Source organism: Gemmatimonadota bacterium, from assembly GCA_039715185.1.
GTDB lineage: Bacteria > Gemmatimonadota > Gemmatimonadetes > Longimicrobiales > RSA9 > DATHRK01.
In genome coordinates this window covers 1-57,252 of the sequence record JBDLIA010000009.1, presented here as the reverse complement: position 1 = coordinate 57,252, position 57,252 = coordinate 1, and the positions used below count along the sequence as shown (strand labels likewise).

The following is a 57,252-nucleotide window of genomic DNA, read 5'->3' as shown; positions in this document are numbered from 1 at the left end:
CCCGCGCGGGGACTGAAGGATGCCCGTTCGCAAGAGCCTGGCGGCATCCAGCGGGTTCGTTCTCGCCGTGGCGGCGGTGGCCGTCGGCGTCGTCCTGGCCGTCCGGCGAGGCGTGCCGGATGCTCCCTTCTCAGCCGCGAGCGGCGCCGCCCAGATCGCGACGTTCGAGGCCAGGGTCGCGGAGCTCGCCGCGGCCTGGGAGAGCCCGGACGCTCCCCTGCCCGGCCCGGTGTCCGCTCTGATGGCCGGCGTTCGTTGGGCGGACCTGGAGGCGCGGCCGTTCCTCGAGGCGCCGTCGGCGCGCTTCAGCCTGGACGCCAACGCGCTCCTGCGGGGGCGCATACTTACCGGCTCGGGAAACATCACCGACGCCAGCCTGATCCTGGTCAAGCCCGCGCGGGACGCCCCGTGGAACTACCAAGCGCTCCTCGAGGCGCAGCGACCGTCCGATCCCGCTCCACCACCGGCGGGAGACCGGGCCGTGCTGCGCAACACAGTGTTGCGCGGGGTGCAGGTCGCGCTGCAGCTACCCGATACCTCTTACACGCTGCGTGACGTAGAGGGCGAGCTCGCCAGCATAGCGGTGCCCGCCGCGGATCCGGCGGCCGTCGCCGTCGCCGCGGACCGCTTCGCGCTGGCGCTCAAGGGAGAGGATCCGGAGCGACCGTTCCTGCCCGTTCTGGCGCGCGCGGGGACCATCCAGGGCGGCGACGGCGTGTACCGCTTCCAGATCGAGAGCCTGGACCTGGAAGGGGTGCGCCTGAACTCCGTCGCGGGCGTCTGGGATCCGCGGCACGGCGGCTACGGGATCACCGGGCGGGCGGGCCAGGTGGTGGCCGACTTCGCCGTGGCCCGACGCCACTTCCCCGCCCTTCCCGATACGGGGAGCGCGACCTTCTCCGCCGTACTCGAGGCGCTGCCGGGAGGCTCGACGCGCGCGACCCTCGAGCGGTTCGATCTCCAGGGTCCGGGGAGTCGGGTGCGCGGATCGCTCGTCGCTCTGTTGCCGGCCGACGGCGGGCGCGTCCGCGCGCAACGGCTGGACCTGTCCCTCGAGCCTCTGGACCTGGACTTCGCGGAGGCCTTCATCGACTCGATCCCGTTCGGGGGAACGTTGCGGGGCTCCGTCGTCGGGGAGATGGCGGATCTGCGCCTGGACCTCGTCGCAGACCTGGTCGGCGGGCGTCTCTCCGAGCCCCTGTCGGCGCGCCTCCTGGGCGGCGCCTCACTGGACGGCGAAGGGCCGCTGGCGCTGGACGCGCTCGACCTGGACCTGGAGGAGGTGCCGCTGGCGGGACTGGGCCGGCTGCTGCCCGCGCTGCCGGCGCTGTCGGGGACCGCCACCGGCACGATGAGGCTATCCGCCGCGCGGCCGGACGGCGTCCTGCCGCTGTCGGGCCGACTTGAGATCGCGGGGGGCGTCATCAGCGTCACCGGTACGCTCGACGCCTCCGAGGACACCCTCGGTTACGACCTCAGGGGCGACGTGATCGCGGTGCCGCTCGACTCGGTGCTGGCGCGCTCGGTTCCGCCGGTGACCGTGAGCGGCACGTTCGCGGCGCGCGGGCGCGGCACCGACCCCGAGACGATGGACACCGACGCGGCGGTCGACTTCACCTTCACCGGCTGGCTCACGGAGGCGGGAGACGGGCTCGAAGCGAGCGCGCTGGTCAGGGGCGGCAGGGTGTCCGTGCGCGCGCTGGACGTCGCGCTCGCCACGCTGTCGGGGTCCGGCCAGGGTACGTGGCGATTCTCGGCGCCCGCCGAGGGCTCGCTCGACCTGACGGCCGACCTCGGCTCCGTGACGCCGTTCAGGCCGTTCTTCCCGGTTCGGGCGTTCGACGGAGCTCTCGGGGCGACGGCTCGCCTCAGCGGGACCCTCGACGCACCCAACGTCGCGGGTGAGCTGCGAACCGCCGACGCGCGCCTGGCCGGCTGGAACGTGCAGAGCGGCCAGGTCGAATACGAGGTCGTACTCGGGTGGCCGCTCGCGCGGCTGGCGTTGAACGCGGACGCGACGGGCCTGCAGTCCACGTCCCTCGGCGCCTTCGAGGCCGCGGCGTTCGACCTGGACCTGCGGCGGCCCAGCGTGTCCGCGGCTCTGAGCATGGACCATGAGGCCGGCGGTGGAGTGCAGGCCTCCGCGGATGGGACCGTGAGCGCCGGAGCGTGGTCGGCCCGCCTCGGCGCGTTTCGGATGGACCTCCCGAACCAACGCTGGGCGCTCGCCCGCCCGGCCACTGTCGCGTGGGGCGACACGATCTCGGTGGACTCGCTGCTGGTTCTCCAGGCGGACGGCCCCGGGCGTTTCCTCGTCCACGGCGAGCTTTCACCCGAGGGCAATGGCACCCTGGCCGCGGACATCGACAGCGTCCCGGTGGAGCACCTCGGGCGCCTGGCCGGGAGCGAACCACCCTTCGAAGGCCTGCTGCGCGGCGACGTCGTCGTGGGCGGGACTCCGGCCGAGCCCACCGTCACGGGCGACCTGTCCCTGACGGACGCGCGCATCGGGGATCTGGTTCTGTCCGCGCTGACGGCCGTGCTCGACTACGGAACCGGGACGGTCGGGATGGACCTCGACGGTGCGCTCGCGGACGGGGTCGGCTCGTTCGGTGTGGAGACGGCGTTGCCCGTCGCGCTCTCGCTGCGTCCGCTGTCGTCCGAGGTCGACGAGCAAGCGCCGCTCACGGCGGACCTCCGAGCAGAGGGCTTCCCTCTCGGGAGCCTGGCGCCCTTCGCGCCGGCCGGCGTGACCGGCATCGGAGGATCGGTACGCGCCGACGTGCGGGTGGAGGGCACGCTCGAGGCGCCCGAGGCGCGGGGCGACGCCTCCGCCACGGCTCTGGCGGCGGACGTGGACGCGTTGGGCCGGTCCTTCCAGGATGGCCGCCTGGCGGCTCGCTTCGACGGCCCCAGGGTGGAGATCCTGGACGCCGCGGTGCGCAGCGACGGCTGGGGCCGCGCGCAAGGCACGGTGCTCCTGTCCGACGACGGAGGTCCCCCGTCGCTCGACCTGGAGATCACGCTCGAGGGCATCCGGCCCATCGCCTTCGACGACCTGCCCGCGGTGGCGAGCGGCGGCACGTTGCGCTTGACGGGCGACCTGGAGCGCCCTGTCCTGCGGGGCTCGCTGGCGATTCGAGACGGCACCGTGGTGGTGCCCGGGCAGGGCCCCGGCGCGGCGCTCGAGGACGAGATCGCCGGTATCGCCGAGGCGGGACCCATCACGCTCGGGGATCTACCGGGGGCGGCGTCCGGTCCTGTGGGCAGGCGCCAGTTGTCGGTCGCGGGGCTGAATCTCGCCGTCGGACCCGACACCTGGTTCGTGGTCGAGGACGCGCGCGCGCAGCTCCGGGGTGCGCTCGTCGTCGACCTCTTTCCACCGGACGCGCTGCGACTGACGGGCGATCTACTCGGCGAACGGGGGACGTTCACGCTGATCGCCGGTCCGGTCGTGCGCAGGTTCGACGTCGTCGACGCCAACATCAAGTTCCTGGGGCTGCCGGAGCCCAATCCGGTGCTGGACATCACCGCCGCGCGCACGGTGCCGGTCCAGGGAGGCGGACAACTGCAGGTGCAGGCCAGGATCGGCGGTACCCTGGACGAGCCGACGCTGGCGCTCACGACGGAGACAGGCCAGACCATTCCGGAGGCGGATCTGCTGTCGTTCCTGATTTTCGGCCAGCCCGGAGGCGCCGGTGGGGTGCCCGGTCGGAGCGCCCTACAGGGAGCGTTCCTGGGCGGCCTGGGAGACGTCTTCGGAGGGTTCCTGGAGGAGGGGGTGACCCGAGATCTGGGCGTGCCGTTGGACGTGTTTCAGGTGCGCTTCGGGTCCGGCATCGGTGGCGGCACCTTCCAGACCCTGGCCCCGACCGTGGTGGTGGGCAAGGAAGTGCTGGACAACGTGTTCATCACCGCGGATCTGGGGATCGGCACGCTCTTCGACGCCGGAGCCACGCAGAGGGGGGCCACCTGGGCCGTAGCCGTGGACTGGCGCATCGATCGCCAGTGGACGGCCCAGGCCGGGTTCGAGCCGTTCAACCGCCGCCGCGTGCTCCAGACGATCGCCGGCGTCCGCTCGCTGGTGAACCCGCGCCAGGAGGCGTTCGCGGAGATCCGGCGCCGCTGGACCTACTAGTGTACCGTTGCAGAAGTCCCGTAGGCATTCGGCTCGCGCTGCATCCCGCGGATGCGGCGTTGGAACTCCTTGCCGTAGCTACGGCTACGGCGCGTCGTTCCGCCTTGCCCCGCGGGCGCATCACGCGCCTCGGTGCACACGGGACTTCCGCGCCGGCACACTAGAGGTCGACTAGCCGGAAGAAGCGGCGGCCGCCGCTGACGACTCCGTCGCCCCCGGCCGGGACGGTCTGCGCGCCCACAGCCACGCCCCCACTCCCAGAGCCACGACGCTGGCGATCTGGGACGTGGTGAGACCGAACACGAAGCGATCTCCCTTCGCCCGGACGAACTCCACCGCGAAGCGCTCGATGCCGTAGAGCACCAGGAAGGCGCCGAACAACTGACCGGGCCGCAGGGCGCGCTTGGACATCTGCCAGAGGATCGCGAACATGATCAGTCCGCCTCCGATCTCGTACAACTGCGTCGGGTGCACAGCGAGCACCGCGTTGTCGGGCAAGGCGGCATCCACCTCGACGCCCAGAGAGCGGAAGTAGCCGGCCGTGCTCGGCGGCGAGCCCTGCGGGAAGGCGATCCCGACGCCGCTTTCGGTGGGCAAGCCGTAGTCGTCGCCCACCAAGAAGCACCCCACGCGCCCCACCGCGTAGGCCAGACCCAGCGCCGGCGCGGCGCCGTCGAACATGGTGGCGATCGGCAGACCCTTCTTCTTGGCCTGCCAGTAGAACGCCAGCACGCCGCCTATCAGCCCGCCGTACCAGACGAGCCCGGCGCGGCTGAGGAGCTCGCCCATGGGGTCGGCGGCGAAGTCGCGCCAGTGCAACCCCATGTAGTAGAGCTTGGCCCCCAGAACGCCCGCGATCGCGGTCGCGGCGAGGATTTCCCACGCGATCTCCGGGTCCATTCCGCGCCGCTCGAGCTGAAGCGAAAGGATCCACGCGCCCGTCAGGAACGACAGGAAGATCATCACGCCGAAGCTGGTGACCTCGAAGCCTCCTATCTCGAACAGAACCGGGTACATCGCCGCCCCTCCATGTGTTTGATCAGTCGGCCGATTCGGTCGCTTCCCCGCTCCACCGGCGCACGAACCGGAGCACGAACAGCGCGCCGAGCGCCATGGCCGCCATCGGCAGTCCGTACACCAGGAGGTTGAAGCCCTCGGCCCTGGGCTCGAGCAGTACGAATTCGCCGTAGCGGGCCACGAAGTAGGCCTCGATCTCCTCGCTCGAACGGCCCGCGGTCACCTGCTCTTTGACGATAGCCCGCATCTCGCGTGCTAGCTCCGCGGGAGAGTCCTCGATCGATAGACCCTGGCACACCACGCAGCGCAGCCCGGAGGCGATCTGGCGGGTGCGCGCCTCGACGATGGAGTCGTTGGCCGGCGCCTGGTCGATGCCCGTCTCGGCGGAGGCGCCGCCCGGGCCAGGGCCGAAGCCAGCGAGCACCAGCAGGCACGCGCCCGCCGCCGCGGACCGGCGCGTCACGGGACGCCCAGCTCCGGCGTGGCGCCTGGAGCCTCCGCGCCGCGTTGCCAACCCGGCGAGGAAGTCGCCGCCTCGCCGTCCACTTCGGTCTCCCCCGCCAGCAGCGCCTCGATCCGCTCGGTCAGCAGCCCTCGGTACACCGGACCGACGTGCTTGTACGCGACGCGTCCGTCGCGATCCACGAAGAAGGTCTCGGGGACGCCCCACAGGCCGTACTCGATGGCCGTGCGGGACCCGGGGTCGAGCAACGCCGGGTACACCTGCCCGCCCATGCCCCTTATCCAGCGCAGGGCATCCTCCGGCCGGTCCTGATAGGCGACGCCGTAAAAGCGCACGCCGCTGTCGGCGTAGAACTCGGCGGCTTCGCCCAGCGGCCCGTGCTCGTTGCGGCACGCCACACACCAAGACGCGAAGAAGTTGACCACGACGATGTCGCCGCTGTCGGCGCCCAGGGAGTACAGGTCGGGCAGATCCGCAGTCGCCGCTGCTCCCCGCGTGGGGGTTCCATCCAGCCTCGGCAGCTCGAACGCAGGCGCGGCGCGGCCCGGCAGAGGTGACTCGATGGCGCGCGGATCGCGCCCCATGCCGAAAAGCAACAGCGCGAGGATAGGCACGGCAGCCAGCGCCCCCAACGCCGCGCGCACCCAGCTCACGGCGCGCCCGCGGTCGGCGCCCGGGTGAGGCGAATCGCGTCCGTGCGCGAAAGCCGGCCCGGCTTGCCGCGTCGTCGGCCGGTCAGGAGCGAGATCAAGGCGCCCAGGGCCACCACCACGCCGCCGATCCAGATCCATACCACGAGCGGCTGCACCAGCGCCTGGATCGTGACCGACGACCCGTCGCGCTCGAAGGCCATCAGCACGAGGTAGAGGTCCCGGTGGGGCCGCTCCCTTACCGCGGGCGTGGTGACCGGCTGGTCGCTGGTGCGGTAGAAGTTCAGCCGCGGACGGAGCACCTCACGCGGCTCGCCGGCCGCGTCCAGGAGCGCCATGTCGGCCCACACCACGAAACGCCTCGGCTCTTCGCGCGCCGAGACGCCGTCGAAGCGCAGCGTGTAGCCCTCTATCTCGAGCGTCTCCCCGGGCCTCAGGGTCCGCTCGGTCTCGACCCGGAACACCGATGAGGCCGCTATGCCCACCGCCATCATGAGGATGCCCAGGTGCGCGACGTAGCCGCCGTAGCGCCGCCCGCCCGAGCGCACGAGCCGAACCAGCGCGGTGGCGGGCCCTTCGCCGTGAGCGCGCATCCGCGCCCTGGCCCCGCGCCAGAACTCCTGGAGGTTGGTGGCGCCCGCCCAGCCGGCGAACGCGAACGCGGCGAACGCGTAGGGGTTGCGTGTGCCGACAAGAACCGCAAACGCCAGCGCCGCCACCGCCGCGATCGTCGGCACCCGGAACCGCTCCTTGAGCTCCTCGCGCGTCGCGGCTCGCCACGGCAACGCGGGGCCGACGCCGAGCAGGAACAGCAGCGCGACGATGAGCGGCAGCGTCATGCGATTGAAGAACGGCGCGCCCACGCTGACCTTGACCCCCCGGAACGCCTCGGCCACCAGCGGATACACGGTGCCGAGCAGCACGGTGAACGTGAACACCGTGAGGAGCAGGTTGTTGAACAGGAATACGGTCTCCCGGGTCGCCACTCCGCCCAGGCGCCCCTCGGAGCGGAGCGCCGCGCTGCGGCCGAGCAGCAGCGCCAGGGAGAAGACCAGGCAAACGGCGATGAAGCCCAGGAACCAGTAGCCTATCTCGCCTTCGGCGAAGGCGTGGACCGACGCCACGATACCGCTGCGCGTCAGAAACGTCCCGAAGATCGTCAGCAGGAACGTCGCCACGATGAGGCTCAGGTTCCACATGCGCAGCAGCCCGCGGCGCTCCTCCACCATGGCCGAGTGCAGGAACGCCGTCGCGGTCAGCCACGGCAGGAAGGACGCGTTCTCGACGGGATCCCAGGCCCAGTAGCCGCCCCAGCCCAGCACCTCGTAGGACCACCACATGCCCGCCATGATCGCCAGCGACAGAAAAGCCCACGCAGCGATCGTCCATCGTCGGGTCAGGCGCAGCCACGCGCCGTCCTCGACCCTGCCGCTCAGAAGCGCCCCGATCGCGAACGCGAACGGCACGGACAACCCCACGTACCCCAGGTACAGCAGGGGCGGGTGGATGCCCATGAGAATGTGGTTCTGCAGCAGCGGGTTCGGCCCCGGTCCATCGGCCGGTACGGGATCGACCAGCGTGAACGGATCGGCGGGACCCAGCAGGAGCAGGTAGAAGAAGATGCCTATGACGAGTAGCGTCGCCGTGGCGTACGGCACCAGCGACCCGTGCCGGTCCCGGTTCAGGAACACGACCGCCGCCGAATACCCCGCCAGGACCAGTCCCCAGAAGAGGATGGATCCCTCGAGCGCGCCCCACAACGAGATGACCGTGTAGAACAGCGGCGTGGAGCGATTCCCGACCTGCGCGACGTAGCCCACGCTGAAGTCGTGCGTCACGAGCGCGTAGACCATCGCCAGGTTGGCGGCCAGCAGCAGCGCGAAGGTGGCGTAGGTGGCGACGCGCGCGCTGCTCAGGAGGTCCGCGCGGCCCCTGCGCACGCCGCCCACCGCCGCTGCCACGCCGTAGCCGGCGACGAGCAACGCCGCCACGATGCTGCTGTGACCTAGGATGCGGATCACGCCTCGCGCTCTCCGTGTCTGGCGGCGAGCCTAGCCGGCATCCGGCCCGACCAACTCGCGGTAGAGGTCCTCCGGGCGCTCGCCCTCCGCGGGGGCGCGGTACTCGTTGGAGTGCTTGACCATCAGGCTGTGCGCGTGGAACTCGCCGTCGGTCTGTAGGCTGCCCTCCACGACCACGCCGATCCCCTCGCGAAACATCTGGGGCGGAGCGCCGGTCGCCTTCACGTCGTAGCTGGTGGCGCCGTCCGTGAGCTGAAATCGCAGGTCCAGCTCGTCGGCCTTCCAGGACACGCTGCCGGGCGTGACCATGCCGCCCAGGCGTACCGGAGTGTCCACGCCTTCGTCTCCGCGTTCGGACAGCTCCGTGGGGGTCACGAAGTAGACCAGATTCTCCCCGAGTCCGCCCCAAGCCAGGTAGCTGAAACCCGCCAGAATGATGACGAGACCCGCAACCACCGTCAGCCGCTTTCGGTTCCGTTCGAGGATCATTGCGGGTTCTCCGACTCGCTAGCGAGGATCTCTTCCAGGGCGCGCCTAGCGCGGCGCTGCCTGCGCATCACGTATCCCCAGTAGAGAAGGAGCGTTCCCCAGGTAATCCCGTACGCCGCAGCGACCCATCCCCATTCACCCGACATGATCGACCTCCCCTCGCAGCGCGCGTTCGTCTGCGATCGCCTCGACCGCCGCGTCCATGCGCGCGACACGGCGTCTGAGGAGCACGAGAAAGGCGCCCACGAACAGGACGCCGAAGGCGTTGAGCCGCAGCCCGGTGGCGAACGCCGGGTCCATGGTGGACGGAGTGGACTGCACCTGGTGCAGCGTGCGCCACCAGCGCACGGACATGTAGACGACCGGAACGCCCAACGCCCCGAGTATGCCGACCACCGCGCTCCAGCGTGCCCGCCGCTCGCGGTCGTCCACCAGCGCCCGCAGCGCCAGATAGCTGACGAACACCAGAAACAGCACCAACGTGGAGGAGAGCCGCGCGTCCCACGTCCACCATACTCCCCAACTGGGCTTCGCCCAGATCATGCCCTGGAGAAGCACCAGTCCGTTCAGGAGCGTGCCGACCTCGGCGGCCGAAGCGCCCAGCTCGTCGGCGCGCTCGCTGCGCGTCGCCAGGTACCAAACCCCGGCGAGAAACACGACGGCGAAAGAGAGGAAGGCGATCCAGGCGGACGGCACGTGCACGTACAGGATCTTCTGCAGGTGCCCCATGTCCCGCTCGGGACCGGTGTTCAGGCCGTACCACTGCGCGTAAGCGAAGAACGCCGCCGCGGCCAGGCCGAATAGGGCGAGCGCCGGTCCCCGCCGCAGCAGCGGCCCGGCGGCAGCCGCCGCTCCTGTGTCGTTGTCCGGGATCAAGGTCGAGACCTCCTGGTCGTCTAGGCCGTCAGTCCTCTACGACGGCGCCGAATAGCAGGTACGCCGCCGCCAGGAAGATCGCGTCGAATCCGGCGAGCAGGCCGAGCCAGTTCACGCGCTCGGCGATGGCGTCGCCGATGAGCACCACGTCGGTCGCTTTGACCGCGGCGATTACAATGGGGGCGAGCATGGGAAAAAGCAGCAGGGGAAGCAGAACCTCCCGGGCTCGGACGCGGCTCGCCATGCCGGCGTAGAAAGTACCGAGCGCCACGATCCCGATCGTGCCCAATACCATGATCGGCAGCAGGTCGGGCAGTGCGACCAACACAGGCAGCCCGTACAGAATGCCTGCCAGCGGTACCACGATCGCCTCCACGGCGAACACGAACGCGAGCGCGCCGATCACCTTCCCGAGGAACAGCGAGCGCCGGTCTCCCGGGTACATGAGGAGGGAGTCCAGAGCCCCGTCCTCGAGTTCCAGCTGGTAGGTTCGCCCGAACGCCAGCACCGAGCTGAAGATCACGGTCAGCCAGAGGACGCCGGCCGCCGCCTGGGCGAGCGCCCGCGAGTCCGGCCCTAGCGCGAACCCGAACAGGACGAGCATCAGCACGGCGAACCCCACGACCGCGGCGAAGTTCGCGCGCGAACGCGCCTCCATCAGGACGTCCTTCCATGCGACCGCCAGGATACGCGAGATCTCGCCGGCGCCGGATTCGGAGGGGTGCGCGCTCAACGGGCCACGGTCGCGGGCAGGCCGCGCGCCGAGCCGGCCGGGTTGCTCGGTACCACCCGGCCTCTCTTCAGGTAGACCACGCGGTCGACGATCCTGCTTGCCCTCACCAGGTCGTGGGTGGCCACGACGACCGAGCTGCCAGCCTCGGAGAGCTCGCGCGTCACACCTTCGAGGAGCTCCAGGCCGGCGGCGTCGAAGCTGGCGAAGGGTTCGTCGAGCAGCAGCAGCCGGGGCGGCGCGAGCAGCAGCCGTCCCAGCGCGAGCCTGCGGCGCATGCCCGAGGAGAACCCCCGGACCCTGCGATCAGCGTGGGCTGACAGGCCGACCCTGTCGAGAACGACGGCCAGGCTTGCCGGGCGCGGGCCCAGGCCGAGCATCCTCGCCGCGAAGCTCAGGTTCTGCCGGGCGGAAAGATCCTCGTACAGGCCGGTACGATGAGCGAGCAGTCCCACGTTTCGGCGCGCCGCGTCCGCGCCGAGAACCAGGTCGTGGCCGCACACCTCGCCCGCTCCCCGCGTGGGGCGAATCAGCGTCGCGGCGATGCGCAGCAGCGTGGTCTTGCCGCTGCCGTTCGGGCCCGCGAGCGCGATCGACTCTCCGGAGCGGACGGTCAGGTCCACCCCGCGCAGCGCCCAGTGGCGCTCGAAGCGACGGGCGACGCCCCGCAGCACGAGCGCGGGAGGCGTCGAAGGCGTGGCCTGGTCAGGTCTCAATAGCTATGCGGGCGAAAGCACAGGTCGACAAACCGGGCGAGGCGTCACCGCCCCGCCCGCGAACCGCGCAAAGATAGGGCCCGGGGGCTTCCGGGTCACCCCGCGGGCCGCCCGCCGGGCGCCTCAGTTGCCGAAGTCGACCGTCGGCGCTTCCCTCGCCTCTTCGGGAGCTTCGAAGGACTGGTGCCGGTCCGCGCCGATGACCTTGGCCGTGACGACCTGCGGGAACTGCCGGATGAACGTGTTGTGCACCTGGACGGCCTCGTTGTAGTCCTGGCGCGCGACGCTGATCCGGTTCTCGGTTTCGGTCAGCTCATCCTGCAGCGCACGGAAGTTCTCGTTGGCGGTGAGATCGGGATAGGCTTCCACCGCTACGTTGATGAACAGGCGCATGTTGCGCGCGACGTCGGCCGACAGCCGCCCCAATTCGTTGGGATCCACCTGCGCGTCCACGCCCTGCGCCATCTGTTCGCTGGCCTGGGCCAGCCCGGCTCGCGCCTGGGCGACCTGCGTGAACGTTTCCTGCTGGAACTCCGCGGCCTCGTCGACGGTGGCGACCAGGTTCGGGATGAGGTCGTTCCTGCGCATCAACTCGGTCTCGATGTTCGCCCGCATCTGGCCGACCTGTTCGTCGAGCGACTGGATGCGATTGAAGCCACAGCCGGACAGCGAGAGGACCAGCGGGATCAGGAGCCATCGACCGTTCATTTTTCGGATTCCTCTCCAAGGGTCGTTTTTCGATGACGGTCCAAGCCGTCCACGTAACGCACCGTCCGTTCCATCAGCCGGTAGTACCCCTCCACCTCGGGGTGGGAGAGGCTCCTATCGGGCGCCGACCCGGAGCGGCGCGATCGGCGTGCTTCCAGGAAGGCGGACGGATCACCGCCCACCGTGCGGGCGGCCTCCCGCACCACTTCATCCCCTTCCTCCGGGACGGGCCTGCCGGCCACCCTGAGCGTCGCCCTCATGTACGTCTGGAAGGACGGCAGGGCGCGCAGCAGCAGCGCGCCCACCTCGTCGGGCTCGGAAGCCGACAGCATGAGTTCCTCGTGCAGTCGGACCACGGCGCCCCGCAGCTCGGTTTCGAGCTGCAGGCGGAGAGCGTCCGGGGAGACGCTCACTCCCGCCAGCGGGTCGTCGCCCAGCAGCACGTCGCGGTGATCCAGCATGTCGGACACCTCCATCGCGAAGGCGTCGGAGGCGTGGGCCCAGTCGGCCGCATCCAGCACCATGGGCGGGCTGTTGCCCAGCTCCACCCAGCGGCGCGCGAGCGGCCCCGCGGCGGCCAGGTCCTCCATGCGGATCGTGTCCACCAGGAGCAGGAGGTTGATGTCGCTCACGCCCGGTATCGCGTCGCCGCGCGCCACCGAGCCGTGCAGCACTACCGAGCGCAGCCGGTCTCCCCAGACGCCGGTCACGTCCGCCACGAATCGGCGCGCGGTTTCCTTCGGATCGGTCATTGCTTCGCTCCGTTCTACCAGCTTCCGCCGCCGCCGCCGCCGCCGAATCCACCTCCGCCTCCAAACCCCCCGAATCCGCCTCCGCCTCCGCCCGAGCCTCCGAAGCCGCCCCAGCCGCCGCGGTGTCGCCCGCCCATCGGGACGGGCATGAAGACCACCGGCCAGCGCCGCCCGCGGCGGCCTCCGGGCCCTCCGCCTCGGCCGCCGCCTCGCGTGGCCACGATCGCGACGACGACGAGGGCGATGAAGACCAGCAACACTATCGTGCGCAGGTCGGGGTCGCCGTTCGACCCTCCGTCCGCCGGCAGGCGGGGCATCTCTCCCGTCATCTCGAAGTCGAAAGCCTCGGCGTATTCTAGCGCCAACGCCGCCACGGAAAGGAAGATGCCCTGCCCGTAGTCCTGTTCGCGGAACGCGGGGATCGCGAGACGATCGCGAATCCTGCCCACCTCGGCGGCGGTGATGAACGCGTTGGTGCCGGTGCCGAGCGACACGAAGAAGTGCCCGCGGCCGTCGGGGGATGTCTCCTTGGGTACGACCAGGACCACCGCGCCCGTGTTGCGCTGGCGGTCACCGATCTCGCCCTGGGCGCCGACCCCCCAGTCCCGGCCGATGGAGCGAGCGACTTCCTCCGCCGCCCTCCCCTCGAGGGAACGGAGCGTGACGACCACGATCTCGCCGCTCGACTTGCTTCGCACCTCGTCGATCAGCCGCCCGATCCGGGCCTCGTCGTCCGGCTCGATCACGCCCGCGAAGTCGTTGACGAAGCCTACCGGAGCTGGGATCTGCTGCGCACGCACGGATGCGGGCGAGACGCCGCTCGCCGCGGCCACCAGCGCTGCGGCGGCCATCAGTGATGCGGCAGCTAGTCCCCTCCGCGCTCTGTTCGTCCTGGCCATGGCTCCCGCCGCGATTCTTGGCTCTCGTCTCCGCTCCGGGGATAATACGAGCCGGGCGCGCCCGCGCTTCACCGCGGAGGCCAAACCGAGCGCTCCCGGAGCACCGGCGGCGACGATGAGGAAGCCGCGTATCGGCGGGTAGATCTTCAGGCCGTTCGGGTCGGGGGCGTCAACCGGCTCCGACCCGGATCTTTCGCCAGCGTAGCCAGCCGTACAGCGCGCCACCCAGCGGCCAAAGGAGAGCGGAGAACACGGTGCCGTAGAGGAACTCGCTCGACGCCAGGTAGGTCCACTCGGGCGGGTCGGCGGCGGCCAGGAAGACCGGCCAGAGAACGAACACGACGACCCACACGGACACGCCCGTCTTTACGCCGAACTGCACCAGCCAGAATCGTACGTGTGCGCGCAGTTCGGTCGTTTCGGGTGGATCGAAGGCCAGGCGGAAGGAAGGCCCCAGACGAGGCGCCTCGGGCGGCAGCGCAGCCTCCCGGCGCCAGCGCAGCCAGCCGTACAAGGCGCCCGCCAGCGGCCAGAGGGTCAGGGACGCGGCGGTTCCGACCAGAAAGCCGCGTGAGGTAAGATATCCCCAGTTGGGAGGCCCCGGGCCCGCAACCAGCGTCTGCGGGAGCAGCAGCGTGATGGCCCAGACCGAGTACCCGAGCTTCACGCCGAAGTCCAGCATGCCAGCCCGAACGTAGACTCCGCGATCCGTCATGAGGGGCCTCCAGCGTTACAGCAATGCCCTCGACAGGACTCGAACCTGTGGCCTTGGGATTAGGAATCCCACGCTCTATCCACCTGAGCTACGAGGGCGCGGCAGGAAAGATAGACGCGGCCGGGCGGCGGACAAACCCCGGCCGGGAGGGTGCCTCCGGCGTCAGCGCAGCGCTTCGATCGCCAGGAAACCAGCCACCAGCAGCACGATGAACGCCCACGCCAGCCACGTGAAGTAGCGGTTTATGAAGGCCTGAATCGACTCCCCGAAGCGCTTGATCAGCGCGGCCAGCACGAAGAACCTGAGGCCCCGGCTGAGGACGCTGGCGAGCAGGAACACGGGCGGGCTGATGCCGAACGCTCCGGACGACAGCGTGAACACCTTGTAGGGGATGGGCGTGAGCCCGGCGGTGAACACGGCCAGGAAGCCGTAGCGATCGTAGAGCCCCTTCACGTGCTCGAACGCCTCGGGCGTGACCCCCGGGACGTGGTCGAAGAAGAACGTGTCCACCGCCGACCACGCGCCCCAGCCGATCAGGTAACCCGCGGCCCCGCCCAGAACTGACGCGACGGTGCAGATCGCGGCGAACCTGAGCGCGCGCGCCGGCCTGCCCACGCAGAGCGCCAGCAGGAGCGGATCGGGCGGGATCGGAAAGAAAGACGACTCGGCGAACGACAGCCCAGCGAGCGCCCGCTCGCCTCCGGGACGATCGGCCCAGCCGATGACCCAGTCGTATAGGCGCCGCATGGGTCCGCGCCTGATGGGTGGAGCCGCCGTGTCGCTCAAGCCTCGTCTCCCGTCGCGTGTTCGCCGCGACCGCCCCACGCCTGCCTGCCTAGCAGCGGCACGAAGGTGCAGGCCAGTTCGTCCGTGACGGTCAAGCCATCCTCGTGGCGGCGAACCACCCTCAGGTGCTGCATCTCGCGATCCCCGACCGGGATGATCAGGCGTCCGCCCATGGCGAGTTGGTCGATGAGGGCCGGCGGCACGTCCGGCGATCCCGCCGCCACGATGATGGCGTCGTAGGGCGCGTACCTGGCCCAGCCGAGGGAGCCGTCGCCCACCGTGACCAGCACGTTCCGGTGGCCGGATTCCTCCAGCGCCAGGCGCGCGCGCGTGGCGAGCTGCGGAATGCGCTCGATGGAGTACACGTGCTGGGCGAGCCGCGCCAGGAGCGCGGTCTGGTAGCCGCTCCCGGTGCCGACTTCCAGCACCCGCTCCTTTCCGGTCAGCTCGGCCAGCTCCGCGCACAGCGCCTGCAGGGACGGCTGCGAGATGGTCTGACCGAAGCCGATCGGCAACGCGGAATCGTCGTAGGCGCGGTGGCGCACGCCCTCGGGGACGAAGAGGTGGCGCGGCACCTCGGCGACGGCGCGCAGTACGTCGAGGTCCCGAACGCCCTTGCGCCGTACCGTCTCCAGCAACCCCTCACGGGCGCGCGCGTAGGCGTCGCTCACGGGGCCGTCACGCTCCAGGCCTCCAGATCTTCGATGAGGCGGTGGTTGGTGAGATCCAGATGGAGCGGGGTCATGGATATGAAGCCCTCGCGCACCGCGGCGAAATCGGACCGCTCGCTGCCCCACCAGCGGCTCTCCCCTCCCCCGATCCAAAAGTACTCGCGGCCGCTCGGATCCATTGCGCGAGTCAGTGAATCGTCGTACGCGCGGCGCCCCAGGACCGTTACGCGCGTGCCCCGTACCTCGTGCGCGGGCACCGGCGGAAGGTTGACGTTGATCAGCGTCTCCGGCGGGAACTCGTCGCGGCCGACGATCTGGCGCAGCAACCCCGCCAGGACCTCCTCCCAGCCCTCGTCCAGGGGCGGATCGGGTTCCCTCGATGCGTAGGACACGGCCACCGCGGGCACGCCCAGGATGATCGCCTCCATGGCCGCGGCGACGGTGCCGGAGTAGAGCACGTCGTCCCCCATGTTGGAGCCGTGATTCACGCCGGACAGCACGAAGTCGGGAGACTCATCGAGGAGCTCGCCGAGCGCGAGCACCACGCAGTCCGTGGGCGTGCCGTCCACCACCAGCGCGCCCTCCCGGACTCGGCGCACGCGCAGCGGCCTGTGCATCGTCAGGGAGTGGCTCGTGGCGCTCTGCTCGCGGTCGGGGGCCACCACGTCCACGTCCCCGAGCCGGGACGCGACGGCGGTCAGCAGGCCGATCCCGGGCGCCAGATAGCCGTCGTCGTTGGTGACGAGGAGGCGCATCAGCGCTTCCGGGGAGGGGTCAGCACCCGCTCGAGCTCATCCAGCTCATCCCGCAGCTGCACGAGTAGTTCCTGATCGATGGCTCTCCGACGGGCGTCCGGCAGGTCCCCCCCACGGCGGAGCTGCTCGAGCCGCTGGCGCGCCCCCTCGATGGTGTACTTCTCCTCGTACAGGAGACGCTTGACCAGCAACACGAGCTGGATCTCCTTGCGCCGGAAGACGCGGTTTCCGGAGCGGTTTTTCGACGGGCTGAGCACGCCGAATTGGGTTTCCCAGTAGCGGAGCACGTGCGGCTTCAGGCCCACTATCTCGCAGACCTCGCCGATCGAGTAGTACTCCTTGGGAGCGATTCTCGAAGAAGTCACGTCCACCGTTCCGGTTTGGGGTCCCGCTCCATGAGGTTGCGCAGCGCCGCGCCTGGCGAGCGCCCTTCGAACAGAACCGCGTGCACCTCCTCAACGATGGGCATCTCGATGCCCTCCCGCGCCGACAGCCGTGCCGCCGCGCGGGTCGTTTCCACGCCCTCGGCCACCATCCGCATTTCGCCGAGAATGTCCGCCAGCGACCGTCCCTTGCCGAGCTCGACGCCCACGGAACGGTTCCGGCTGAGTCCGCCCGTGCACGTGAGGATGAGGTCGCCCATCCCCGCGAGCCCCGAGAACGTCAACGGATCCGCCCCCAGGGCGGTGCCCAGCCTGGCCATCTCCGCCAGCCCGCGGGTCATCAGCGCCGCCTGCGTGTTGTGGCCGAGCCCGAGGCCGACGGCCATCCCGGACGCGATGGCGATCACGTTCTTGAGCGCGCCGCCCAGCTCGACGCCGGTCACGTCGGTGACCGTGTACACGCGGAAGTACGAGGTCTGGAACAGGTCCTGGACGAGCTGCGCCGCCGCGGGCTGGGCGCTGGCGACGGCCACCGCGGTGGGGACCTCGCGCGCCACCTCCACGGCGAAGCTGGGGCCGGACAGAAAGCACGCCCGGTGCGCGATGCGCGGGGGCAGCGCCGCGTCCAGCACCTCGGCCATCGTGCGCAGCGTGGCGGTCTCGATCCCCTTCGACGCGCTCACCACCAGGGCGGAGGGGTGCAGCGCCGGCGCCGCCTCTGCCATCACCCGCGACACGTGCTGGGAAGGGCTGACGGACACGACGACCGGCGCCCCCTCGACCGCCTCCGCGAGGTTCGTGGTCGCGACCAGCCGCGGCGGAAGCGGGACTCCGGGCAGATAGATGGAGTTCTCGCGGCTTTGCGTGATTGCCTCGGCCACATCCTCTTCGTAGGACCAGAGACGCACATCGTGTCCCTTCTTCGCGAGCAGCAGCGCGAGGGCGGTGCCCCAGCTCCCCGCGCCGACGACGCCTACCGCGTTCACGTCGCCTCCTCCCTGCGCCGAAACGACGGCTCCTCGCCGCGTACCAGACGCCGCACGTTGGCCCGGTGCGTGACCAGCACGAAGGCCGCGAGCGCCAGCGCCACGTAGAACATCAGGCCACTCCCCTCCAGCCACCACACGGCCGCCGGGAGCGCGAGCGCGGCGACCATGGACGCGAGCGAGACTATCCCCGTGATGGCTACCACGCCGCCCCACACCAGGAGTCCGATCCCGACCGCCGCCGGAGCGAGCGCCAGGAACACTCCCCCGCCGGTGGCGACCCCCTTGCCACCCCGAAAGCGCACGTAGACCGGGAAGACGTGCCCGACGATGGCGGCGACTCCGAACGCGAGCGCCCAGCCGGTCCCGTCGACCGCGGCGAGGCCAGCGAAGTAGCGCGCGGGGACGAATCCCTTGGCCACGTCCAGCAGCATCACGGGTGCGGCCCAGCGCCAGCCGAGCACGCGGAAGACGTTCGTAGCGCCCAGGTTGCCGCTGCCGCGCTCGCGCAGGTCGATGCCGCGCGCGCGGCCCGCCAGGAAGCTGCTCGGGATGGACCCGAGCAGGTACGCCAGGATCAGCAGCGCGCCGCTCAAGCGGCGTCCTCCCGACGTCCGCGGATGCGGATCGTCAGCGGCACTCCCTCGAAGCCCCAGGCCCGGCGGAAGCCGTTGGACAGGTAGCGCATGTAGTTGCGGGTGAACCCCTTCGGTTCGTTGCTGAAGAGGACGAAGGTCGGCGGAGCCGTGCCGGCTTGAGTGGCGTAGAGGATGCGCACGGCCCGGCCGTGGTGGTGGGGCGGGTGCAGCTTGCGCGTCAGCTCGCCCACCACCTCGTTCACTTCCGCCGTCGGGACGCGGGCCTGCCTGCGGTCGGCGACCGCCAGCGCCGCGTCCAGCGCCTTCCTGACGCGCTGGCCCGTCAGCGCCGACATGAAGATCACTGGCACGTGCGTCAGCGACGGAGCGCGCTCTTTGATGTGTCTTTCGTACGCGGCGGAGGTGCGGTCGTCCTTCTCGACCAGATCCCACTTGTTGGCGACCAGGACCAGCCCGCACCCGTGTTCCAGGGCGCGCTCGGCGATCTTGAGGTCCTGCACGTGGATGGGCTCGGTCGAGTCGATCAGGAGCAGGCACACGGCCGCCCGCTGGATCGCCTGCTCGGTCCTGAGCGCGCTGTAGTACTCGACGCCCTCCTTTACGCGAGCCTGTCTGCGCAGGCCCGCGGTATCCACCAGGATGAGATCCCGCCCCTGGTAGCGAAACGGGGTGTCGACGGTGTCACGCGTGGTCCCCGGGGCCTCGCCGACGACGCTTCGCTCCACCCCGAGCAGGCGGTTGGTGAAGCTGCTCTTGCCGACGTTGGGCCGTCCGATGATCGCCACCGAAACGGTCTCTTCCTCCTCCGGCGGCGGGCGCTCGGGAAGGTGAGCCACGATGGCGTCCAGCACGTCACCCGAACCCCGGCCCGACGAAGAGCTGACCGGCAGAGGGTCGCCGAGCCCCAGCGCCCAGAATTCGTGCTGCGCGACCTCCTCCGGGTGGCGGTCCAGCTTGTTGACCAGGAGCACCACGGGGAGCCCGGAATTGCGCAGAATCTCTGCGACGCGCTCGTCTTCGGCGGTCAGGCCCTCGCGGCCGTCGACCATCAGGACGAGTACGTCTGCCTCGCCGATGGCGGCGAGGATCTGGTCGCGCACCGCGGCCGCCAGGGGATCCTGGTCGTCTCCGATGAAGCCGCCCGTATCCACCAGCCAGAAGGGCCGCCCGGCCCATTCGGCTTGACCGAAGTTGCGGTCGCGGGTGATGCCCGGTCGATCCTCGACGATCGCCTTGCGTCCCCCCAGGACGCGATTGAAGAACGTGGACTTGCCCACGTTGGGGCGGCCGACCACGGCCACGACCGGCAGCGGAGCGCTCACGCGGCGAGAGCCTCCGAAAAGGACTCGGCGAAAACGACGCGGGCGCCCCGCGCCGCGCCCTCGATGGCCGAACCGGGGATGTCGTCGATGAAGACGCCGTCGCCGTTCAGCGCGGTGGCCGGGACCAGGATCAGGTCGAACGGACCGCACGCGGCCAACGCCGCGAGCGCGTCGCGCCCGGCCATCAGGCCGGCGGCCGACACCTCCGACCCGAACAAGCGGTTCGGGACCGGCAGGATCCGCGGCCCACCGCCACCGGCCAGCTCCGCGACCGCGTGGCGGAGCTCCGCGCCCACTCGTGTACCCGTGAGTACGGCAACCCTGTTGCCATGGAACGCGCCATCTGCCAGCGCGGCGCCGAAATCGGCGAGCAGGTCCGACAGGGCGCCCACGCCGTTTTCGGCCAGGGAATCATCGTCGTGATAGTCGGCGCCGGGGAGCGTCTCGCCCGCCAGGTAGAACAGCTCGTCCGCGGCGTAGGCCCAACCGTAGCCGCGCGCTCCGAGGGCTTGCCCGCGGGCCCGTTCTACCGCCGCGATGGCGTCCCTGGCTTCCTCCGGGGACAGGGGCCGCACCGGCCTGTGCGCGTTGTGTCGGGTCAACCCCACGGGCACCACCGAGAGGGTCTGGATCCCCTCCCCCAAGCGCCACAGATCGTCGATGCTGCGGCGCAGATGGGGCCCGTCGTTCCACCCGGGACACAGCACGATCTGCGCGTGTACGGCGATGCCCCCGCGCACCAGCTCGCCCAGGCGCTCGAGGACGTCGCCCCCGCGCCCTACGCCCAGAATTCGCTCGCGCACCCATGGCTCCGTGGCGTGCACGCTGACGTAGAGCGGCGACAGACGCTGCTCTATCAGGCGGGCGATTCCCTGCGCGCCCAGGTTGGTCAGGGTGACGTAGCTCCCGTAGGCGAACGACAGACGGAAGTCATCGTCGCGCAGGTAGAGGCTTTGCCTCACCCCCTCCGGGTTTCCGTCGATGAAGCAGAAGACGCACTTGTTCGCGCATTCCCTCACGGGATCCGGGGCGGGCTCGATGCCGAGAAGCTCCGCGGGATCCTTCTCTATCTCGAGGATTACCCTCTCCCCCGCCGGGTCGGCGACCTCCACCTCGAGCCACGGCTCGGCCTCGAGGAACCGAAAGTCGATTCCATCGCGCACGATGTCGCCGTTGATACGCACGATTCGGCTGCCCACACGTAGCTCCAGCGCCTCCGCAATGGAGCCGGAAAGAACCGTCTTTATCGTGACCATGTCGCTCTAAGGTATCGCTTGAGGCGAGCGTCTGAATGCGTCTGACTAATACCACTTAGGGCGTTACTCGCACAAACGACGGGGGCGCGGACCCAAGCCCGCGCCCCCATCCGCCCAGCCCCCAAAAAGTTGGGAGGAAAAGCGTTACTCGGCCACCTCGTAGCGCCAGCCCGCGGGCCGTGTCTCGGAGTCGAACGGCAGCTCCAGCTCCCACGGCGTGGATCCGTCCTCCGCCGGCAGCGTGAGCGCCACTTCTCCCGTGGTCAGCTCGACCCCATCCTCGTCGACCACGACAAAGCGCAGGGTGGCCGGATCTCCTTCGGCGCCGGCTATGTTCACGGCGGTGCCGCTGAGGATCACGAAGTCGTCGTCGACCTCCATATCGACACCCTCTACCGAAAAGGCCAGGCCGGCGCGCCGCTCCAGGATGTTCGCGGTTTCCTGCCGAAGCGCATCCGCCGCTGCTTCGTCGGCCTCCAGGTCGCTCAGCGATCGAACCGCCTGAGCCGCCAGCGCAAGAATGTTCTCGTTGTACGGGTCCATTTCGCGCAACGCGCCGGCCTGCTCGCGGAGCTCGCCGTAGTACGTGGCCAGGTCGTCCCTGTCGTCGCCCTCCGGCGCGGCCCCCGCCTCCACCAGGCGCTCCTCGATGGCGCGCGCGAGGGCGTAGACCGAGTTGGCCATGTTGTAACGCGTGTCGCGGGAATGGGGATTCTTGTCGAGCGACTTGGCGAACGCCGTGCGAGCCTCCTCGTAGCGCTCCGCGCCGAACAGGCCCACCCCCAACCGGAAGTACTCATCGCCCGACAAATCATCGCGTTCGAGGGCCCCCGCGTAGAGCTCCGCCACCTCATCCGTTTGGCCGAGCTGGCCCAGCACCACGCCCAGATTGCCGAGCGCCGTCATGTCCTCGGGGTTGATCTCGAGATAGTCCCGGTAGGCCTGAACCGCTTCCTCTCCGCGGTCGGAACGAGCCAGCACCTGGGCCATGTTGAATACCGCGACGCGGCGGTTGTTGTCGAAGGCTTCCTCGTTCGCCTCGCGGAGCTTCTCGCCCTCCGGGCCGTCCATGATCTCGAGGGCTCCCTGAAAGAACGTGACGGACTCCTCGTCTTCTCCCTCGGCCGCCAACATGGTTCCCAGGTTGAGCTTGGCCTCCGGACGTCCCTGAAAGACCTTGTCCGCGCCGCGATAGTGCGCCTCGGCGGTCTCCATGTCACCCTGCTGGGAGGCCGTGGCTCCCGCGTTGTAGGCGCGAACCCAAGCGTTGTGGCGGTCCGTGCTGAGTTCCTCTTCGTATTCCGGATAGAGCTCTATCGCACGATCCCACGCCCCGGCGGCCTCTCCCACCTGGTTCAGCTCGGCGTAGGCTCGACCCAAGAGCAGGTAGAGCCGCGGGTTGTTCGCATTCGCCGACATGCCGTCCTGGGCCAGATCGATCGCCTGCTGGAAGAGCTTCTTCTTGTCGTCGGGGTTCGCCTTCTGGCGCGCTTGGCTGATGTAGAGCGCCACGCCACGCGTGTAGCGGTTATCGCTCGGCTTCTGGGCCGACGCGGGGAGCGCTCCGACCATGCTTCCCAGCGCAACGAGCGTGAGAATCATGCGGACACGAGACATCGCCTTCCTCCTCCTGGAGTTCATACCATCTCGACCGGGGTCGAACCACCGACCGCGGTACCGTCTTCGTCTGTCGGTTCCGTAGAATCCAGAGCCTGTCTGACCCCCAGCGGGGGCACGCCCGCGTCGCGAGCCGCGCTCGCCACGTCGTCGAACTCCGGCTTCCGGCGCACCTGCCCGTCCGGGAGGTGCACCTGCTTGCTCCGAATGCGCGTTCCGTGCCAGAGTCTCGTGCTCGCGGTCCTCGGCAGCGCGCGCCGGCCCACGGTCCAGTACCTGGCCCCGATCGTCGTCGTGCTCTCGAACAGAGCATCGAGAACGCTGTCGAGCGTTTGGTACGGGGCCAAAGCCTCGATTCGCAGGCCCGGCCTTCCCTTCTTCATTCCCACCGCGGAAGTGGTAACATCGACCGCCCCCGCCGCGCGCAGCGCCTCCAGCGCCGGGGGCACGTACTCGGGCGCCATGTCGTCCAGATCCGACTGCACGATCACCATCGTTGTGTCCTGTTCAGAGGACAGTTCCGCTAGTAACAGGCGCAAGCAGTTGGGCCTGTCGGCGGGGTCGCGCGAGCCCGCCCCGTAGCCCGAAGCCAGCACCCGCCAACGGGTCGGCGGCGGGCGTCCGTCCGTGAGCTCGGCGAGGATGGCCGCACCGGTTGGCGTCGTACACTCACCGTCCCACTGGGTTTCCCCGATGTCCATACCCTCCAGCAGCTTGGCCGTGGCCGGCGCCGGCAAGGGAAAGCGCCCGTGGTCGATGTCGATCCAGCCGCGGCCGATCGAGACCGCGCGCGTGAAGCACTCCTCGATGTTCAGGAAGCGGACGGCGTCGGCGGCGCAGCCGATATCCAGAATCGAATCCAACGCGCCGACTTCGTGGAAGTGCACGTGGTCCGGGTCGATGCCGTGGACCGATGCCTCCGCCGCGGCGAGGCGCTCGAAGATCCGGCGCGCGAGCGCGAGAGCCTCACCGTCCAGACCGCCCTCCAGGATCTCCAGGATGTCCGGCAGGTGCCGGTGGTGGTGCTCACGGGGAAGCTCGAAGCGGGCCGAGCGACACGCGATCGAGCGGCGCTGGACCGTGTCGGTGGACACCGATCCAGGCGGCGCGCCCAGCCGCGCGGCGACCTCGCGAAGCCGCTCCACAGGATAGCCCAGAGCCAGGACGGCGCCGAGGAACATATCGCCGCTGATGCCGGCGAACGGGTCGAAGATGAGGACGCGCATTGATCGAGTGAGTTGACTCCTGTCCTGCTGACGGCGCACGCCACCGGGTTCACGCGCGCCAACCCTAGCGTACCGTTGCAGAAGTCCCGTAGGCATTCGGCGCGCGCTGCATCCCGCGGATGCGGCGTTGGAACTCCTTGCCGTAGCTACAGCTACGGCGCGTCGTTCCGCCTTGCCTCGCGGGCGCATCACGCGCCTCGATGCACACGGGATTTCCGCGCCGGCACACTAGCCCGGTCGAGGCGTTCGCGCGAGCCCGGCGCCCGCGCGGTCAGCCGGAGCGCTCCAGGTGACTCTTCAGCGTGCGTGCCAGCGTGGGCGAGATGCCAGGTATGGCGGCGATGTCCTGCTCGGCGGCGGCCCGGATCGCCGACACGCTACCGAACTGGACCAGCAGCGCCCGCTGACGCGCAGGGCCTATTCCGGGCACCTCCGACAGGCTGCTCCTGAGCGTCCGCTTCCCGCGCAGACGGCGATTGTATCCGTGCGCGAACCGGTGGGCCTCGTCGCGCGCACGCTGAAGCAGGCGCAGCGCGGGGTTTCTGACGGCCAGGCGGACGGGCGCCCTCCCCCCCGTTCGGTGAATCTCTTCTTCGCGCTTCGCCAGGGCGACGGCTTCGACGTCCGCCGCTCCCGCGGAGACGGCGGCTTTCAGCGCGGCGCGGAGCTGACCCTTGCCGCCATCTATCAGCATGAGATCGGGCAGCGTGTCGTCCTCCTCGAGGCGCCGCCGCATGTAACGCTCGACCACCTCCGCCATGGACCGGAGGTCGTCGTTGCCCCAGTCGCCGCGGATCCGAAAGCGCCGGTAGCCGGCCTTGCGCGGGGCGCCGTTCTCGAAGGTCACGGCGCTCGCTACGACCTCGGTGCCCTGCGTGTGGGAGACGTCGAAGCAAACGATGCGGCGAGGGACCACCTTCAGGTCGAGGGCTTCCTGAAGCTCGTAGAGAACGTCCTCCGCGCGCTCGCCGACGTCGGGACGCAGGACGGCCCTCTCCTCCAGCAGGTGACGCGCGTTCTGAGCGGCGAGGTGAACCAACCGGGTCTTGGCCCCACGCTGGGGCACGCGAACGCGCAGGCGCCGTCCCCCCCGCTCGTTCAGGATCTCCTCCAGCGCCGCGCGGTCCTCGAACTCCTCGGGAGCGAGGATCTCACGGGGCAGGTCATCGACGCCGTGCTCTCCGCGGCCCAGATAAAAGCGCGTGGCGGCGGCGGCGAGCACTCCGCCGGAGTCGACTTCGTCCGCGTTCTCGAAGAAGTCCACCTCCCTGCCGAGCAGCTTGCCGCCCCGTACGCGGAGACGGACGGCGGCCGCGCGCTCCCCGTCGCGTGCGACCCCCAGAGCATCGACGTCTCCCCCGCGCACGTCCAGCGCTCGCTGGCGCCGCTCGATGGCGGCCAGACCCTGGAGGACGTCGCGACGCTCCGCGGCGCGCTCGAAGTCGAGCCGCTCGGCCGATTCCCGCATCTCCGCCTCCACGCGGCCGCGAACCCCGCCCGTGCGGCCGCCCAGCACGTCCACTACCTCCGCGATCATGCGGCCGTATTCCGCTTGCGTCTGAAGCCCCACGCAGGGCGCCTCGCAGCGGCCGATGTGGTGGTCGAGACAGGGCCGGGCGGGCCGCTCGGTTGGCAGGGCGTAGCGACAGCTGCGCACCGTGTGCGCCCGCTTGATGACCTCCAGCGCGTGGCGCAGGGCGCCCACGTCCGTGTACGGCCCGAAGTATCGCGCGCCGTCGTTCTCGACCCGGCGGGTGACGAGGACGCGCGGGAAGGGCTCGGCGAGCGTGACCTTCACGTACGGGTATCGCTTGTCGTCCCGGAGCTGGATGTTGAAGCGGGGGTGGTGCGCCTTGATGAGGTTCGCTTCCAGAAGAAGCGCTTCGGCCTCGCTCGCCACGACGATCGTCTCGACGTCGGCCACGCGCGCGAGCATCTGTCGATTCTTGGCCGAGGTGGTGCTTTCAGAATTGAAATGGCCGCGCACGCGCGCCCGTAGGGACTTGGCCTTCCCCACGTACAGGATGCGTCCGCGTCGGTCCTTGAACAGGTAGACCCCGGGGCGCGCCGGGAGGCTTTTTCCGCGGGGGTCGAAGGTTGCGCTCACTCCCTCATCGACCCCCCTGCTAGTCGGACGTTCCGGACCCGAGCCGGGCCGCCCACAGCGCGCGCGCCTCCGCCAACCCCAGCGCCCACGCCAGCCCCAGATACACGACCCCGAACGTCGTCAGCGAGGCCAGCGAAGTGACGAGCGGGTGGGCGGTCGGACCCCAGTGGGCCACGCCGCGCCCGGCCAGCGCCGCCACCGCCGCGGCGAGGACCATCCTGGCGAGCGGCCTCCCCGGCAGCGCCACGCGTCCGATCCGCCTACCCAAGCGTCGGCGCAGAAGAACCCATTCCAGCCACGCGCCCGCTCCGGCGGCGGCGGTCAGTCCGAAGACACCCAGCGGGTACCCGCCCACCGTGGGTCCGGCTCCGGCGGCGAAGCCCCAGCCGCCGACCGATCGTCCCGCGACCTGGATCGGCTCGAGCCAGACCATCAGCAGAACGCCGGCGGTGGCGGCGAACGCCACGCGGGCGCCGGCGAACACCGCCGGGGTACGCGTGTCGTGCAGCGCGAAATAGGCCGAAGAGAACAGCCGCGTGCCGGTCGAGGCGAGCAGCCCGAAGGCGTACCCCATGAGCACGACCCACACCCAGCGCGTCTCCGCGACCCCGAAATCGCCCGTTCTGTAGAGCGCCCCCACGACCTGATCGCCCACCGCGAAGAAGGCCACGACGGACGGGACGACGTAGAACGCCATGCGCTCGAGGCCCGCGTTCACCCGAGCCCTGAGCACCTCCGAGCCGGCCCCTCGTTCGCGGGCCAGCTCCGGCAGCTCGGCCGCGGCCACCGACATTCCGAACAGGCTAACCGGTAGCACGTAGAGCGTCTGAGCATAACCGAGCGCCGCGAGCGAACCGGTCGCGAGAAATGACGCCAGAAACAGATCCACGTAGCCGCTCAACTGGACCACGCCGCGGCCCATGATGGCCGGGCCCGCGTTGCGCACCGCGGTCCGCACGCCGGCCAGGCGCGTGTCCCAGCGTACCCGCAGCGAAGGCTCGAGCCGGAGCACCGCGGGAACCTGCACGAGGAACTGCAGCACGCCGCCGACCAGCGCTCCCCACGCCAGCGCGACCGCGAGCGAGCCTTGCGCCAACCGGGTCCCGAACACGGCGAGCGTGACGATCATGGCCGCGTTCCAGGCGACCGGAGCCACATACGACAGGAAGAATTTCCGGTGGCTGTTGAGCACGCCCAGTGCCCAGGCCGAGAGGACCAGCACCCCGGCCATCGGAAACAGCACGCGCACGAGGCGCACGGTCAGGTCGTAGCGAAAGCCGGTGAAGCCGGGGGTGAGGACGCGCACCAGGATGGGGGCCGCCACGAACCCGAGGAGGGCGACCGCTCCCGCCACGGCCAGGAGCAGGGCGAAGATGGCCCCCGCGATGCGGCCGGCTCGCTCCTCGTCACCCTGCTCGAGGGCCTCGGCGTATACCGGTATGAAAGAGGCGCTGAGTACCCCCTCGCCCAGGAGGTTCTGCAGGACGTTTGGGAGCCGGAGCGCCGTGTGGAAGGCGTCGGCGGCCGGAGCGGTTCCGAAGAAGTGAGCGAATATGCGCTGCCGGATCAGCCCGGACAGGCGACTCAGGAGGATTCCGGCGGCTACCTTGGGGGCGCCGGAGCCAGGCGCGCAGGTGGGCAGCTCAGCCCCCCTCCGGCGAGTCCCCGGCCGGTAGATGCGGAGGGGGAGGACGCTCTTCCAGCAGCCGATGAAGGAAATCCGTCTCCTCCTCCAGGCGCCTCACTTCGTCGGCCAGCCGCTGGACCTCCGCCTCCAACGCCGCCACGCGCGGACCCGCGTCCGGCCCGTCGCCGCCTTCGCGCTCCAGGCGTGAGGCCAACGCGCGCGCCGGCGGTGAGTCCAGCACCACCGCCAGGAGCGGGATGAGCAACGCTATCAGGAGGATCCCCGCCATCACCATGGGGCGAAGCTACCCGGCCACCCCGGCGCCGACCAGCGGCCCCATCGCCGCCAGCACGTCGTCGAGAAGCGACACGCCGTAGCGCGCCAGGTACTGGAAGGAGTTGAGGATCCGCTCCTGGGGGCGACCCGCGGGGAACAGGTTGATCTCGGCCTTACGCAACTGCTGAAGCCCTATTTCACGCTGCGCGTCCGAGTGCTGGGCGATGCGCTTCTCCAGTTCGCCGACGCCGTGGAGCGCCGAATTGCGGGCGCTGCCGATGGCCCCGCGCAGCGTGGGGTCGATGCGTTCGGCGGCCTCCGATAGAGAGCCGTAGCCCTGGCCCAGGGCGGCACGCAGCGATTTCAACGCGTCCCGTACGTCCTCGGGTAGCTCTTCGCGGAGGATGCGGGCGCCGATTTCGTGCGCGGGCCTGTCGAAGTCGCCCGGCGCCAGCCCGAAGCGGTCCAGAACCTTGCGGGTCTTGGCCTCCACGAGCGTCACGGTGTAGCGCGGCACGACCACCTGCGGGCTTACGCCGTGCTCGTCGAACAGGGGCTCGATCTGCGCGAAGTAAGCCACCTCGGCGGGGCCGCCGACGTACGCCACGGTGGGCAGGATCGCGCTCTCCAGGATCGGCCTGAGACCCACGCCGGCGGTCAGGCGGCCGGGCTCTTCGGCGGCCCTGAGCAGTTCCGCCCGGCCGAGCCGGGTGCCGGATGCGCGCAGGCGAAAACCGTCCCCATCCATGAAGACCCGCTCTCGCCCCAGCGGACCCATGAAGTGCAGGCCGGTGCCGCCGTCGAGTACGGGGATCTGCGCCCCGTAGCCGGCGTCGAGCAGCTCGCGGGAGCGGTTGGCGAAGATCCGGTCGTGCGCTTCCGCGTGCTCGATTTCGTCTCGTAGCACGGGCGCGGCGCGGGCCCGAACGGTGGCGTCGCTGGGGTCGACGAGCAGGACGTCGAAGCGCCCGACCAACTCCGCGAGGAGGTCCCCGAAGGCGGCGGCGGCCGTAGCGTCCGGGCGGTAAGCGGAGCGAACCATCGCCAGGAGCCGATCGCGGAAGTCGTTTGGCGGCAGGAGCGCACCGAGCGCTTCCAGCGCGTCGTCGACCTCTGGCCCCAGGACCCGCTCCGACATGGGCGGCGCCGGCGCGTCCGGGCTGGCCGGCGGAAGGGCGATCTCGGCGACCTCGTTCTGGGGGGTGAGGAGCGTCGCCCGCCTTACCTCGTCCCAATCGTGGTCGTCGGCCGCGACCCAGAAGATGGGAGCCACCGGGCGGTCGAGCGCGGACTCCAGATCCCGCGCCAAGCGGACCGTCGACAGGAGCTTGTAGAGGCCCATGAGCGGGCCCCCGAAAAGGCCGGCCTGATGCCCCGTGGTGACCGCCAGACCGGTCCCGTCCGCCAGCGCGCGGAGCTTCCCGGCAGAACCCTCGGAGGTAGCGCGGAGCATGCCGGCGAGGTGCTCGCGGTTGGCGCCGAAGCGGCGGTCGACGTCCTCCGCCCTGGCCTCATAGCTTTCGAGCGCGCCCGGGTCGTGGCTGAGGAAGCCGCGCACGCGGGGCGCGTTGTCCAGGTGGTCGACCACGATGGCGTTCGCACTCGGGCGCCCGATCAGAATCTCCAGACTCACGCCCCCTCCCCTCCCTTGTGATAGGGCTCCCCGCGCAGAATGGTCCCGGCGCGGTAGAGTTGCTCCATCAGCACTAGCCGCGCCAGGTCGTGCGGCAACGTCATGGGCGAGAGAGACAGGCGGACGCGAGCCCTCTCGAGGACAGCGGACGCCAGCCCGTCGGCGCCGCCGATCACGAACGCGGACCCCTCCTGGCCGCTCAGGCGCCGCTCGTCCAGGTGTCGGGCCAAATCGCGCGAGCTCCACGCGAGGCCCTGGCGCGTGAGCGCGATCACCTCGGCGTGTTCGGGAAGGCGGTCCAGAATTCTCGCACCCTCCGCCTCCCGCACGTCGGTCGAGGAGCGCCTGCCCCCGGGCGCTCCTCCCTTCACTTCTACGGATTCGAGCTTCCAATAGCGAGCAGCGCGCGCCTCGTACGCGCCGATGGCCGCGGCCAGACCCCCACCCGGCCGCCCTACGGTTACGATCCACAACTTCATGGGCGCAGCACCGTGTCCGCGGCGAACTCTGCGTCGGGGTCCGGATGGTCGAGATTGAAATGCAGACCGCGGCTCTCCTTGCGGAGCCGCGCGCAGTCGGCGACCAGCCGGGCCGACAGCAACAGATTCCGCGCTTCGATGCGGCCGGATCCGCGCAGCCCGGCCAGCGTCGCCGGGGCCGCCTCCATGTCCTCCAGCGCCGCCGCCGCGGTGTCCAGATGCTGATCGTCGCGGACGATGCCCACGTCCCGCCACATGACGCTCCGGATGCGCGTCTCGACGGGTCCTCGGTCCTCATCGTCGGGGCCGGGCTCGACGTCTTCGGAGGCCGGCGCTCCATCGTCCTCCGTGTCGTGGCGAGGGAGCCCGGCGGCGACCGCGAGCGCGGCGCGGTGGCTGTATACGACCGCCTCGAGGAGCGAGTTCGACGCCAGCCTGTTGGCCCCGTGGACGCCCGTGAACGCCACCTCCCCCACCGCGAACAGTCCCGCGAGGCTGGTGCGTCCGTCGGCGTCCGTCGCCACGCCGCCACACGAGTAGTGCGCCGCCGGCACCACCGGAATCGGCTCCGAGGTCATGTCCAGGCCGCGCGCGGCGCACTCGGCCACGATGTTCGGGAAGCGGGCCTCCAGCGTCCGCTTGGGGATTCGGGACGCGTCCAGGAGGACGTGAGGCTCGCCGGTGCGCTTCAGCTCCAGGTCGATGGTGCGCGCGACCACGTCGCGGGTCGCGAGCGAGCCACCCGGGTGGTGCTGCATCAAGGGCCGGCCCGCGATGTTCAGCAGCTCCGCGCCCTCTCCGCGCACCGCCTCCGAGATCAGCACGGCCCTGTCCTCCGCCGGGAACAGCGCGGTGGGATGGAACTGGATGAACTCGAGGTTGGCCACGTGTGCGCCCGCCCGCCACGCCATGGCCAGACCGTCGCCGGTGGCGATGGCGGGATTGGTCGTGTGCCGGTAGATGCGCCCGACGCCGCCGGTGGCCAGCAGCGTATAGTCCGCTCGCTCGGCGGCGGTGGTGCCACCAATGCGATCGTAGACGAGGCAGCCGCGGCAGCTTCGCTCTTTCGGTCCGTCGGCGACCAGCAGGTCCACCGCCAGGTGATCCTCCAGAACCTCGATGGCCGGATGCTCCGCCACCGCCTCCAGCAGGGCCGTCTCTATGGCCCATCCGGTGCGATCGAGAGCGTGCACGATGCGCCGGCGCGAGTGGCCGCCCTCCCGGCCGAGATGCAGCCGGGCTCCAGTGCGGGAGAACTCTACGCCCCAGTCGATCAACTCGCGGACGCGGGCGGGCCCCTCCCGCACCAGGCGCTCCACGGCCTCGGCGTGGCACAGACCGGCTCCGGCGTCGATCGTGTCGCGGACGTGGTCCTCCGGCGAATCCAGAGGGTCCAGGACGGCGGCGATCCCTCCCTGCGCGTAGTTGGTGTTGGATTCGGCCCGGTGCTTCTTGGTGACCAGGGTAACGCGCGCGTGATCCGCGAGCTTGAGGGCGAAGCTGAGGCCCGCGACGCCGCTGCCGATGACCAACACGCGCCGCTCGCTCACCCCACCACCCGCCGCAGCAGGTCTTCCAGCGCGGCCGATCCGCGCCGCACCCGTACGCGCTCCCGCAGGACCCAAACGGGCACGCGCTGGCCGAGTCGGGCCAGCTTCCCTTCGTCCTTTTCCGTGGTGACCACGGGGCGCCCCGAGGCGGCGGCGACGATGTCGTCCAGGTCTCGCTCCGTGAATTCGTGGTGGTCCCGGTAGCCGAGCAGTTCGGCCACGACGCAGCCGGCCGCGGTGGCGCTGCTGCGAAAACCCTCGGGGTGCGCAATGGCGCACACGGCCACGGCCGGCCCCGCCGGTCCGTCGGCGGTGGTCTGGTCGGGCGCTCCCAGGGGGCTCCAGCTTGCCGGCTCGATGACGATGTCGCCGCCCGGCGGCGCGCCGATCACCCTGGCGACTCCGCTACGCGCCGCGGCCAACGCTCGCTCGTCGGCGCCCCGGTGGGTAAGCGCCACGAAGTCGGCGCGGGACAGCGCCGCGGGCGGCTCCCTCCACGGCCCCCGGGGCAGCAGGCGCGGGGCATCCTGCCACCGCTCGGCCGGCACGAGTACCACATCCAGCGAGCGCGCCAGGGCCAGATGTTGGAAGCCGTCGTCCAGCACGGCAACATCGGCCCCTGCCTGCGCCGCGCGCCGGACCGCGGCGATGCGGGATGGGTCACCGATCACGGGCGCATCGGGGTTCCAGCGCCGGTGGAGGTCGGGCTCGTCACGCGCATAGTCGCCGTGGACCAATGCCGGTCGCGCGCCCAGCTCGCCGAGCAGGCGGACGATGTAGGCTGCCACCGGCGTCTTGCCCGCTCCGCCCAATACCAGATTGCCGATCGAGACCACCGGGATCGGCGGCTCATGCGCCCGCAAGAGGCCCCGTCGGTACGCCGCCCGCCGCGCGGCGGAGACGCCGCGGTAGGCCAGCTCGGCCGGCCACAACGCGGCGTCGGCGGCCGCCCTGCCCCGAACCGCGTGGCCGCTCACGTATGCGCCCGCCCATTCAGCCGCGGACATCGGCATCCGTACGATCGACCAGCTCGTTCAGGGCCCCTTCCAGCCGCTCCCTGAGGCTCTCCACCTGCGCGTCGGAGGCGTCGGCCGGCACCCGCAGCGGCTCGCCGAACTGAATGAGGACGCGCGCGAAGGGTTGGGGCAGCATGAAGCGATCCCAGCTCCCCACGTGCCAGGCGCGGTTGGCGGCAATGCCGATCGGCACTATGGGCGCGCCGGTCAAGCGGGCCGCCAGCAGCGGGCCCAGCTTCATCACGCGGGCCGGGCCACGGGGGCCGTCGGGGGTGAGCGCCACCCGCCGCCCAGCCTCGAGATGCCGCACGACCCCGCGCAGTCCCATGGAGCCCCCCCGAGAGCTCGACCCCCGCTCGATTCGGTAGCCCCAACGCGAGGCGACCTCCGCTATGGCCCTGCCGTCGCGCGATCGGCTGATCAGCGTGGCCACGCCGCTGCCCCTGTAGGCGTAGGCCAGCGGCAACAAGCGGCCGTGCCAGAACACGACGACGTATGGCTCCTCCGCCTCATCCAGGCGCGTCATTCCGGGCGAGGGGCGAATCTCCACGCGGACGGTGCTCAGGAGCGCCTCCAGGAGCAGGGCGCCGGCGGGCGGCCCCCATTTCGCCAGGCCCGGAAGCCGGGACAGCTTCATGAAGAGGCGGCAGCTTGCAGCAACTCGGCGGCCATCTCGGCTACGCGCTCGCTCGGCGTCAGCGGTCCCGGAGCGGCCAACGACGCGCGCACCAGCGCCAGACCCGCCAGCATGTCGGAGCGCGTCGGGCCATCGCGCAACAGGGCTCGCAGGGCGTCCGCGAGCGTGGCCGGGTCGGCGCGTTCCTGGAGGAACTCGGGAACCACTTCCGAGTCCGCGATCAGGTTGACCAGTGAGACATGCGGCACCCGCACCAGTCGGCGGGCGAGCGCGAACGTCGCCGCGCTCGTCCGGTACGCCACCACCATCGGGGTGCCCGCGATGGCCGCCTGCAGCGTACCCGTGCCCGATTTGATCAACGCCGCCCGCGCGTGGCTCAGGAGGGTCCAGGCGTCGCGCGTGCGGGGGGCGTCCGCGGGCTCGAACTGCGAGTCGTCGACTCCAGCGGCCTGCGCGACTACTGTCTGGGCGTCCGAGTCGGCGGCGGCCATCGTCGCCGCCATGGCGAACGTCTCCAGGTGGCGCGAGACCTCCTGGCGACGGGATCCCGGAAAGATCGCCAACAGCGGCCGTCCGGGGTCCAGCCCGAGGTCGGCGCAGAACTCTTCGCGACCCAGCGGACGCGCTCGCTCCTCCATCAGGGGGTGGCCCACGAACTCCGCGCGGACGCCCGCACTGCGCAGAACGTCGGGCTCGAAGGGCAGGATTACGGCTACCCGGTCGGCCGTGCGCGCGAGATCCCGAGCCCGGCGGCGCTTCCACGCCCACACCTGGGGCGCGACGTAGTACAGCACCGGAACGCCTACGGCGCGTGCGGCGCGCGCGAGCCGCATGTTCAGCCCGGGGTAGTCGATGAGGATGATCAGGTCGGGCCGTCGCTCGACCAGCTCCCGCCGCAGCCGCCGCATCAGGAAGAAGAAATACGGCAGGTGGCGCGCTACCTCGGCGAACCCCATCACGGCCAGCCTGTCCAGGCCGGCGAGCAGCTCTACTCCCTCGGAGGACATGCGGGGGCCGCCGAGGCCCCACAGCCGAACACCGGGCAGCCGCCGCCGGAGGGCTCGAACCAGGGCGGCCCCGTGCATGTCGCCGGACGCTTCTCCGGCGGCGATGAGGATGCTCGGTGCGCTCACCCGCTGGCGATGCGGGTCGCCATCCAGATCATGAGGATCACGATTAGGAGTCCGGCGAGCAGCCTCCAGAGCCTCGGCGGGGTGGTCGGCAGGCGACCCCCTCGCCGTTCACGTAGAACGCGCAAGAGCGACATTGGATTCGATCTGTTTCATGATATCGAGCGCGGTCGCGAGCGCGCGTCGCCCGTCCTCGCCCGACACGGAAACCGCAGCCATCCCACGGATGGCCTTCAGAAAGCTCTCCAGCTCGTGACGCAGCGGTTCGCCGCCGTCGGACCGCAGCGTGACCCTCTCCACCGCGTCCTCCAGGCGCGCCGCGGGCAAGGGCACGCCCGGTGCGAATCCCGCCTCCGACCGGATGCGCAGAAACTCCCCCACCCCCGCGTCCAGGTCCAGGCTTACGTAGCCCGAAGGCTGGAAGAATCGGAATTTGCGCTTACGTTCGAGGGACACGCGGCTGGCCGTCAGATTGGCAACGCAGCCGCCTTCGAATTCGATGCGCGCGTTGGCGATGTCGGCGCTCGGCGACAGGACCGGCACGCCGGTCGCGGAGAGGCCGCGTACGTCCTGGCCCACGATGCTCAGGACCAGGTCCAGGTCGTGGATCATCAGGTCCAGAACCACCGCCACGTCGGTGCCGCGGGCCCTGAAGGGCGCGAGCCTGTGGGATTCGATGAAGAGCGGTGACTCCAGGTAGGGCTCACAGGCGCGCAGCACGCCGTTGAAGCGCTCGACGTGCCCGATCTGCACCATGGCGCCCGCCGACTCCGCGGCTCCCAGGATGCGGTCGGCTTCTTCGAGGTCGGCGGCGATGGGCTTCTCGATGAGCACGGGCATGCCGCGCTCGAGCGCCTGAAGGGCCACTTCCTCGTGCGCCGACGTGGGCACCGCCACGACGAGAGCGTCGATGGAATCGAGCAGAGAGGGCAGATCGGGCCGGGTTTCCAACTGCAACTCGGTCGCCACGTGGACGAGCCGGTCCGGGTCGGTGTCATGCGCGGTCACCGCAGCGACCCCGTCCAGGTCGCGCAGGATACGAGCGTGGTGGAACCCCAGGCTCCCCACGCCGGCGACTCCGAGACGCAACATATTCTCGCTAGTGTACCGTAACGGAAGTTGCGTGTGCACCGAAGCGTGCGAAGCACCCGCGAAGCAAGGCGCCGCGACGAAGCGTAGCCGTAGCTACGGTGAGGAGCGGCAACGATGCCCTCGCGGGCTGCAGCGCGCGCTGAATGCCATCGAAACTTCTGTAACGGTACACTAGACGAGGATGCCGCGCTCGCTCTCCTCCACGAACGCCAGGAACGTGTCCAATTCCGGCGACGCCGGTAGTTCGTCCCGAACCCGCTCCACCGCCTGTGACACGTTGAGCTGGGAATGGAAGAAGATGCGATAGGCCCGCTTGAGCCGGGCGCGCACGTCGTCGGAGAAGCCGGCACGCTGCAGGCCGACACTGTTGAGCCCGTAGAGCTGCATGGGGTTGCCGGCCGCCTTCACGTACGGCGGCACGTCCTTGGGCACCCGGGATGCGCCGCCGATGAATGCGTATTCGCCGATGCGCACGAACTGATGGATCGCCGTCAGGCCGCCTACAATGGCGTGATCGCCAATGATCACGTGGCCCGCCATGTTCACGGCGTTCGACAGCACGACGTGGTCTCCCACAACGCAGTCATGCGCGACGTGCACGTAGGCCATGAGGAGCGAGTCGTGCCCCACCTCGGTGATGCCACGCGCGGCCGTGCCGCGGTTAAGCGTCGCGTACTCCCGGATGACGGTGCGGTCACCCACCACGAGCGACGTAGCTTCGCCGTGATACTTGAGATCCTGGGGGTCCGTCCCGAGTACGGCGCCTTTGGCCAGCGTGCAGTCCGCTCCCACGACGGTGTCGCGCTCGATCAGGACGTGGGGGCCGACGGCCGTTCGCTCGCCGATCTCGACATCGGGGCCCACGATGCTGTACGCCCCTATCGATACGCCCGCGCCGAGCTTTGCGGCCGGGTCCAGGATCGCCGTCTCGTGGACGCGCGTTTCCCGTCCGATTTGGGTCTTCAGCATGCTCCCCTCCCCCATGCTAGCTAGCGGTCCATGATGCGGGCCATCATCTCCGCCTCGGCCACCGGTTGGCCGTCGACCGAAGCGGTCCCACGCATCCGACAAACCTGCCTCCTGAGGTGCAGCATTTCCAGTTCGAACCGCAACTGGTCGCCCGGACGGACCGGGCGCCGCCACTTCACTTTGTCGAGCGACATGAAGTAAACGATCTTGTCGTCCGGATCGTCCACGGAGTCCATCAGCAGAAGGCCCCCGCACTGGGCCATCGCCTCTATGATCAGGACTCCGGGCATGACCGCGTGACCGGGGAAGTGCCCCTGGAAGAACGGCTCGTTGATGGTCACGTTCTTGATGCCCACGACGCGCTTCTCTCGCTCGAACTCCAGGATCCGGTCTACCAGCAGCATCGGGTAGCGGTGCGGCAGCACCTCCATGATTCGCTGGATGTCGATGTCGTGCCGACTGGCCGCGTGCGAGGTCCGTATCGCCCTGGCCAGCGCGAGATTGCCCGCGTGGCTCGGTCTGTCGGCCATGATGTGCGCCTCGACGCGCGCGCCCAGGAGGGCCAGGTCCCCCACGACGTCGCCGATCTTGTGACGCACGAACTCGTCGGGGAAGCGAAGCTCGCCCGAGGCCAGTCCCTCATCGTCCAGGACGATGGCGTTCTCGAGCGTCGCGCCCAGCGCCAGCCCGCGCGCGCGCAGCTCCTCGGCCTCCCGCAGGAAGCCGAACGTGCGCGCCGGCGCGACCTCCTCTTCGAAGCCCTCCGGGTCGACGTCGAACGAAGCGAACTGGCGGCGCACCAGCGGGTGATCGAACTCGATTCCCGCCGATACCCGCAGCCTGTCCGCTGGCATGCCGACGTACGCGGCGCCGGCGGGTCCCGCGGCGGTTACGTTGCCGCTCAGGCGGATGACCCGCGCTGCTTCATCCAGCTCGCGCGCGCCCGCACCGGCCAGGACGCGCAGGAATGGCTCGAAGCTGCCGTCCGCTATCGGCACCTCGGGACCGTCGATCTCCACCACCATGTTGTCGACGCGCAGGGCCATGGCGGCGGCGAGCAGGTGCTCGACCGTGTGCACCACGGCCTCGCCCTCGCCTAGGGTGGTGCCCCGGTCGGTGGAGGTGACGTGCTCCAGGTCGGCCACCACGTCGGGTGCGGAGTCGAGGTCGGTGCGCCGGAACCGCAGTCCTTGCCCGGGCTCCGCGGGGAGGAAGCGCAGCCGCGCGGCCTCTCCGGTGTGCAAGCCGACGCCTTCGAACGTCGCCTCGGACCCCAGCGTCGTCTGCCGGACGCTCACTCGCCGCCTCCCGTTGAATCCCGCTCCAACCTGCGCACGCGCTTCAGCAGGTCGGAGACCCTGCCCAGCGCCGCTTGTAGCCGCAGAGACTCCTTGTGAGGCCGCGCGGGGTAGCCACTGTAGGTGGCGCCCGCCGGCACGTCCCCGAACACGCCGGCCTGAGCGGCGATGGTGGCGCCGTCGCCGATCTCCAGGTGGCCGGGTATGCCCGCCTGACCGGCGAGCGTGACGCCGCGGCCCACTTTCGTGCTGCCCGCGATGCCCACCTGCGCCACGACCACCGAATGATCCCCGATCGTCACGTTGTGCGCGATATGCACCAGGTTGTCGATCTTCACGCCGTTCCCGATCCGGGTCACCCCGATCGAACCTCTATCGATGGTGGTGTTGGCACCGATTTCCACGTCCGCGCCGATCCGGCACCCTCCCACCTGCGGAATCTTCCGCAAGCCGCCCTCGTCCTGGGCGTATCCAAACCCGTCGACCCCCAGTCGACAGCCCGCGTGCACTATCGAGCGCGGGCCGATCTCCACTCCCGGGTACAGCGTGACGTGTCCATGAAGCGTCACGTCCTCCGCCAGCACCGCGCCCTCCCCCACCACGCAGTGGGGGCCGATAGAAGCCCGCTCGCCCACGCGCACATCCCGACCCACAACCGCGTACGCGCCCACGGACGCGTCTGCGCCGAGGCGCACGCCGTCTCCCAGATCCGCCGTCCGGTGCACGCCTCGAGCCGGCGGGGCCTCGGGATACAGCATGCCGAGCACCGTCGCGAGGGCCTGATGAACATCCGGGACCACGATGCGCGGTCCCGGAAACGGCGTGTCGTCGAGCTGTGCGCCGACGAGAATCACGCCGGCTCGAGACTGGGAAACGTACCGGCGGTATTTTCGGTGGGCAAGGAACGCCAAATCGGCGTCGCATGCCGATTCCAGCGGTGCGACGCCGAGGATCTCCGGATCGCCGTCACCGTGGAGTTGCCCCCCGACGGCGACGGCGATGTCCGACGCCTTCAACGGGTCGGAAGCCGGCTCTGGGGAGCCGGGCGACACCTACGGTTGGCCCGCGGAACCAGCGCGGAGCCGAGTAAGCACCTGGTCTGTGAGATCCAACGACGGGTCTGCCGCCACCACGGCTCCCGCCGCGGCGTCGAAGATGAAGGCGTAGCCCTCGGTTTGCTGGATTTCGCTCAGTACCGTCTGAATGCGTGCCATGATCGGCTCGACCAGCTCGGTCTGCCGCTGCGCGGCCGTGAGCTCGAGCTGCTGGGCGCGCTGCTGATACTGTGACTGCTTGTCGCGAATGGCGTCCTGGCGCTGGCGGCGCGCGTCCGGCGACAACGTCACTTGCTGACGCTCGTAGTCATCGAACAACGTCTGAAGCTCCGTTTCGAGGGTCTTCAGCTCGTTCTGGAACGCCTGGATCTCGCGCTCGAAGGTCGCCTGGGCTTCCGCGGCACCGGGCGCCTCGGCGATCACCCGCCGGGTGTCCACGTATGCGAACTTCTGGGGGCCCTGGGCGCCGAGCGGCGTCGCGATCGCGGCCGCGAGCAAGGTCAGCGCGAGGGGATTCATCCTACGCATGGCTGTCTTCCTGTTTGCCGATCAAGGCGCGCACAGCACGCGCGTCCGTTTGGTACTGGCCACGCCGGGCCGACCCGGCCTATCTCAGGTTGCCGAGCTTGAAGTGTAGCTGCCACCCGGGCACCGTCCTGTCGAACCCGTACGCATAGTCCAGGCCGATGGGGCCGAACGGAGTGACCACCGACAGGCCGACTCCGGCGCCCCGGAACAGCCGGGACGGTTCTATCTGCCCGGGCTCCCGCCACAAGTTCCCGGCGTCGTAGAATGCAGACGCCGATATGTTGTCGTTGAAGCGGATCGCGTACTGCCCACTGATCTTGACGTAGGCGTCCCCGAAGCGGTCCTGCAGCTCGATCAGCCCAGAGTTGCGCGAGAAGTACCCGAGAGGGGTGACGGTGTTCTCCTCGTACCCGCGCAGCGCGGTGCCGAACTGGGTTCCCCCCATCCAGAACCGTTCGAAGGGAAAACGGCTGGCGTTACCGAACAACACGCCGCCCTCCACGGCCAGTCCGAGCGCGAAGCGGATGGGGCGTTCTCCGGGCGCCGATCCGCCGATCTGAGCGACCGGCACCCACCAGTCTCCCTTGGCCGTGTATTTCTGGAACTCGCCGGACCCGCGGAAGGGCCCGCCGGTGAACTCCAGGTCGATGCGTTGCTCCGACCCCGACGTGGGGAACAGGGGGTGATTCAGCGTGTTGCGGTTGAGGCCGAGCGATACGGTGCTCTGCGTGCCATCCGGCAGCGAGAACAGTGTCTCGGCTTCACCCGATCGCTGATCGTACGTCGTTTTCTGCAGCGAGTAACCCGCGAAGACCCGCGTCCAACGATCCCAGGGGAACGGAACGCCGAACCGAAGCGATCCTCCGAAACGCCTTACGCTGCCCTCGCGAAACGTGAAGAATCGGTTCTGCGTGTTGAAGAACGACACCGAACCGCTGATCCTGGTGGCTCGAACCGCGGGGTCAGTATAGCTGGCCTCGAAGTTGTTCGAGAAGCGCCCGAACTCCCAGCGCAGATGCCCCACCTTGGCCTGTCCGAACAGGTTGGGCTGGTCGTAACCGAGAAACCCGGAAACTCCGGATACGCCGCCGAGCGCCGTGCCGAAATTGAACGACCCGGTTTGTTTCTCGTCCACGTGGAAGGTGATGTCGATGTCGCCGGTCTCGGGATCGGGCTCGATGTCCGGCGGCGCCAGCGGAGCCTCGAAGAATCCGAGGGCGGAGATGCTCTCCATGCTGCGGATGAGCGCCTCCTCGTTGTAAACGTCCCCGGGCAGCACGAGCACCCGTTCGCGGACGACCTTCTCGTGGGTGTAGGAGTTGCCGGCGATGCGCACGCGGTTCACGTACGCGGGATTGTTCTCGACGATCTCCCATGCGAGAGACACGGCCGGTTGGCCGTCCTCCAACTGGGTCCGCTCGACGATGGGGTTCACCTGCGAATAGATGTAGCCCTGGTTGCGGTAGAGCTGCCACACCTCTTCGGTCGCAACGTCGAACGCCAGACGGTCGAAGACGGGGTTGGCTTCCTCACCTATGTCCCCGCCTCCCAGGCCGAGGGTGCTGAGCAGCCCTCCCCGCCGCCGGGTGAAGTAGATCTTGAGGTCCTCGGTCGGGAAGCGCCGATTCCCCCGGATCTCGAAGTCCGCGACGCGGTAGGCCACGCCCTCCTCGACGCGCACGAGGACGCGGGCCTTCCCGGTGACGGGATCGACCTCCAGCGAGTCTCCCACGACCCGCATGTCTATGTAGCCGCGCTGCGCATAAAAGCTGGGCAGTCGGTCGCGCACGTCCTGTCGGAACCGGTCCTCGTCGTATTTGCCGTCGCGGAACCAGAAGAAGCCCTCTTTCTTGGTGCCTAGGGCCCCTCGCAGCTCCTCCTGGTCGAACACCTCGTTGCCCTCGAAGACGACCTCGGCGATGGCCACCCGACTCCCTTCGCGCACGCGGAAGATGAGACGGTTCTCGCCCGGCCTCTCCTCGATCGGCACCAGCTCGTGATCGACGCTCCTGACGCGAATACCCTTGTCGGCCAGGCCGACACGGATGAAGTCCTCGGCCAACGCCGCCCGCCCCGGGTTGTACGGCCCCCTCCCGCGAATTCCGAGGGTGTCACGCACGCTGGAGGCGCTGAGGTTCTCCAATCCCTCGAAGAGAACCTGCACGACGAACGGGTGCTCGGTGACGTCGATGAACAGGTGGACCCGATCGGTTTCCGCGCCCTCTACGGACAACGCCGAAAACTGGACGTCCGCGTACAGATTGGAGCTCCACAGGCGCTGGATGGCCCGTTGGATCGCCCGGTAGGAGACCTCCTGGCCGGCGGCGAGACCGGAAGCGGCGATGATCGTCTCGGTCGCCAGGCGCTCGGATCCGCGAACCGTGATGGTCTCGATGTGGACCTGGACCAAGCCCGGCGGCTGATTGCCCTGCGCCTGGGCGCTTACGCCGCCCCCCGATAGCAGCGCCATGCTCACGAGTAGGGCGCCGCGGACGGCGGCCCCGCTGGTGTGTCGCGCGGCCGGGGGAGAACCGGGAGCCGCCATCACCTCAGGTGCGACTCGAGGAGGGCACCCGGAAGGCCAGCGCGTCGCCATCGTCCGAGATGTCGACCTCGACCTCGTCGCCCGCCGAGTACTCGCTCATGAGGATCTTCTCCGAGAGCGGGTCCTCGAGGTGACGCTGGATGGCCCGGCGCAGCGGCCGCGCGCCGAAGGTCTGGTCGTACCCGCGCTCGACGAGGAAGTCGACGGCCTCTTCCGTCAACGTGAGGCTCAACGCCTCGTCCTGGAGCCGGGTCCGAACCTCGTCCAGCATGATGTGCACGATCTGGCCGATCTGCTCCCGGCTGAGCGGGTGGAAGACGATGGCGTCGTCGACACGGTTCAGGAATTCCGGATTGAAGGCCCGCTCGATCTCCTCCTTGACCTTCTCCTGCATGATCTCGTACGAACCCGCCGAGGAATCGGACTGGAAGCCCAGCGTGCCACCCTTGCTGATGTCTCGGGCGCCCAGGTTGGACGTCATGATGATGACGGTGTTCTTGAAGTCGATGACGCGGCCGTAGTTGTCCGTGAGATGGCCCTCGTCCAGCACCTGCAACAGGATATTGAACACGTCCGGGTGCGCCTTCTCGATCTCGTCCAGAAGGACCACCGAATACGGCTTGCGGCGCACGGCCTTGGTCAACGCCCCGGAGTCTTCGTAACCGACGTATCCCGGGGGCGCCCCGATCAGTCGTGACACCGAGAACTTCTCCATGTACTCGCTCATGTCCACGCGGATGAGCGCGTCGCGGTCGGCGAACAGGAACTCCGCCAGCGCGCGCGCCAGCTCCGTCTTGCCGACGCCCGTGGGGCCGCTGAAGATGAAGCTGCCGATGGGGCGCCGCGGATCCTTGAGCCCTGCTCGGCTGCGCCGAATGGACCTGCTGATCGCGCGAATCGCCTCCTCCTGCCCCACGATCCGCTCGTGGAGTTCTTCTTCCATGCGGACCAGCCGCTCGGACTCCGCTTCCTGCAACCGGGTCACCGGCACGCCCGTCCAGCGGCTGACGATGAACGCGACATCCTCCTCGGAGATGACGGGGCGGTGCGTGCGCCGCTCTTCCTCCCAGGTCTCCTGCTCGCTGCGCATGCGGTCCTGGAGATCTTTTTCCTTGTCGCGTAGCTCGGCGGCCTTCTCGAAATCCTGATCCCGGATGGCCTCGTCCTTGGACTCGGCGAGGGTCTCCATCTCCTGCTTCAGCTCGGCGACCTCGGGGGGCGGTACCTGCGTGGCGAGCCGCGCCCTCGCGCCGGCCTCATCGATGACGTCAATCGCCTTGTCCGGAAGAAAACGGTCGGTGATGTAGCGTTCCGACAGCTTGGCGGCGGCGGCCAGCGACTCGTCCGGAACCACGACCTTGTGGTGGTCCTCGTAGTGCTTTCGCAGTCCCTTCAGGATCTCCAGCGTCTGGTCGATCGAGGGCGGGTCGACGATCACCGTCTGGAAACGGCGTTCCAGCGCGCCGTCCTTTTCGATGTACTTGCGATACTCATTCAGCGTGGAAGCGCCCACGCACTGTAGCTCCCCGCGCGCGAGCGCCGGCTTGAGCATGTTGGACGCGTCGATGGCGCCCTCCGCGGCCCCCGCTCCGACCAGCGTGTGCAACTCATCGATGAAGAGAATCACGCCCTGGTTCTGGGCGATCTCGTTCATGATCGCCTTCAGCCGCTCTTCGAACTGGCCGCGGTACTTCGTCCCCGCTATCACGGCGGCCATGTCGAGCGCCAGGACGCGGTGGTCGGACAGGCTATCGGCGACTTCTCCGCGCGAGATGAGCTGCGCCAGCCCTTCCACGATGGCGGTCTTGCCGACGCCCGGCTCGCCGATCAGCACCGGGTTGTTCTTCTTGCGGCGCGAGAGCACTTCGGTCACCCGCTCGATTTCGGGCTCGCGGCCGATCGTCGGGTCCAGCTCGCCCTTGCGGGCCAGCTCGGTCAGGTCCCGGCAGAAGTGGTCGAGCGCCGGGGTCTTGGACTTCTTGTCGGTCTTGGAGGGCGCGCTGGACTGACCGGCGCCCGCGCCGGCCCCCGCGGGCGTGGCGTCGAGATCGCTGCCCAGAAGCTTCTGCGTCTGCGCCCGCGCCTCTTCGAGCGTAACGCCCAGGGCGTTGAGCACCTGCGCCGCGATGCCGCGTTCCTCGCGGAGCAATCCCAGCAGGAGATGCTCCGTGCCGACGTATGAATGGCTGAGCTCCCGTGCCTCGGCCATCGCGTACTCCAGGACCTTCTTGGCCCGGGAGGTATAGGGGAGCTCCCCCAACGCGATGGTCGCCTTGCCCTTGCGGACCTCACCCTCGACGCGCTCGTGCACCTGGTCGAGATCCACGTTGAGGTTCATGAGGACAGCGGCCGCGACGCCCTCGCCCTCGCGAATCAGGCCGAGGAGTATGTGCTCCGTGCCGACGTAGTCGTGCTGCAGACGGATCGCCTCTTCGCGGGCCATCGCCAGCACCTTCCGCACTCGATCCGTGAAGTTGTAATTCATGCCCTGGTCCCCGAACCCCGAGATGCCCCCTATCCCTTCCGCTTACGCATCCGTTTCCGCTTCCGCGCGGGGTCGACCGCCCGTCCCCAGCGCCTTTCGTACGAAGGCTGCCCGGTGGATCTCCCCCTCGCCCTCCGCGAGCCGTCTACCGGCTGCCTGCTCGAGATGCGCCGCCTGGGAGTAGATCATCACCGTGTTAAGCGAAGATACCCGAACGTCCGGTATCAGTTTCAGCCCGACGCCCAGGCGGACCGCGCTCAGCAGGTTCATGACCTCGTCGAAGGACAATGTGCGGGCGTGGGTCAGCAAACCGAACGCGCGCCAGATCTTGTCCTCGATCACCGCCGAGGCATCCCTGAGCAGGACGCCCCTGGCCTGCATCTCGTACTGGATGACCTGACCCACTATGCGGTCCAGGTGGTCGATCAGGTCCTCTTCGCTCTTGCCCAGCGTCGTCTGGTTGGAGATCTGGAAGAAATTCCCGATCACCTCCGAGCCCTCACCGTACAATCCCCTGAAGGTCAATCCGACCTGGTTGATGCCCTGCAACACCTTGCCGATTTCCTTCGTCAGCACGAGCCCGGGAAGGTGCACCAGGAGGGACGCGCGTAGCCCGGTCCCCACGTTGGTCGGGCAACTGGTCAGGAATCCGAATTCGGGGTGGAAGGCGAACGCCAGGCGGGCGCCCAACTCCTCATCCAGGCGCTCCACCTCCTGGTAGGCCTCCTGCAAGCGCAGCCCCGAGCGCAGCGCCTGCAAGCGCAGGTGGTCTTCCTCGTTCACCATGGCGCCCAATTCGCCACCGCCGCGCATGTAGAGCCCCGCGCCCACCGGCGCGTGCTCCTCGGCCACGCCGCCCGCCAGCTCGCGCGAAATCAGGTGGCGCTCCAGCAGCACCCTGCGCGTGATCGCGGGCACGGCTGACAGCTCTATGGCCGCCCCTCCCTTCAGGAGCTCGCTCGCGTCCGCGGCGGCGCCGATCTGCTCCCAGACTCTGCGCCTCTCGTCCTCGCCGAGCCGCGTTGGGAACGCGTGGGCCTGGAGGTTGCGGGCGAGCCGCACGCGCGTGGACAGCACGACGTCGGAGTGCGGGCCGCTGCCGTCGAGCCAGTCCAGGCCGACATCGCCGAGCTTGGTCACGGGTTTCATGTCACGCGCTCTCCATGGCACGGATCTGATCGCGGATCTGGGCGGCGCGCTCGAAGTCCTCGCTGTCCACCGCCCGGGTGAGCCTGCGCTTCAGACCGTTCAGGCGCTCGTCCCGGTTGGCCGCGGTGGCGTCGTCGGGAGGCAGGTAGACTTTGCCCACGTGCTGCGTGCCCGCGTGCAGCCGCCTCATCAGGTTTTTGAGGTGAGCCTCGAACGCCACGTAGCACTGCGAGCACCCCAGCCGGCCCGTCTTCTTGAATCCGTCTATCGACAGCCCACAGTACGGACACTCGGCCTCCTGCGGGGCGGCCGCCTCCCCCTCGCTCCCCATCTGCGCCAGGAAAGCCGCCAGCGGGGCGTTCACGGTCTCGTCCGCCTCGGGATCGATCCCCTTTTCGGCCGCGCACGCCTCGCACAGGTGGAAGCTGCTCATCTCGTTGTTCTCGATGTGCGTGAGATGAATCACGGCCTCCTGGTCTCCGCAGTGATCGCAACGCATCTCTATGCGTCCTGCCGGGATGGGTAGAAGCTCGCCAACTGACCCTCCCGCACCTGGAGTACCCGGTCGGCGCGGTCGGCCAGCTCGCGGTTGTGGGTCGCGAGCACGAGCGCCACGCCGTGCGCCTCCTTCAACTGGAAGAAGAGGTCGTGGAGCGTCTCGCTCGTGTGCGTATCCAGGTTACCCGTCGGCTCGTCGGCGATCAGGAGTACAGGCGCGTTAGCCAGCGCTCGGGCCACGGCCACGCGCTGCTGCTCGCCTCCGCTGAGCTGCGCCGGCCTGTGCTCGGTGCGTTCCCCCAGGCCGACCTGCCCGAGCAGCTCGTCCGCGCGCCGGTACGCGGTGGAGCGATCGACGCCCCCGATCAGCATCGGTAGCGCGACGTTCTCGAGCGCCGAGAATTCGCGCAGCAGATGGTGGAACTGGAAGACGAACCCGATGCGCGCGTTGCGCACGCGCGCGAGGTCTTCATCGGGGAGCAGGCCGAGCGATCGTCCCTCCAGGCTGACAGCCCCCGACGTGGGGCGGTCGAGCCCGCCCAGCAGGTGCAGCAGCGTGGATTTGCCCGCCCCGCTCGCGCCGACGATCGCCACCGCCTCGCCTCGGGCCACGGTCAGATCGACTCCGGTCAGCACCTCCAGCTCGGAGCCGTCCCCGCCCACGTAGACCTTGCGCAGTCGGCGCGCCTCCAGCACCGCCTGGCCGGGCTGCGTGGCGACCCCGTCGTCTCCCCAGCCGGTCGCGTCGGGGGCGCCGCCGAAGGTCCGGGGCTCAGTCATGACGGATTGCCTCCACCGGCATCAGCCGCGACGCCCGCTGCGCGGGCAGGATCGTGGCGGCGAAGGCGATGAGGATGCTGAGCCCCACTATCCAGCCGACGTCCAGAACATCGAGCGCCACGGGGAGCGTGCTGATGCCGTACACCTCCCCGGGCAGCGTGATGAGCTCGTAGCGAGCCTGCACCCAGATGAGGACCAGTCCCCCCATGGTGCCGAGGAAGGTGCCGATGGCGCCGATCGCGAGGCCCTGGAGCAGGAAGATCCGCAGCACGCCACCGCGCGTCATGCCCATGGACTTCAGGATGCCGATCTCCCTGGTCTTGTCGGTCACCACCATGATCAACGTGCTGATGATGTTGAACGCGGCGACCAGCACGATCAGCGACAGGATCAGCCCCATGCCGAGCTTCTCGAGCTTAAGCGCGCTGAAGAGCGAGTTGTTCAGCGTCATCCAGTCGTTCGTGTAGTACGGAAAGCTCAGCCGGGAGTTGATCGAGTCCCCCACTTCGCGCGCCAGGAACGGGTCCTCCACGGCGAGCGCGAGCCCGCCCACATCGTCCTCGAAGTCCAGCAGCGAGACGACCGCGGCCAGGTCCGCGTACAGATGCCCCGAGTCGTACTCGAAGTGCCCGGTGACGAACGTGCCGGTGACCTCGAAATAGCCGGTCGCCGGAATCGCATCGCCCAGCGGAGAGGCCTTCAGATTCTCCGGCGCGAGCACCGTGACCTCATCGCCCGGAAGGATACCCAACCGATCCGCCAGCCTGCGCCCGATGAGCACCCCGGGGAGCCCCGACTCGGTGGGCCCGAGAGATAGGGCGCCGGAGCGGATCTGGCGCACGATCTCGTTGACCGGCACGCCCCTCCCCGCGGCGTCCATTCCCCACAGGGTACCGAACTGCACGTACTCGCCGGTGGGTGTAACGCCCACCTGGGTCATGACGAACGGCTGCGCGCCGATCACGCCGGGGACGTCCTCCACTTCCTCGAGAACGTCCCGCCAGCCGGTCATGCGGAAGCCCTGGCCGTTCTGGAAAACGTAGACGTGGGGGTTGGCGCCGAGGATCTTCGCCTGGAGGTCCCTCTGCATGCCGGTCATCATGCCGATGACCGTGATGAGCGCCGCAACGCCGACCGCTACCCCGCCCACCGCGATCAGCGTGATCAGCGACAGGAACCGGCCCTTCCTGCGCGAGGCCAGATAGCGCCGTGCCACGTACCACTCTGCCGCCGGCACGCTACTCCGGCCTCAACTGGGGGAACAGGATCACGTCCCGGATCGATGCCTGGTCGGTCAAGATCATCATGAGTCGGTCGATGCCGATGCCGCACCCGCCTGTCGGCGGTAGCCCATATTCCAGCGCTCGCAGGTAGTCCTCGTCCAGAGCGTGCGCCCCCTCGTCTCCTTCTTCCCTGTAACGCGCCTGCGCCTCGAATCGCTCCCGCTGATCGAAGGGGTCGTTCAGCTCGCTGAAGGCGTTGGCGATCTCCATGCCGGCGACGACCAGCTCGAAGCGCTCGGCCAACTCGGGCTCGCCGCGCTTCGGCTTGGCGAGCGGAGACAGCTCCCGCGGCTGATCCAGCACGAACGTCGGCTGCACCAGCCCCGGCTCGACCAGCGCGCCGAACAGCCCGTCCAGCAGCTGCGGTCGCGTCAGGTCGGCGACGTCGTCGCTCGTCGCCATCCGCAGCCGCTCGCGCAGCTCGTCGTCGGTCGCGCCCGCGGGATCGAACCCCGCCGCCGCCGCCAGGGCGTCCATGAACCGGATCCGTTCGAACGGCGCGGAGAAGTCGATGTCAGTACCCTGGAAGACCACGGTGGAGCCTTCGGAGGTCACGACCCGCGCCGCGGCGCTGATCATCTCCTCGACGCGCCCCATCATCGTGCCGTAGTCGGCGAACGCCTCGTAGAACTCCAGCATCGTGAATTCCGGGGAGTGCGTCCGGTCGATGCCTTCGTTGCGGAAGTCCTTCCCCACCTCGTAGACGCGCTCCAGACCGCCCACGATGAGCCTCTTCAGGTATAGCTCGTCCGCGATCCGCAGGTAGAGCGGCACGTCCAACGCGCGATGGTGCGTCTTGAAGGGCTGCGCCATGGCGCCGCCGTACAGCGGCTGCAGGACGGGCGTCTCGACCTCCACATACCCTTGCTCGTCCAGGTACTGGCGCAGCGCCCGAACCACGTCCGCGCGGCGCACGAAAAGGGTGCGGACGTCCTCGTTCACGGCCAGGTCGGCGTAGCGCTGCCGGTAGCGCTGCTCCACGTCCGCAAACCCTCCGTGCACGACCCGCGCGCCGTCGTCCTTTTCGGTCTTCCCGAAGGGGAGCGGACGGATCGACTTCGCGAGGAGAGTGATGGAGCTCACGCGGACGCTGACCTCACCCATCCTGGTGCGCATCAGGCGCCCGGACGCGCCCACCCAGTCGCCCAGGTCCAGAAGCTCCAGCAGCTCGTAGCCCGTCCCGAGGTCGTTCTGACGCAGGAAGAGCTGGATGCGCCCGGACCGGTCCTGCAGATCGGCAAAGGTGGCCTTGCCGTGCCCCCGCAGCGAGGCAAGGCGTCCGGCCAGGCGCACTTCCTCTCCCACGCCGTCGGCGTCGAGACCGCCCTCGGCCTCCGCGCTCTCGAAGGAGGTGCGGGCGTCGGCCACCGACCGGTCCGGATCGAACGAATACGGATAGGGCTCGACCCCCGCCTCACGGAGGCGAGCCAGCTTGGCCACGCGCGCCTCGCGCAAGCCGGGCGCCGAGGGCCCCGGAGCGCCGTCTCCGGCCTCCCCGTGCCTCACGCGCCGTGCGCCCCCCCGCGGCGCTTCAAGTAGGCCTCGATGAAGGGGTCCAGGTCTCCATTCATGATCCGCTGCACGTCTCCTATCTTCAGCTCCGTGCGGTGATCGGTCACCATCGTGTACGGCTGAAAGACGTAAGAGCGGATCTGGTTGCCCCACGCGATGTCGGTCTTTTCGGCCTCGAGCACCTGTCGCTCCGCCTCCCGCTCTTCCAGCTCCCGTTGATAGAGCGCCGCCTTGAGCATCTTCATGGCGGTGGCCCTGTTCTTGTGCTGGCTGCGCTCCTGCTGGCACGACACCACCACGCCGGTCGGCTGGTGCGTGATGCGCACGGCCGAGCTGGTCTTGTTCACGTGCTGCCCGCCGGCGCCGGACGCGCGATAGGTGTCCACGCGCAGGTCCTTCTCATCGATCTCGATGTCGATGTCGTCGTCGACCACCGGGTACACGAAGACGCTGGCGAAGGAAGTGTGACGCCGCCCCTGGCTGTCGAACGGCGAGATCCTGACGAGCCGGTGGACCCCCTTCTCCGCTTTCAGATATCCGTACGCGTGGTCTCCGCGCACCTCCAGAGTGGCGCTCTTGATACCCGCCTCCTCTCCCTCCAGCAGGTCCAACAACTCCACCTGTCGGCCGCGCGCCTCGGCCCAGCGCGAGTACATGCGCAGCAGCATTTCCGCCCAGTCCTGGGACTCGGTGCCGCCGGCGCCGGGGTGGATCGTGACGATGGCGTCGCGGGCGTCGTCCGGCCCGCGTAGCATGTTGCGCAATTCCAGCGCTTCCACCGCTTCGCCGAGCCGGCCCACCTCGGTCAGCCACTCCTCTTCCAGCGCCTCGTCTGGCTCGAGCTGCAGCAGCTCCTCGATCTCCGCGAGCTCCTCGCCTTTGTCGGCGAGTTGCTGCCACGGGTCGAGCCAGGACTTGAGCCGGCGCACGTCGGCGATAACCGCCTGCGCCGCGTCCCCGTCGTCCCAGAAGCCCGGCGACGCCATCCTTTCCTCCAACCGCTGCACCTCGGTCCGCTTTACCGAGACGTCAAAGAAACCCTCCGAGCTCGCCGATCCGCTCCCGGAGGTCGGTAAGGTCCGCGCTCTGATCGGTGCTCATTGTCTGTCCATTACGGGTTCATGCGCAGAGGGGCCGCCCTACCAGGGCGACCCCCCGGAGGAAGTCCGATTGTCGCCAGCCGGAACGATAACACCGGCTCCTAGTGTGCAACGGTACACTAACACCTTCCAGGGCGCGCTCGGCCCTCAGAATACCGGCTCACCCTGGGCCAGAATGTCGTTCAGAGCGTCGCGGAAGAAGGGCGTTTGTTTGGCGAAATCGACCCCGACCTGCTCCACGTACTCCTCCCAGCTCTTGAGGATGTCCTCTCGGAAGTCCGTGCGCAGACTTCCCTCGGTGCGGCTGGCGTCCACGTCGCGGTCGGTGTAGGCGATGATATCCGACACCAGGGCGCGGGCGATGCGGAGCGCGCGCGTATCGGGATCCTGGGCGCCGAACATGGGCTTCGTCTCCGCCGGAGCCGGAGCCGGGGCCGCGGTCGGCGTCTCGGCCGAGGCCTGCACCGTGCCGTCCCGGGCCAGGTCGAAAATGGCCTCACAGCGGCCGCAGCGGGTCCGCACGCCGGCCTCCGGGACCCGTTCGGGGTCCACGCGGTACACGGCTTCACAACTGGGACAAGTGACGTTCATCGTCTCGCTCTCAGTGCCTTGCGGCGCTCAACGGAGCCTCACGGGCCAACGCCGAATCCCCCGCCTCGTCGTTCTTCCAAGGGCGGCTCGGTACGTTCGTCATTGCGCCGGTCGACGGCGAACACGGAACCGGGCAACGTCTTCGCGTAGGCCTTCATCTCGGAGGCCAACTCCCCGACACGCGCCGTATGGCTGAACACGCGCTTGTCGTTCGTGACGACACCGATGGACAGCGACATGAGCGGTACCCTATACACGTTGCCTCGGCGGTCCTTGCCGAGGAAGTAGCGCCGCTCGCGATCGTCCTCCGAGTAGTTGAACGGCATCAACTCGTCGAAGATCTCTATGATCTCCTCGCAGCATTCGACGGCTCGCTCCAGCGGTACCACGAAGATGTAGTCGTCCCCGCCGATGTGTCCGATGAACCCGCTCGGCGCGTGCGCCCGGACCACGTCACGCAGGATGCGCGAGACGATGAGGATGACCCTATCGCCCTCCGTGTAGCCGTAGCGATCGTTGAACTCCTTGAAATGATCGATGTCGGCGTAGCACACCGCGAACCGCTCGCCACGTTTCATGCGGTCGCCGATGGCTCGCTCGATCTGGACGGTGCCGGGGAGTCGCGTGGTCGGGTGCACGCTCACATCGCGGTCCGCGCGCTGCAGCGCCAGCTCCATGCGGATGCGCTGCTCGTCCTCGGGCATGTCGGGGCCGAACACCTCGGCCGCTCCCGCCCGCAGACCATCCAACGCCACCTCGGCGCTCGACGACGTCGCGTAGAGGATGACGGGAATGATGGCGCTGTAGGGCTCGCGCTTGAGGGCGACGCACAGGTCGCGGGCCGCGGCGCTCTCGCCTTGGTCGAGAACGACCCCGACGGGCATGCTGCGATTCACGATATCCATTACAGCCGCGGGGCCGTCGACCCGGAGCACGCGCAGGCCGCGGGCCTCGGCCAGGGCCCGCACGGCGGCGGGCACCTCTCGGGCCTGGGATGACTGGTAGACGATGCTCGAGTTGGCAGTCATGCCGGTTCGGCTCTGCCACCCAGCCGCGGCGCGCCCTCGCTCACAGAGGCTTCGCCTCGTCGATCAGCATGATGGGGATGTCGTCGCGCACCTCGTAGACCAGCGCGCACGCGTGGCACACGAGGTTTTCAGTCTCTCCCTCCGCCCTGTGCTCCAGAGGCCCCTTGCACTTCGGGCAGACGAGAATGTCCAGCAGGTCTCGGTCAAGCACCCTTCCGCCTCCCTTCCCTTGTCTCTTACCGTTGCCCCGGTGGCGCGTGCCCGAGGCGGTTGAGCGCGGTTTCCCGCTTGCGCCAGCGTGGCAGGACCTTGGTCCAGAGGTCAAGGTACACACGCTCGCCCACGAACGCTTGGATCTTACGCCGCGCGGCCGTCCCCAGGTCGCGGATCCCGGCTCCCTTGGCGCCGATGAGAATCTGCTTCTGCGTCTCTCTCTCCACGTAGATGGTCGCCCGAATGTAGAGCGGGTCGGTGCCTTCGCGGTACTCCTCCACCTGCACCGCCACGCTGTACGGAATCTCCTGGTGGTAGCGCTCGAAGACGGTCTCGCGGATCAGCTCCTCCACGAAGAACCGCATGGGCTGTACCGCGATCTCATCTTCGGGATACAGAAAGGGCGATGCGGGCAAACCCTCCGCTATGCGCCTCTCCAGCTCGGGCAAGCCGTTGCCGCGGGTCGCCGAAACGACGACGGCGTCGCTCCCGGCGCGCTCGCCCACCCACTCGGCGAGCCTCGCGACATCCGCGGGAGAGGCCACGTCGCTCTTGTTGACCACGCCGATGACGCGCTCGGGGCGCGCCAGCACCTGGTCGAGAGACTCGGTTGGCGGCAGCGTCTGCGCCGGGCGCGTGGCGTCCAGGATGAGGACGATGACGTCCGCGTCGCGGAGGCTCGCGAGCGCCTCGCCGAGCATAGCCTCGTGCAGCAGGTAGCGCGGCTCCAGCAGCCCCGGAGTATCCACGAACACAGCCTGGAACGCCGGCCGGGTGAGGATGCCGGTCACGCGCTGGCGGGTCGTCTGCTCCTTGGCGGTCGTGATGCTGAGCTTTTCGCCCAGCAGCGCGTTCATCAGGGTGGACTTGCCCACGTTGGGAATGCCGACCAGCGCGACGTGACCAGCGCGGGTGGGAGCTCGGTCGGTGGATTCAGGCATACGGAAGAGTAGCCGCGACGGCCTCCGGGGCGCCAAGCGCGGTGGGCGCTGGACGGTGCAGACGAACGAGCCCCGGCGGAGCGAGCGTGCTCCGCGCGGGGTCCGTGAGAAAGCTAGTGCCCCGACTAGGAATCGAACCTAGAACCTTGGGATTAAGAGTCCCCTGCTCTGCCAGTTAAGCTATCGGGGCGGGCACGTTGCGCGTGCCGTTTCCGGCACGTCTCTCAGGGTGGGCGACCGGAATCGAACCGGCGACCTCCAGGACCACAACCTGGCGCTCTAACCGACTGAGCTACGCCCACCATGTGTCCCGCGCAGCGGGGCCAGAGTCGCGCTTCCCTCGCGCTCCCTTCGTCCTGCCGCGGCCCGCCAAGTCAAAGGATGCGCCCGATAGGATTTGAACCTATGACCCGCGGCTTAGAAGGCCGCTGCTCTATCCAGGCTGAGCTACGGGCGCGAGCACCTCCGACGACCGCCTTTGCCATACGACGGCCCAACGGAAGCCCTTCACCATAAGGCTTTCTCCAAGGCTGTCAAGGGATTTCGCTGGGCCTGGCCGGCGGCCTTGCGCCCGGCGCGAACCCGGCCACTGCCGTCGCGCTACTCGAGGATGTAGGCGATCGCCTCGGCGGCCTCCTCGAGCGTCTCCACGGCGAGCGACACGAGCGCGTCGAGTTCCTTCAGCGCGTGCACGTGCTCCTGCGCTCTTACGAGCAGAACGGGCAGCCCTGCGGCGAGCGCCCAGCCCGCGTCGGCCGCCGTGTTCCACTGCTTGTACGTGGGCCCGAAGTAGGCGACCACGAGGTCCGCGCGTCCCAGCAGCACCCGCGTTCGAAGCGTATTGACGCGCGCTCCTTCGATGTCTCGAGAGCGCGGATTCGCCTGCTCCCCGAGGATCGCCTCGCCGATGTCGTCCGAGCGCTCGTGGTCCTCCTGCGGACCGACGACGTCGGCGTCGACCCCGCGCTCCTCGAGCGCCGCCCGCAACTCGTCGCGCCAGTCGGAATGGATTTCGCCGGCTGCGTAGATGGTAAGGTCGATCATGCTGTCCCGTTTCTCACTCGGCTCGCTCAGTGCGCACGCAGGATGGGCTCACCAGGTATGCGGCGCGGAGTCCATCTCAAGTCGGGGCGGCCGGATTCGAACCGGCGACCCCCTGCTCCCAAAGCAGATTTTCCTAGGTTTACCACACCCCCACAAAAGGGCAGTAAGCTACCGTCTGTAGCGCTTTTGCCAGCTTTTGTTGTGCCCGACCCTTACCTGGTTTTACATTCATTTTGCGCACTCACCGCGCACTCGAACGACTAGCTGCTCTCCCGACAGGAGGCGCCCCGTGGGCCTCACAAAGCGCGGCATCCAAGCCCTTGAGTATGACCCCGCCGGCCCAGCCCAGCAAATCGCCTACGACGGACAGATTCCCGGCTTCGGGCTGCGCGTGTATCCCACCGGCCGCAAGGCGTTCGTCCTACGCTACCGCACCCCCTCCGGTCGCACCCGGCTGCTGACGCTCGGCAAGTACGGTGTCCTGACGCTCGACCAAGCGCGCGCCCGCGCGCGGAAGGCGCTGGTGGAGGTCGGCGACGGCGGCGACCCCGTGGCAGCCCTCCGCGGGCCGAAGCCGGACGACGTGCGCGCGTTCGCCGAGCGCTACATCAGCGAGCACGCGAAGCCGCACCGGCCAGGCTCGTGGAGGGAGGATAGGCGTCGGCTGGAGAAGCATCTCATTCCCGCCATCGGCCACCTGCGTCTGGCGGACGTGACGCGAACGGACCTAGCCGCCCTCCACGCGCGCATCGGTGCACGCACCCCGGTAGAGGCCAACCGCGTGCTGCAGGTCGCGCGAGCGATGTTCAGCAAGGCGATCGCGTGGGGCGAGCTCCCCGAAGGCCGCGCCAACCCCGCCACACTCGACCGCCACGGCTCGCGCGGAGTGAAGGCGTTCAAGGAAAGGAACCGCGAGCGCTACGTCACGCCGAAGGAGATGCCGCGCCTGATGGAGGCGATCGACGCCGAGCCGAACATCTACATCAAGGCGGCTCTGCGCCTGTTCCTGCTGACGGGCCTACGGCGCTCCGAACTGCTCCGCTCCGAGTGGTCGGACATCGACCTGGAGGCCCGGCGCTGGCGCGTGGTGCGGAAGGGCGGCGATGTCGATTCGGTCTACCTCTCGGCGCCCGCGGTGGAGATCCTCGAGCAACTCCCCCGCCAGGCCGGAAACCCGCACGTCTTTCCGGGCCGCAGCCGCGGGTCCGCCCTCACGTCGATAGACAAGAGCTGGCGCCGCGTCCGCGCGGAGGCGGGATGCGAGGACGTGACCCTGCACGACCTCCGCAGGACCGTGGGCTCCTGGATGGCGACGGCTGGGGTCAGCCTCCAGGTCATCGGACAGGTGCTCGGGCACGCACCCGGCGACGTGGCCGCAACCGCGATCTACGCGCGCCTGGCGCAGGACGCTTCACGCGAAGCGCTCGAACAACATGGCGCCCGTCTTATGGCGGTCGTGAACGGGGCGGGAGCATGAACCGCCGTCCTCACTGGCTGCAGCCTCTCCCGCCTGACGACGCGGAGGAGGCCCTGCGCAACATCCTCGCGGGGTGGACGGAGGGCGCCGAGGAGGCCATAGCGTTTGTCAGGGACCAGGAGCAGCGCGGAATGCCGGAGAATCCGGAGGACGAGCGCTACAGCCAGCGGAAGCGGGCGGAAGAGCACCTTCTGACCGCGCCCGTCCTCCTCCGGCTGGCGCGAGCGGGTGACGCGTGGAATGCGGCCCGCTACGCCCTGTGGATCGGGCTCCAGAATGGCATCGACCAGTCACACCCGCATCTCTACCACGCCAAGCGGGCACTACGGCTGGAGCGGCCCTTGGCCGAGAAGGAACGACAGCAGCAGAAGCATCGAGCGGCAGGAGGCTTCGCGAGCCGAAAGGGTCCGCCTGCGGACGCATTGGCCGACGAGGTTGAGGTCATGCATTGGCGGCACCCCGCTCTCAGCTGGACAGCCGTTTGTAGACGCGTCGGGAAGCGTTACGGCCTCTCGGTCCGTTCGGTCCAGAACAAGGTGCGTGCCGCACGCCCGGGGCTGTCCTGGTCGATCCGTTAGCCCAAACCGAGATAGAAGACACAAAAAAACTAGGCAAGCCAGAGCAATTGCCGACCACCGTGCATTACCGTGCGACAGTGACCGTAGCTCATTGCCGCAGGAGAAAGCACGATGACCGCTGCAACCACCATCCTCGTTGACGAGCGCGACGCAGCCGCAGCGCTCGGCCTCCAACCCCGAACGCTGGCCGTCTGGCGGAGCCGCGGCGACGGGCCGCCCCACGTCCGCATCTCTTCGCGCTGCGTCCGATACCGCGTCGCGGACCTCGAGGCGTGGGCCGCCGAGCGCGTACGCACCAGCACGGCCGATCCAGGCCCGAGGGCGGCGTGAACCAGGCAGCGGCCGAGGCGCTCGCCTCTGTCGTGGACTGCGCGCTCCTGCTCGAGGAGTACGCCCGCCATAACCCCCTGGCGGCCGCCGAGCCGAACCTGGCCGACCGCGAAGAGCTACACCTGCTCAACGCGCGTTGGCTGTCCCGGCGCCTCTACGGCCTCGCCTCCACGGCCCTCCACGAGCTGGCAGAGTGAGCGTCACCACCGGCGGCACCCCGACCCACCTGCGCGTGGTGCGCGCCGAGGAGCCCATCTCCGACGTTATCCGCTCCTGCGGGGGCGGCACGCTTGGAGCCGACCCGCCGAGCGAGGCGGTGCTCGCGTTCCTGAACCGCCTGAAGGCTGCCCTCGCGGCCGAAGACGACCCCGCGCGGCGTGTCCTGCTGGAGTGCGCCGCCGCGGACGTGCTCGCGCCTACTCAGGGCAAGGCGGACGCGCGGCGGCTGGCTGCCAGCGTGCGGCCGAAGACCTACGACAAGCCCGAGCGCGGCGGGGGCAGCCGCCCCAACCTTCGCGACACGGTA

The 57,252-nt window shown here is 69.2% G+C and carries 55 protein-coding genes and 5 tRNA genes; 6 read left to right on the top strand and 54 right to left on the bottom strand.

The genetic code is table 11. From position 1 onward, the window contains the following. Positions 1–19: 19 nt before the first annotated feature. Entirely contained in the window at positions 20–4,138 is a 4,119-nt protein-coding gene (locus ABFS34_03310; GenBank protein MEN8374454.1) for a translocation/assembly module TamB domain-containing protein, read from the top strand. Between the two features lie 171 nt (positions 4,139–4,309). Here the strand turns inward: ABFS34_03310 and ABFS34_03305 are convergent, their stop codons facing one another. The 54 genes from ABFS34_03305 to ABFS34_03040 form a co-directional block, all read right to left on the bottom strand. Next, positions 4,310–5,155, bottom strand: a complete 846-nt coding sequence (locus ABFS34_03305; protein ID MEN8374453.1) for a prolipoprotein diacylglyceryl transferase — start codon at positions 5,153–5,155, stop codon at positions 4,310–4,312. Positions 5,156–5,177: 22 nt separating this feature from the next. Continuing rightward, the gene (locus ABFS34_03300; protein MEN8374452.1) at positions 5,178–5,618 is read right to left on the bottom strand and encodes a cytochrome c-type biogenesis protein; all 441 of its coding nucleotides are present in this window, start codon (positions 5,616–5,618) and stop codon (positions 5,178–5,180) included. Continuing rightward, positions 5,615–6,271 carry a redoxin domain-containing protein gene (locus ABFS34_03295; protein MEN8374451.1) on the bottom strand — a complete coding sequence of 219 codons (657 nt, stop codon included), beginning with the start codon at positions 6,269–6,271 and terminating at the stop codon, positions 5,615–5,617. The genes ABFS34_03300 and ABFS34_03295 overlap by 4 nt, the downstream gene beginning before the upstream one ends. Beyond that, positions 6,268–8,289, bottom strand: a complete 2,022-nt coding sequence (locus ABFS34_03290; protein MEN8374450.1) for a heme lyase CcmF/NrfE family subunit — start codon at positions 8,287–8,289, stop codon at positions 6,268–6,270. Before ABFS34_03290 ends, ABFS34_03295 begins: the two co-directional genes overlap by 4 nt. 30 nt (positions 8,290–8,319) lie before the next feature. Next, positions 8,320–8,778 (bottom strand): cytochrome c maturation protein CcmE, encoded by a 459-nt coding sequence (ccmE, locus tag ABFS34_03285; GenBank protein MEN8374449.1) that lies wholly within the window; start codon positions 8,776–8,778, stop codon positions 8,320–8,322. Positions 8,779–8,913: 135 nt separating this feature from the next. Then, a complete protein-coding gene (ccsA, locus tag ABFS34_03280; protein MEN8374448.1) occupies positions 8,914–9,654 on the bottom strand; it encodes a cytochrome c biogenesis protein CcsA in 741 nt (246 codons plus the stop codon). 28 nt (positions 9,655–9,682) lie between these two features. After that, the gene (locus tag ABFS34_03275; GenBank protein ID MEN8374447.1) at positions 9,683–10,387 is read right to left on the bottom strand and encodes a heme exporter protein CcmB; all 705 of its coding nucleotides are present in this window, start codon (positions 10,385–10,387) and stop codon (positions 9,683–9,685) included. After that, positions 10,384–11,100, bottom strand: a complete 717-nt coding sequence (gene ccmA / locus ABFS34_03270) for a heme ABC exporter ATP-binding protein CcmA (protein ID MEN8374446.1) — start codon at positions 11,098–11,100, stop codon at positions 10,384–10,386. The genes ABFS34_03275 and ccmA overlap by 4 nt, the downstream gene beginning before the upstream one ends. 123 nt (positions 11,101–11,223) lie before the next feature. Further along, positions 11,224–11,808, bottom strand: a complete 585-nt coding sequence (locus ABFS34_03265; protein MEN8374445.1) for a LemA family protein — start codon at positions 11,806–11,808, stop codon at positions 11,224–11,226. After that, a complete protein-coding gene (locus ABFS34_03260; GenBank protein MEN8374444.1) occupies positions 11,805–12,560 on the bottom strand; it encodes a nucleotidyltransferase domain-containing protein in 756 nt (251 codons plus the stop codon). The genes ABFS34_03265 and ABFS34_03260 overlap by 4 nt, the downstream gene beginning before the upstream one ends. 14 nt (positions 12,561–12,574) lie before the next feature. Then, positions 12,575–13,411, bottom strand: a complete 837-nt coding sequence (locus ABFS34_03255) for a TPM domain-containing protein (GenBank protein MEN8374443.1) — start codon at positions 13,409–13,411, stop codon at positions 12,575–12,577. Between the two features lie 217 nt (positions 13,412–13,628). After that, positions 13,629–14,174 (bottom strand): hypothetical protein, encoded by a 546-nt coding sequence (locus ABFS34_03250; protein MEN8374442.1) that lies wholly within the window; start codon positions 14,172–14,174, stop codon positions 13,629–13,631. A gap of 24 nt (positions 14,175–14,198) precedes the next feature. Beyond that, positions 14,199–14,272, bottom strand: a tRNA-Arg gene (locus ABFS34_03245). Between the two features lie 64 nt (positions 14,273–14,336). After that, on the bottom strand, positions 14,337–14,960 hold the full coding sequence (locus ABFS34_03240) for a YqaA family protein (GenBank protein ID MEN8374441.1): 624 nt from the start codon (positions 14,958–14,960) through the stop codon (positions 14,337–14,339). Beyond that, positions 14,957–15,631, bottom strand: a complete 675-nt coding sequence (locus tag ABFS34_03235) for a protein-L-isoaspartate(D-aspartate) O-methyltransferase (GenBank protein ID MEN8374440.1) — start codon at positions 15,629–15,631, stop codon at positions 14,957–14,959. Before ABFS34_03235 ends, ABFS34_03240 begins: the two co-directional genes overlap by 4 nt. Then, positions 15,628–16,386, bottom strand: a complete 759-nt coding sequence (gene surE, locus ABFS34_03230) for a 5'/3'-nucleotidase SurE (protein MEN8374439.1) — start codon at positions 16,384–16,386, stop codon at positions 15,628–15,630. The genes ABFS34_03235 and surE overlap by 4 nt, the downstream gene beginning before the upstream one ends. After that, the gene (locus tag ABFS34_03225; GenBank protein MEN8374438.1) at positions 16,386–16,751 is read right to left on the bottom strand and encodes a MerR family transcriptional regulator; all 366 of its coding nucleotides are present in this window, start codon (positions 16,749–16,751) and stop codon (positions 16,386–16,388) included. Before ABFS34_03225 ends, surE begins: the two co-directional genes overlap by 1 nt. Further along, positions 16,748–17,755, bottom strand: a complete 1,008-nt coding sequence (locus tag ABFS34_03220; protein MEN8374437.1) for an NAD(P)H-dependent glycerol-3-phosphate dehydrogenase — start codon at positions 17,753–17,755, stop codon at positions 16,748–16,750. The genes ABFS34_03225 and ABFS34_03220 overlap by 4 nt, the downstream gene beginning before the upstream one ends. Beyond that, positions 17,752–18,351 carry a glycerol-3-phosphate 1-O-acyltransferase PlsY gene (gene plsY, locus ABFS34_03215; protein ID MEN8374436.1) on the bottom strand — a complete coding sequence of 200 codons (600 nt, stop codon included), beginning with the start codon at positions 18,349–18,351 and terminating at the stop codon, positions 17,752–17,754. The genes ABFS34_03220 and plsY overlap by 4 nt, the downstream gene beginning before the upstream one ends. Beyond that, positions 18,348–19,676: a ribosome biogenesis GTPase Der gene (der, locus tag ABFS34_03210; protein MEN8374435.1), complete on the bottom strand. Its 1,329-nt coding sequence runs from the start codon at positions 19,674–19,676 to the stop codon at positions 18,348–18,350. Before der ends, plsY begins: the two co-directional genes overlap by 4 nt. Continuing rightward, the gene (locus ABFS34_03205; GenBank protein ID MEN8374434.1) at positions 19,673–20,932 is read right to left on the bottom strand and encodes a DUF512 domain-containing protein; all 1,260 of its coding nucleotides are present in this window, start codon (positions 20,930–20,932) and stop codon (positions 19,673–19,675) included. Before ABFS34_03205 ends, der begins: the two co-directional genes overlap by 4 nt. A gap of 144 nt (positions 20,933–21,076) precedes the next feature. Continuing rightward, on the bottom strand, positions 21,077–22,549 hold the full coding sequence (locus ABFS34_03200; GenBank protein ID MEN8374433.1) for a tetratricopeptide repeat protein: 1,473 nt from the start codon (positions 22,547–22,549) through the stop codon (positions 21,077–21,079). A 20-nt stretch (positions 22,550–22,569) separates the two neighbouring features. Further along, positions 22,570–23,775, bottom strand: coding sequence for a nickel pincer cofactor biosynthesis protein LarC (gene larC / locus ABFS34_03195; GenBank protein MEN8374432.1), 1,206 nt, complete (start codon positions 23,773–23,775; stop codon positions 22,570–22,572). Between the two features lie 271 nt (positions 23,776–24,046). Continuing rightward, the gene (uvrC, locus tag ABFS34_03190) at positions 24,047–25,882 is read right to left on the bottom strand and encodes an excinuclease ABC subunit UvrC (protein MEN8374431.1); all 1,836 of its coding nucleotides are present in this window, start codon (positions 25,880–25,882) and stop codon (positions 24,047–24,049) included. A gap of 19 nt (positions 25,883–25,901) precedes the next feature. Continuing rightward, positions 25,902–27,476 carry a murein biosynthesis integral membrane protein MurJ gene (murJ, locus tag ABFS34_03185; protein MEN8374430.1) on the bottom strand — a complete coding sequence of 525 codons (1,575 nt, stop codon included), beginning with the start codon at positions 27,474–27,476 and terminating at the stop codon, positions 25,902–25,904. 49 nt (positions 27,477–27,525) lie between these two features. After that, complete coding sequence (locus tag ABFS34_03180; protein MEN8374429.1) at positions 27,526–27,804, bottom strand: hypothetical protein; 279 nt, start codon at positions 27,802–27,804, stop codon at positions 27,526–27,528. A gap of 9 nt (positions 27,805–27,813) precedes the next feature. After that, positions 27,814–29,418 carry a bacillithiol biosynthesis cysteine-adding enzyme BshC gene (gene bshC / locus ABFS34_03175; protein ID MEN8374428.1) on the bottom strand — a complete coding sequence of 535 codons (1,605 nt, stop codon included), beginning with the start codon at positions 29,416–29,418 and terminating at the stop codon, positions 27,814–27,816. Next, positions 29,415–29,897 carry a 23S rRNA (pseudouridine(1915)-N(3))-methyltransferase RlmH gene (locus ABFS34_03170; GenBank protein ID MEN8374427.1) on the bottom strand — a complete coding sequence of 161 codons (483 nt, stop codon included), beginning with the start codon at positions 29,895–29,897 and terminating at the stop codon, positions 29,415–29,417. The genes bshC and ABFS34_03170 overlap by 4 nt, the downstream gene beginning before the upstream one ends. Beyond that, positions 29,894–31,447 carry an L-aspartate oxidase gene (gene nadB, locus ABFS34_03165; protein MEN8374426.1) on the bottom strand — a complete coding sequence of 518 codons (1,554 nt, stop codon included), beginning with the start codon at positions 31,445–31,447 and terminating at the stop codon, positions 29,894–29,896. The genes ABFS34_03170 and nadB overlap by 4 nt, the downstream gene beginning before the upstream one ends. Beyond that, positions 31,444–32,454 carry a tetraacyldisaccharide 4'-kinase gene (locus tag ABFS34_03160; protein MEN8374425.1) on the bottom strand — a complete coding sequence of 337 codons (1,011 nt, stop codon included), beginning with the start codon at positions 32,452–32,454 and terminating at the stop codon, positions 31,444–31,446. Before ABFS34_03160 ends, nadB begins: the two co-directional genes overlap by 4 nt. Continuing rightward, positions 32,441–33,100, bottom strand: a complete 660-nt coding sequence (locus ABFS34_03155) for a lysophospholipid acyltransferase family protein (GenBank protein ID MEN8374424.1) — start codon at positions 33,098–33,100, stop codon at positions 32,441–32,443. The genes ABFS34_03160 and ABFS34_03155 overlap by 14 nt, the downstream gene beginning before the upstream one ends. Further along, the gene (lpxB, locus tag ABFS34_03150; GenBank protein MEN8374423.1) at positions 33,097–34,233 is read right to left on the bottom strand and encodes a lipid-A-disaccharide synthase; all 1,137 of its coding nucleotides are present in this window, start codon (positions 34,231–34,233) and stop codon (positions 33,097–33,099) included. Before lpxB ends, ABFS34_03155 begins: the two co-directional genes overlap by 4 nt. Positions 34,234–34,341: 108 nt before the next feature. Next, positions 34,342–35,322, bottom strand: coding sequence for a Gfo/Idh/MocA family oxidoreductase (locus tag ABFS34_03145; protein MEN8374422.1), 981 nt, complete (start codon positions 35,320–35,322; stop codon positions 34,342–34,344). A gap of 171 nt (positions 35,323–35,493) precedes the next feature. Beyond that, positions 35,494–36,291 (bottom strand): acyl-ACP--UDP-N-acetylglucosamine O-acyltransferase, encoded by a 798-nt coding sequence (gene lpxA, locus ABFS34_03140; protein MEN8374421.1) that lies wholly within the window; start codon positions 36,289–36,291, stop codon positions 35,494–35,496. A 20-nt stretch (positions 36,292–36,311) separates the two neighbouring features. Further along, on the bottom strand, positions 36,312–37,589 hold the full coding sequence (locus tag ABFS34_03135; protein MEN8374420.1) for a bifunctional UDP-3-O-[3-hydroxymyristoyl] N-acetylglucosamine deacetylase/3-hydroxyacyl-ACP dehydratase: 1,278 nt from the start codon (positions 37,587–37,589) through the stop codon (positions 36,312–36,314). Then, positions 37,586–38,641 (bottom strand): UDP-3-O-(3-hydroxymyristoyl)glucosamine N-acyltransferase, encoded by a 1,056-nt coding sequence (gene lpxD, locus ABFS34_03130; protein MEN8374419.1) that lies wholly within the window; start codon positions 38,639–38,641, stop codon positions 37,586–37,588. Before lpxD ends, ABFS34_03135 begins: the two co-directional genes overlap by 4 nt. After that, positions 38,642–39,172, bottom strand: coding sequence for an OmpH family outer membrane protein (locus tag ABFS34_03125; GenBank protein ID MEN8374418.1), 531 nt, complete (start codon positions 39,170–39,172; stop codon positions 38,642–38,644). Between the two features lie 79 nt (positions 39,173–39,251). Next, positions 39,252–41,642: an outer membrane protein assembly factor BamA gene (bamA, locus tag ABFS34_03120; GenBank protein MEN8374417.1), complete on the bottom strand. Its 2,391-nt coding sequence runs from the start codon at positions 41,640–41,642 to the stop codon at positions 39,252–39,254. A 79-nt stretch (positions 41,643–41,721) separates the two neighbouring features. After that, entirely contained in the window at positions 41,722–44,202 is a 2,481-nt protein-coding gene (locus ABFS34_03115; GenBank protein ID MEN8374416.1) for an ATP-dependent Clp protease ATP-binding subunit, read from the bottom strand. Positions 44,203–44,244: 42 nt separating this feature from the next. Then, positions 44,245–45,351: a protein arginine kinase gene (locus ABFS34_03110; protein MEN8374415.1), complete on the bottom strand. Its 1,107-nt coding sequence runs from the start codon at positions 45,349–45,351 to the stop codon at positions 44,245–44,247. A 1-nt stretch (position 45,352) separates the two neighbouring features. Then, positions 45,353–45,817 carry a UvrB/UvrC motif-containing protein gene (locus ABFS34_03105; protein ID MEN8374414.1) on the bottom strand — a complete coding sequence of 155 codons (465 nt, stop codon included), beginning with the start codon at positions 45,815–45,817 and terminating at the stop codon, positions 45,353–45,355. A 35-nt stretch (positions 45,818–45,852) separates the two neighbouring features. Further along, positions 45,853–46,629: an ABC transporter ATP-binding protein gene (locus tag ABFS34_03100; protein ID MEN8374413.1), complete on the bottom strand. Its 777-nt coding sequence runs from the start codon at positions 46,627–46,629 to the stop codon at positions 45,853–45,855. Further along, complete coding sequence (locus ABFS34_03095) at positions 46,622–47,866, bottom strand: FtsX-like permease family protein (GenBank protein MEN8374412.1); 1,245 nt, start codon at positions 47,864–47,866, stop codon at positions 46,622–46,624. The genes ABFS34_03100 and ABFS34_03095 overlap by 8 nt, the downstream gene beginning before the upstream one ends. Before the next feature lies 1 nt (position 47,867). Then, the gene (gene lysS / locus ABFS34_03090; GenBank protein ID MEN8374411.1) at positions 47,868–49,418 is read right to left on the bottom strand and encodes a lysine--tRNA ligase; all 1,551 of its coding nucleotides are present in this window, start codon (positions 49,416–49,418) and stop codon (positions 47,868–47,870) included. Further along, a protein-coding gene (prfB, locus tag ABFS34_03085) for a peptide chain release factor 2 (GenBank protein MEN8374410.1) occupies positions 49,415–50,525 on the bottom strand; the annotation gives its coding sequence in 2 pieces (ribosomal slippage) (positions 49,415–50,455 and positions 50,457–50,525; 1,110 coding nt in all). The genes lysS and prfB overlap by 4 nt, the downstream gene beginning before the upstream one ends. 146 nt (positions 50,526–50,671) lie before the next feature. Then, a complete protein-coding gene (locus ABFS34_03080; protein MEN8374409.1) occupies positions 50,672–51,115 on the bottom strand; it encodes a zinc-ribbon domain-containing protein in 444 nt (147 codons plus the stop codon). A 38-nt stretch (positions 51,116–51,153) separates the two neighbouring features. Beyond that, the gene (locus ABFS34_03075) at positions 51,154–52,143 is read right to left on the bottom strand and encodes a diguanylate cyclase (GenBank protein MEN8374408.1); all 990 of its coding nucleotides are present in this window, start codon (positions 52,141–52,143) and stop codon (positions 51,154–51,156) included. A gap of 40 nt (positions 52,144–52,183) precedes the next feature. Next, complete coding sequence (locus ABFS34_03070) at positions 52,184–52,354, bottom strand: Trm112 family protein (protein ID MEN8374407.1); 171 nt, start codon at positions 52,352–52,354, stop codon at positions 52,184–52,186. 25 nt (positions 52,355–52,379) lie between these two features. Beyond that, positions 52,380–53,297 carry a GTPase Era gene (era, locus tag ABFS34_03065; protein ID MEN8374406.1) on the bottom strand — a complete coding sequence of 306 codons (918 nt, stop codon included), beginning with the start codon at positions 53,295–53,297 and terminating at the stop codon, positions 52,380–52,382. A gap of 117 nt (positions 53,298–53,414) precedes the next feature. After that, positions 53,415–53,487, bottom strand: a tRNA-Lys gene (locus ABFS34_03060). A gap of 38 nt (positions 53,488–53,525) precedes the next feature. Next, positions 53,526–53,599: transfer RNA gene (locus ABFS34_03055), tRNA-His, on the bottom strand. A gap of 80 nt (positions 53,600–53,679) precedes the next feature. Beyond that, positions 53,680–53,754 (bottom strand) — tRNA-Arg (locus ABFS34_03050). Between the two features lie 143 nt (positions 53,755–53,897). Then, positions 53,898–54,341 (bottom strand): YtoQ family protein, encoded by a 444-nt coding sequence (locus ABFS34_03045; protein ID MEN8374405.1) that lies wholly within the window; start codon positions 54,339–54,341, stop codon positions 53,898–53,900. Between the two features lie 81 nt (positions 54,342–54,422). Beyond that, positions 54,423–54,493: transfer RNA gene (locus ABFS34_03040), tRNA-OTHER, on the bottom strand. 137 nt (positions 54,494–54,630) lie between these two features. On the opposite strand from ABFS34_03040, the gene ABFS34_03035 reads away from it, so the two are divergent. From ABFS34_03035 to ABFS34_03015, 5 genes are all read left to right on the top strand, one after another. Then, positions 54,631–55,818 carry a tyrosine-type recombinase/integrase gene (locus ABFS34_03035; GenBank protein ID MEN8374404.1) on the top strand — a complete coding sequence of 396 codons (1,188 nt, stop codon included), beginning with the start codon at positions 54,631–54,633 and terminating at the stop codon, positions 55,816–55,818. After that, positions 55,815–56,396, top strand: coding sequence for a hypothetical protein (locus ABFS34_03030; GenBank protein MEN8374403.1), 582 nt, complete (start codon positions 55,815–55,817; stop codon positions 56,394–56,396). Before ABFS34_03035 ends, ABFS34_03030 begins: the two co-directional genes overlap by 4 nt. A gap of 111 nt (positions 56,397–56,507) precedes the next feature. Continuing rightward, positions 56,508–56,726, top strand: a complete 219-nt coding sequence (locus ABFS34_03025) for a helix-turn-helix domain-containing protein (protein MEN8374402.1) — start codon at positions 56,508–56,510, stop codon at positions 56,724–56,726. After that, positions 56,723–56,923: a hypothetical protein gene (locus tag ABFS34_03020; protein MEN8374401.1), complete on the top strand. Its 201-nt coding sequence runs from the start codon at positions 56,723–56,725 to the stop codon at positions 56,921–56,923. Before ABFS34_03025 ends, ABFS34_03020 begins: the two co-directional genes overlap by 4 nt. Then, positions 56,920–57,252 (top strand): hypothetical protein (locus ABFS34_03015; protein MEN8374400.1); only part of this gene is annotated, 333 nt, incomplete at its 3' end. The genes ABFS34_03020 and ABFS34_03015, both read left to right, overlap by 4 nt.

Bases quoted from the DNA above. Each gene is read 5' to 3' on its own strand.
- ABFS34_03310 (MEN8374454.1), top strand. From the start codon at position 20: ATGCCCGTTCGCAAGAGCCTGGCGGCATCCAGCGGGTTCGTTCTCGCC.
- ABFS34_03305 (MEN8374453.1), bottom strand. From the start codon at position 5,155: ATGTACCCGGTTCTGTTCGAGATAGGAGGCTTCGAGGTCACCAGCTTC.
- ccmE (MEN8374449.1), bottom strand. From the start codon at position 8,778: ATGATCCTCGAACGGAACCGAAAGCGGCTGACGGTGGTTGCGGGTCTC.
- ABFS34_03265 (MEN8374445.1), bottom strand. From the start codon at position 11,808: ATGAACGGTCGATGGCTCCTGATCCCGCTGGTCCTCTCGCTGTCCGGC.
- ABFS34_03260 (MEN8374444.1), bottom strand. From the start codon at position 12,560: ATGACCGATCCGAAGGAAACCGCGCGCCGATTCGTGGCGGACGTGACC.
- ABFS34_03255 (MEN8374443.1), bottom strand. From the start codon at position 13,411: ATGGCCGCCGCAGCGCTGGTGGCCGCGGCGAGCGGCGTCTCGCCCGCA.
- ABFS34_03250 (MEN8374442.1), bottom strand. From the start codon at position 14,174: ATGACGGATCGCGGAGTCTACGTTCGGGCTGGCATGCTGGACTTCGGC.
- surE (MEN8374439.1), bottom strand. From the start codon at position 16,386: ATGCGCCTCCTCGTCACCAACGACGACGGCTATCTGGCGCCCGGGATC.
- ABFS34_03205 (MEN8374434.1), bottom strand. From the start codon at position 20,932: ATGGTCACGATAAAGACGGTTCTTTCCGGCTCCATTGCGGAGGCGCTG.
- ABFS34_03200 (MEN8374433.1), bottom strand. From the start codon at position 22,549: ATGTCTCGTGTCCGCATGATTCTCACGCTCGTTGCGCTGGGAAGCATG.
- larC (MEN8374432.1), bottom strand. From the start codon at position 23,775: ATGCGCGTCCTCATCTTCGACCCGTTCGCCGGCATCAGCGGCGATATG.
- ABFS34_03180 (MEN8374429.1), bottom strand. From the start codon at position 27,804: ATGGTGATGGCGGGGATCCTCCTGATAGCGTTGCTCATCCCGCTCCTG.
- ABFS34_03170 (MEN8374427.1), bottom strand. From the start codon at position 29,897: ATGAAGTTGTGGATCGTAACCGTAGGGCGGCCGGGTGGGGGTCTGGCC.
- ABFS34_03160 (MEN8374425.1), bottom strand. From the start codon at position 32,454: ATGTCCGCGGCTGAATGGGCGGGCGCATACGTGAGCGGCCACGCGGTT.
- ABFS34_03155 (MEN8374424.1), bottom strand. From the start codon at position 33,100: ATGAAGCTGTCCCGGCTTCCGGGCCTGGCGAAATGGGGGCCGCCCGCC.
- ABFS34_03145 (MEN8374422.1), bottom strand. From the start codon at position 35,322: ATGTTGCGTCTCGGAGTCGCCGGCGTGGGGAGCCTGGGGTTCCACCAC.
- lpxA (MEN8374421.1), bottom strand. From the start codon at position 36,291: ATGCTGAAGACCCAAATCGGACGGGAAACGCGCGTCCACGAGACGGCG.
- ABFS34_03125 (MEN8374418.1), bottom strand. From the start codon at position 39,172: ATGCGTAGGATGAATCCCCTCGCGCTGACCTTGCTCGCGGCCGCGATC.
- bamA (MEN8374417.1), bottom strand. From the start codon at position 41,642: ATGGCGCTGCTATCGGGGGGCGGCGTAAGCGCCCAGGCGCAGGGCAAT.
- ABFS34_03115 (MEN8374416.1), bottom strand. From the start codon at position 44,202: ATGAATTACAACTTCACGGATCGAGTGCGGAAGGTGCTGGCGATGGCC.
- ABFS34_03110 (MEN8374415.1), bottom strand. From the start codon at position 45,351: ATGAAACCCGTGACCAAGCTCGGCGATGTCGGCCTGGACTGGCTCGAC.
- ABFS34_03100 (MEN8374413.1), bottom strand. From the start codon at position 46,629: ATGACTGAGCCCCGGACCTTCGGCGGCGCCCCCGACGCGACCGGCTGG.
- ABFS34_03080 (MEN8374409.1), bottom strand. From the start codon at position 51,115: ATGAACGTCACTTGTCCCAGTTGTGAAGCCGTGTACCGCGTGGACCCC.
- ABFS34_03075 (MEN8374408.1), bottom strand. From the start codon at position 52,143: ATGACTGCCAACTCGAGCATCGTCTACCAGTCATCCCAGGCCCGAGAG.
- era (MEN8374406.1), bottom strand. From the start codon at position 53,297: ATGCCTGAATCCACCGACCGAGCTCCCACCCGCGCTGGTCACGTCGCG.
- ABFS34_03045 (MEN8374405.1), bottom strand. From the start codon at position 54,341: ATGATCGACCTTACCATCTACGCAGCCGGCGAAATCCATTCCGACTGG.
- ABFS34_03030 (MEN8374403.1), top strand. From the start codon at position 55,815: ATGAACCGCCGTCCTCACTGGCTGCAGCCTCTCCCGCCTGACGACGCG.
- ABFS34_03025 (MEN8374402.1), top strand. From the start codon at position 56,508: ATGACCGCTGCAACCACCATCCTCGTTGACGAGCGCGACGCAGCCGCA.